The organism is Sphaerotilus sulfidivorans (assembly GCF_013426975.1).
GTDB lineage: Bacteria > Pseudomonadota > Gammaproteobacteria > Burkholderiales > Burkholderiaceae_C > Sphaerotilus > Sphaerotilus sulfidivorans.
The window spans coordinates 166074-223108 of the sequence record NZ_JACCPY010000003.1 but is presented as its reverse complement, the minus strand read 5'-3'; the positions used below and the strand labels follow the sequence as shown (position 1 = coordinate 223108).

The 57035-nt window shown below is 69.7% G+C and carries 43 protein-coding genes and 6 tRNA genes (2 of these 49 cut by a window edge); 34 read left to right on the top strand and 15 right to left on the bottom strand.

What is annotated here, in order from left to right:
- Positions 1-572 carry the 5' portion of a MotA/TolQ/ExbB proton channel family protein gene (locus tag HZU84_RS03225; RefSeq protein ID WP_149502999.1) on the bottom strand. 52 nt of this gene lie to the left of the window's left edge, so 572 of the gene's 624 nt are visible here — the first part of the coding sequence; its start codon is at positions 570-572; its stop codon lies beyond the left edge, outside the window.
- Positions 573-842: 270 nt separating this feature from the next.
- On the opposite strand from HZU84_RS03225, the gene xseA reads away from it, so the two are divergent.
- Both xseA and HZU84_RS20420 read left to right on the top strand, forming a co-directional pair.
- On the top strand, positions 843-2162 hold the full coding sequence (gene xseA / locus HZU84_RS03220) for an exodeoxyribonuclease VII large subunit (protein ID WP_149503000.1): 1320 nt from the start codon (positions 843-845) through the stop codon (positions 2160-2162).
- A 78-nt stretch (positions 2163-2240) separates the two neighbouring features.
- Positions 2241-2825: a Fe-Mn family superoxide dismutase gene (locus HZU84_RS20420; protein ID WP_149503001.1), complete on the top strand. Its 585-nt coding sequence runs from the start codon at positions 2241-2243 to the stop codon at positions 2823-2825.
- A gap of 33 nt (positions 2826-2858) precedes the next feature.
- On the opposite strand, the gene hpnE is transcribed toward HZU84_RS20420, so the two are convergent.
- Genes hpnE through hpnC form a run of 3 tightly spaced genes read right to left on the bottom strand, consistent with a single transcriptional unit; the run spans position 2859 to position 5859 of the window.
- Positions 2859-4145 (bottom strand): hydroxysqualene dehydroxylase HpnE, encoded by a 1287-nt coding sequence (gene hpnE, locus HZU84_RS20415; RefSeq protein WP_244954435.1) that lies wholly within the window; start codon positions 4143-4145, stop codon positions 2859-2861.
- Positions 4142-4984: a presqualene diphosphate synthase HpnD gene (hpnD, locus tag HZU84_RS20410; RefSeq protein ID WP_244954436.1), complete on the bottom strand. Its 843-nt coding sequence runs from the start codon at positions 4982-4984 to the stop codon at positions 4142-4144. Before hpnD ends, hpnE begins: the two co-directional genes overlap by 4 nt.
- Positions 4985-4998: 14 nt before the next feature.
- Positions 4999-5859 carry a squalene synthase HpnC gene (gene hpnC, locus HZU84_RS03210; RefSeq protein WP_149503002.1) on the bottom strand — a complete coding sequence of 287 codons (861 nt, stop codon included), beginning with the start codon at positions 5857-5859 and terminating at the stop codon, positions 4999-5001.
- A gap of 189 nt (positions 5860-6048) precedes the next feature.
- Between hpnC and HZU84_RS03205 the strand changes: the two genes are divergently transcribed.
- The 17 genes from HZU84_RS03205 (at position 6049) to HZU84_RS03125 (ending at position 24388) form a co-directional block, all read left to right on the top strand.
- Complete coding sequence (locus HZU84_RS03205) at positions 6049-7191, top strand: efflux RND transporter periplasmic adaptor subunit (protein ID WP_149503003.1); 1143 nt, start codon at positions 6049-6051, stop codon at positions 7189-7191.
- 24 nt (positions 7192-7215) lie between these two features.
- Positions 7216-10353 carry an efflux RND transporter permease subunit gene (locus tag HZU84_RS03200; RefSeq protein WP_149503004.1) on the top strand — a complete coding sequence of 1046 codons (3138 nt, stop codon included), beginning with the start codon at positions 7216-7218 and terminating at the stop codon, positions 10351-10353.
- 34 nt (positions 10354-10387) lie between these two features.
- Positions 10388-10474: transfer RNA gene (locus tag HZU84_RS03195), tRNA-Leu, on the top strand.
- 71 nt (positions 10475-10545) lie between these two features.
- Positions 10546-11853, top strand: a complete 1308-nt coding sequence (gene tig, locus HZU84_RS03190) for a trigger factor (protein WP_149503005.1) — start codon at positions 10546-10548, stop codon at positions 11851-11853.
- 199 nt (positions 11854-12052) lie between these two features.
- Positions 12053-12661: an ATP-dependent Clp endopeptidase proteolytic subunit ClpP gene (gene clpP, locus HZU84_RS03185; protein WP_037477642.1), complete on the top strand. Its 609-nt coding sequence runs from the start codon at positions 12053-12055 to the stop codon at positions 12659-12661.
- Positions 12662-12715: 54 nt separating this feature from the next.
- A complete protein-coding gene (gene clpX, locus HZU84_RS03180) occupies positions 12716-13996 on the top strand; it encodes an ATP-dependent Clp protease ATP-binding subunit ClpX (protein ID WP_149503006.1) in 1281 nt (426 codons plus the stop codon).
- Between the two features lie 88 nt (positions 13997-14084).
- The gene (gene lon / locus HZU84_RS03175) at positions 14085-16508 is read left to right on the top strand and encodes an endopeptidase La (protein ID WP_149503007.1); all 2424 of its coding nucleotides are present in this window, start codon (positions 14085-14087) and stop codon (positions 16506-16508) included.
- Positions 16509-16624: 116 nt separating this feature from the next.
- Positions 16625-16700, top strand: a tRNA-Gly gene (locus HZU84_RS03170).
- A gap of 15 nt (positions 16701-16715) precedes the next feature.
- Positions 16716-16789 (top strand) — tRNA-Cys (locus tag HZU84_RS03165).
- Between the two features lie 8 nt (positions 16790-16797).
- Positions 16798-16873, top strand: a tRNA-Gly gene (locus tag HZU84_RS03160).
- Between the two features lie 49 nt (positions 16874-16922).
- A tRNA-Leu gene (locus HZU84_RS03155) sits at positions 16923-17011 on the top strand.
- A gap of 25 nt (positions 17012-17036) precedes the next feature.
- Positions 17037-17112, top strand: a tRNA-Gly gene (locus HZU84_RS03150).
- A 112-nt stretch (positions 17113-17224) separates the two neighbouring features.
- Positions 17225-18646 (top strand): replicative DNA helicase, encoded by a 1422-nt coding sequence (gene dnaB / locus HZU84_RS03145; RefSeq protein WP_149503008.1) that lies wholly within the window; start codon positions 17225-17227, stop codon positions 18644-18646.
- A gap of 217 nt (positions 18647-18863) precedes the next feature.
- Positions 18864-20051, top strand: coding sequence for a glutamine-hydrolyzing carbamoyl-phosphate synthase small subunit (gene carA, locus HZU84_RS03140; protein WP_149503009.1), 1188 nt, complete (start codon positions 18864-18866; stop codon positions 20049-20051).
- A complete protein-coding gene (gene carB, locus HZU84_RS03135) occupies positions 20044-23322 on the top strand; it encodes a carbamoyl-phosphate synthase large subunit (RefSeq protein ID WP_149503010.1) in 3279 nt (1092 codons plus the stop codon). Before carA ends, carB begins: the two co-directional genes overlap by 8 nt.
- A gap of 116 nt (positions 23323-23438) precedes the next feature.
- On the top strand, positions 23439-23915 hold the full coding sequence (greA, locus tag HZU84_RS03130) for a transcription elongation factor GreA (protein WP_037477629.1): 477 nt from the start codon (positions 23439-23441) through the stop codon (positions 23913-23915).
- 26 nt (positions 23916-23941) lie between these two features.
- Complete coding sequence (locus HZU84_RS03125; RefSeq protein ID WP_180692771.1) at positions 23942-24388, top strand: DUF4149 domain-containing protein; 447 nt, start codon at positions 23942-23944, stop codon at positions 24386-24388.
- A 72-nt stretch (positions 24389-24460) separates the two neighbouring features.
- Here HZU84_RS03125 and HZU84_RS03120 read toward each other — a convergent pair whose 3' ends face one another.
- Positions 24461-24943, bottom strand: a complete 483-nt coding sequence (locus HZU84_RS03120) for a YhbY family RNA-binding protein (protein ID WP_149503011.1) — start codon at positions 24941-24943, stop codon at positions 24461-24463.
- Between the two features lie 21 nt (positions 24944-24964).
- Between HZU84_RS03120 and HZU84_RS03115 the strand changes: the two genes are divergently transcribed.
- Both HZU84_RS03115 and ftsH read left to right on the top strand, forming a co-directional pair.
- Positions 24965-25645 carry an RlmE family RNA methyltransferase gene (locus tag HZU84_RS03115; RefSeq protein WP_149503012.1) on the top strand — a complete coding sequence of 227 codons (681 nt, stop codon included), beginning with the start codon at positions 24965-24967 and terminating at the stop codon, positions 25643-25645.
- Positions 25646-25862: 217 nt separating this feature from the next.
- Positions 25863-27767 carry an ATP-dependent zinc metalloprotease FtsH gene (ftsH, locus tag HZU84_RS03110; RefSeq protein WP_149505174.1) on the top strand — a complete coding sequence of 635 codons (1905 nt, stop codon included), beginning with the start codon at positions 25863-25865 and terminating at the stop codon, positions 27765-27767.
- 69 nt (positions 27768-27836) lie between these two features.
- On the opposite strand, the gene murI is transcribed toward ftsH, so the two are convergent.
- Entirely contained in the window at positions 27837-28676 is an 840-nt protein-coding gene (gene murI, locus HZU84_RS03105) for a glutamate racemase (RefSeq protein WP_244954438.1), read from the bottom strand.
- A 220-nt stretch (positions 28677-28896) separates the two neighbouring features.
- Here murI and HZU84_RS03100 point away from each other — a divergent pair, with 220 nt between their 5' ends.
- The 4 genes from HZU84_RS03100 (at position 28897) to HZU84_RS03085 (ending at position 33571) form a co-directional block, all read left to right on the top strand.
- On the top strand, positions 28897-29646 hold the full coding sequence (locus tag HZU84_RS03100; protein ID WP_149503013.1) for an electron transfer flavoprotein subunit beta/FixA family protein: 750 nt from the start codon (positions 28897-28899) through the stop codon (positions 29644-29646).
- A gap of 1 nt (position 29647) precedes the next feature.
- A complete protein-coding gene (locus tag HZU84_RS03095) occupies positions 29648-30577 on the top strand; it encodes an electron transfer flavoprotein subunit alpha/FixB family protein (RefSeq protein WP_149503014.1) in 930 nt (309 codons plus the stop codon).
- Positions 30578-30702: 125 nt separating this feature from the next.
- On the top strand, positions 30703-32493 hold the full coding sequence (locus HZU84_RS03090; protein WP_149503015.1) for an acyl-CoA dehydrogenase: 1791 nt from the start codon (positions 30703-30705) through the stop codon (positions 32491-32493).
- Positions 32494-32611: 118 nt separating this feature from the next.
- Entirely contained in the window at positions 32612-33571 is a 960-nt protein-coding gene (locus tag HZU84_RS03085) for an NAD(P)H-dependent flavin oxidoreductase (protein ID WP_149503016.1), read from the top strand.
- A 27-nt stretch (positions 33572-33598) separates the two neighbouring features.
- On the opposite strand, the gene HZU84_RS03080 is transcribed toward HZU84_RS03085, so the two are convergent.
- The 4 genes from HZU84_RS03080 to HZU84_RS03065 all read right to left on the bottom strand — a co-directional run bounded on the left by HZU84_RS03080 (position 33599) and on the right by HZU84_RS03065 (position 39063).
- On the bottom strand, positions 33599-34735 hold the full coding sequence (locus HZU84_RS03080; RefSeq protein WP_149503017.1) for a protein-glutamate methylesterase/protein-glutamine glutaminase: 1137 nt from the start codon (positions 34733-34735) through the stop codon (positions 33599-33601).
- Complete coding sequence (locus tag HZU84_RS03075; RefSeq protein ID WP_149503018.1) at positions 34728-35522, bottom strand: CheR family methyltransferase; 795 nt, start codon at positions 35520-35522, stop codon at positions 34728-34730. The genes HZU84_RS03080 and HZU84_RS03075 overlap by 8 nt, the downstream gene beginning before the upstream one ends.
- Positions 35523-35593: 71 nt before the next feature.
- Positions 35594-37816, bottom strand: coding sequence for a chemotaxis protein CheA (locus HZU84_RS03070; protein ID WP_149503019.1), 2223 nt, complete (start codon positions 37814-37816; stop codon positions 35594-35596).
- Between the two features lie 77 nt (positions 37817-37893).
- Positions 37894-39063: a methyl-accepting chemotaxis protein gene (locus tag HZU84_RS03065; protein ID WP_149503020.1), complete on the bottom strand. Its 1170-nt coding sequence runs from the start codon at positions 39061-39063 to the stop codon at positions 37894-37896.
- Between the two features lie 259 nt (positions 39064-39322).
- Here HZU84_RS03065 and HZU84_RS03060 point away from each other — a divergent pair, with 259 nt between their 5' ends.
- From HZU84_RS03060 to HZU84_RS03050, 3 genes are all read left to right on the top strand, one after another.
- Positions 39323-41362 carry a methyl-accepting chemotaxis protein gene (locus HZU84_RS03060; RefSeq protein ID WP_180692770.1) on the top strand — a complete coding sequence of 680 codons (2040 nt, stop codon included), beginning with the start codon at positions 39323-39325 and terminating at the stop codon, positions 41360-41362.
- A 42-nt stretch (positions 41363-41404) separates the two neighbouring features.
- Positions 41405-43807, top strand: coding sequence for a methyl-accepting chemotaxis protein (locus tag HZU84_RS03055; RefSeq protein WP_180692769.1), 2403 nt, complete (start codon positions 41405-41407; stop codon positions 43805-43807).
- 79 nt (positions 43808-43886) lie between these two features.
- Complete coding sequence (locus tag HZU84_RS03050) at positions 43887-45284, top strand: SUMF1/EgtB/PvdO family nonheme iron enzyme (protein WP_149503024.1); 1398 nt, start codon at positions 43887-43889, stop codon at positions 45282-45284.
- An 18-nt stretch (positions 45285-45302) separates the two neighbouring features.
- Here HZU84_RS03050 and recJ read toward each other — a convergent pair whose 3' ends face one another.
- Both recJ and HZU84_RS03040 read right to left on the bottom strand, forming a co-directional pair.
- Positions 45303-47033, bottom strand: a complete 1731-nt coding sequence (gene recJ, locus HZU84_RS03045) for a single-stranded-DNA-specific exonuclease RecJ (protein ID WP_149503025.1) — start codon at positions 47031-47033, stop codon at positions 45303-45305.
- An 8-nt stretch (positions 47034-47041) separates the two neighbouring features.
- On the bottom strand, positions 47042-48031 hold the full coding sequence (locus HZU84_RS03040; RefSeq protein ID WP_149503026.1) for a hypothetical protein: 990 nt from the start codon (positions 48029-48031) through the stop codon (positions 47042-47044).
- An 83-nt stretch (positions 48032-48114) separates the two neighbouring features.
- Between HZU84_RS03040 and HZU84_RS03035 the strand changes: the two genes are divergently transcribed.
- Both HZU84_RS03035 and HZU84_RS03030 read left to right on the top strand, forming a co-directional pair.
- Positions 48115-49371, top strand: a complete 1257-nt coding sequence (locus tag HZU84_RS03035) for a lipoprotein-releasing ABC transporter permease subunit (protein ID WP_149503027.1) — start codon at positions 48115-48117, stop codon at positions 49369-49371.
- Positions 49364-50077, top strand: coding sequence for an ABC transporter ATP-binding protein (locus HZU84_RS03030; protein ID WP_149503028.1), 714 nt, complete (start codon positions 49364-49366; stop codon positions 50075-50077). Before HZU84_RS03035 ends, HZU84_RS03030 begins: the two co-directional genes overlap by 8 nt.
- Here HZU84_RS03030 and HZU84_RS03025 read toward each other — a convergent pair.
- The 3 genes from HZU84_RS03025 to moeA form a co-directional block, all read right to left on the bottom strand.
- Positions 50071-50772 carry a hypothetical protein gene (locus HZU84_RS03025; protein WP_149503029.1) on the bottom strand — a complete coding sequence of 234 codons (702 nt, stop codon included), beginning with the start codon at positions 50770-50772 and terminating at the stop codon, positions 50071-50073. The two genes, HZU84_RS03030 and HZU84_RS03025, sit on opposite strands and share 7 nt — an antisense overlap.
- A 256-nt stretch (positions 50773-51028) precedes the next feature.
- Entirely contained in the window at positions 51029-52765 is a 1737-nt protein-coding gene (locus HZU84_RS03020) for a PQQ-dependent methanol/ethanol family dehydrogenase (RefSeq protein WP_149503030.1), read from the bottom strand.
- 280 nt (positions 52766-53045) lie between these two features.
- Positions 53046-54320 carry a molybdopterin molybdotransferase MoeA gene (gene moeA, locus HZU84_RS03015; RefSeq protein ID WP_149503031.1) on the bottom strand — a complete coding sequence of 425 codons (1275 nt, stop codon included), beginning with the start codon at positions 54318-54320 and terminating at the stop codon, positions 53046-53048.
- 156 nt (positions 54321-54476) lie between these two features.
- On the opposite strand from moeA, the gene HZU84_RS03010 reads away from it, so the two are divergent.
- From HZU84_RS03010 to HZU84_RS02995, 4 genes are all read left to right on the top strand, one after another.
- The gene (locus HZU84_RS03010) at positions 54477-55208 is read left to right on the top strand and encodes an ABC transporter permease (protein WP_149503032.1); all 732 of its coding nucleotides are present in this window, start codon (positions 54477-54479) and stop codon (positions 55206-55208) included.
- A complete protein-coding gene (locus HZU84_RS03005; protein WP_149503033.1) occupies positions 55205-55951 on the top strand; it encodes an energy-coupling factor ABC transporter ATP-binding protein in 747 nt (248 codons plus the stop codon). Before HZU84_RS03010 ends, HZU84_RS03005 begins: the two co-directional genes overlap by 4 nt.
- Positions 55939-56814 (top strand): ABC transporter substrate-binding protein, encoded by an 876-nt coding sequence (locus tag HZU84_RS03000; RefSeq protein WP_244954439.1) that lies wholly within the window; start codon positions 55939-55941, stop codon positions 56812-56814. The genes HZU84_RS03005 and HZU84_RS03000 overlap by 13 nt, the downstream gene beginning before the upstream one ends.
- 189 nt (positions 56815-57003) lie before the next feature.
- Positions 57004-57035: the beginning of a 4Fe-4S dicluster domain-containing protein gene (locus HZU84_RS02995; RefSeq protein WP_037479503.1), read on the top strand. Its footprint extends 442 nt past the window's final position; 32 of the gene's 474 nt are visible here — the first part of the coding sequence; it begins with the start codon at positions 57004-57006; its stop codon lies beyond the right edge, outside the window.

Sequence of the window (57035 nt, the reverse complement as noted above, 5' to 3'; positions counted from 1 at the left end):
TCCATCTGCAGCACGTAGCCGTCGACGAGCGAGCGGAAGTGACGCCAGGTCACCAGCGCCGGAATCGCCACGATCAGGCCGAAGGCGGTGTTGTAGAGCGCCACCGAGATGCCGTGCGCGAGCTGCTCCGGATTGCTGCCGGTGGTCGGCGACTGCGCGCCGAAGATCTCGATCATGCCCACCACCGTGCCGAGCAGGCCCAGCAGCGGCGCGGCCGAGGCGATGGTGCCCAGCAGGCTCAGGTAGCGCTCCAGGCGGTGCGCGGCCAGGCGGCCGGCATTCTCGAAGGCATTGCGCAGCTGGGCCTCGTCGCCGCGGGCGTCGGTGGCGGCGGCGCGAATGCCCGCGGCCAGCACCGTGCCCAGCACCGAGCTGTCATGCAGCTTGTCGACCACGTCCGGCGCCGGCAGGCCGCTGCGGGTGAGGGTGATCACCTCGTCGAGCAGCGTCGGCGGAGCGATGCGCGCCGCGCGCAGGCTCATGAAGCGTTCGATGATGATCGCCAGCGCGGCGATGGAGCACAGGATCAGCGGCCAGATCGGCCAGCCAGCGGCTTGTATGATCGAAAACAAAGGTCTTTCCCCAGGGCAACGCTCGGAGCGCTGTGCCGGCATGGCGCAGCAGCATGGAATTATGGCCTCAACACCGGGGTGATCCGCGCCTTGCCTTCCTGCGGCAGGGGTCGGCGGCCGGTCGGGATTGTCCACCAAGCCTGTGGATAAGTCTGTTGAAAAGCTGAGAGTCGATGCGCCAAGTCCTTTTCGGGCAAGGAGTTTTCTTGGGTTGCCTGTTTTTTGATCAGTGTGGCGGAAGAATGAAAGAATCAGCCCCGGGAGCGCTTCATGCCTGCAACTGAGCCGATCTGGGAGGTCGCGGCGCTGGTGCGCGCCGTCGGCGAGGCGCTGCAGGACGGCTTCGGCGCGGTGGCGGTGCGCGGCGAGCTGGCCGGTTTCACCCGTGCCGCCAGCGGCCACTGCTATTTCAATCTGCGCGCGCCCGAGGGCGAGGCCGGGCTGCGCTGCGCGATGTTCCGCCGCGCGGCGTCGCTGCTCGACTTCTCGCCGCGCGACGGCCAGCAGGTCGAGCTGCGCGGCCGGCTGGCGATCTACGAGCCGCGCGGCGAGCTGCAGATGATCGTCGAGGCGATGCGCCCGGCCGGCGAGGGCCGGCTGATGGAGCAGTTCCTGCGCCTGAAGGCGAAGCTGCAGGCCGAAGGGCTGTTCGATCCGGCGCGCCGCCGCCCGGTGCCGGCCTTCGTGCGGCGCATCGCGGTGGTCACCTCGCCGGCGGCCGCGGCGCTGCGCGATGTGCTGAGCGCCCTGGCGCGGCGTGCGCCGCAGGTCGAGGTGATCCTGTGCCCGGCCGCGGTGCAGGGCGCGGAGGCACCGGCGCAGCTGGTGCGCGCCATCGCGGCGGCCGGCCAAGTCGAGGGCGTCGAGCTGCTGATCGTCTGCCGTGGCGGCGGCTCGCTCGAGGACCTGTGGGCCTTCAACGACGAGCGGGTGGTGCGCGCGATCGCCGCCAGCGCGGTGCCGGTGATCTGCGGCGTCGGCCACGAGACCGACACGACGCTGGCCGACTTCGCCGCCGACCTGCGCGCGCCCACGCCCACCGCCGCGGCCGAGCTGGCCGCGCCGCCGCGCGAGGATTGCCTGCGCACGCTGCAGCAGCTCGCGCGCCGGCTGCGGCAGCGGGTGCAGGCCCGGCTCGACGGCGAGGCGCAGCGCCTGGACCGCGCGGCGCTGCGCCTGTCGCGCCCGGCCGACGCGCTGCACGCGCAGCACCGCCGGCTGGCGCTGCTGGCCCAGCGCCATGCCGGTCTGCCCGCCGCGCGGCTGATGGCCGAGCGCGCACGGCTCGAGCGCCTGGCGCAGCGGCTGACGGATGCGCGCCGCCAGCGCCAGATCGAGACCGCGCGCCGTCTGGAGCTGCTGGGCGCCCGGCTGGCCGCGCTCGACCCGCAGCGGGTGCTGGCGCGCGGCTATGCGCTGCTCGAGGACGGGCAGGGCCGGCCGCTGCTCAGCGTCGACGGGGTGCAGGCCGGCGCGAGCGTCGGGGCCAGGCTGGCCGACGGCCGGCTGGCGCTGCAGGTGACCGAGGTCTGCCCCCGTCCTGCGAAAGAAAAGGCTTATCCCTACAATGAGCCGCCGAGCGGCCGGTGAGCCTGCGTCCCGCGCAGCATCGCCGGCCCTTGATGAGCACCCTCACTCTCTCGCACCTCAACCACGAAGGATTCACACATGGCTTTCGAACTGCCCGCCCTGCCGTATGCCAAGGACGCCCTGGCCCCGCATCTGTCGGCCGAGACCTTCGACTACCACTACAGCAAGCACCATCAGGCCTACGTCACCAACCTGAACAACCTGGTGCCCGGCACCGCGTTCGAAGGCAAGGGCCTGGAAGAGATCGTCAAGACCTCCAGCGGCGGCATCTACAACAACGCCGCCCAGGTGTGGAACCACACCTTCTTCTGGAACTGCATGACCCCGAACGGCGGCGGTGCCCCGACCGGCGCGCTGGCTGACGCGATCAACGCCAAGTGGGGCTCGTTCGACGAGTTCAAGAAGGCCTTCCAGACCTCGGCCGTGGGCAACTTCGGCTCGGGCTGGACCTGGCTGGTGAAGAAGGCCGACGGCTCGGTCGACATCGTCAACATGGGCGCTGCCGGCACCCCGCTGACCACCGGCGACACCGCGCTGCTGTGCGTCGACGTGTGGGAACACGCCTACTACATCGACTACCGCAACCTGCGCCCGAAGTTCGTCGAGACCTTCCTGAACAGCCTGGCGAACTGGAAGTTCGCCGAGGCCAACTTCGCCGCCTGAGCGTTCTCCGGCATCCGCACGCCGCGGCGGTCTTCAGGCCGCCGCGCTGCGAACCGCCCCCTCGAGCGTGGCCGGATACGGCCCCTCGACCCAGTCGGCGGCCGCGCGCAGCCCCGGCGCGATCTGCGCCGGCGGGCGCGCCAGCCCCGGCACGCAGCGGAAGGTGGCGCGCTTCTCGGCCACCAGCCGCTCCAGTCGCACCGCGTTCTCGGTGCCGTCGCCGAGGTCGCGCAGCACCGCGCGGGCCTGCGTCAGCAGCGCCTGGCCGGTGGCCTCCAGGCCGCGCTCGACCCAGGGTGCCGCGCCGCTGACCACGAAGGCAAAGCGCCCGGCCCGCAGCCCCAGCGCCCCATGGTCGAAGGCGAACTGTGCCGGCGCCTGCGGCCCCTCGGCCAGCGCGACCATCGGCGCGGCCAGCCGTGCGCCCGGCGCCTGCACATAGCCGGTGATGATCGGCTCGAAGCCGAAGGCCTCGGCCTGCGCTGCCCAGCCGGGTGCGACCGCGCGCGTCAGCCGTGCCGCCTCGGCTGGCGGGCAAGCCAGCACCACCTGATCGAAGACCTCGCCGTCGACCCGCCAGCCGCCGCCCGGCGCGGGTTCGGGCTCCAGCGTGCGCACCCGTCGGCCGGTGTGCAGCGTCGCGCCGTGCTGCTGCAGCCAGCGCCAGGCCGGCTCGGGCAGCAGCTCGGCCAGCGGCCGGCGCGGAATCAGCAGGTCGCTGGCGCCGGGGCCCGAGAACAGTGCGTCATGCAGCACCCGCAGGAAGACCTGCGCGCTGGCCTCCGGCGCCGGCGTGTTCAGCGCCGCCACGCACAGCGGGTCGAGGATCTCGGTGCGCACCCGCGCCGGCAGGCCGGCGGTGAGCTGCGCCACCGTCCAACCCGCGTCGCAGCGAAAGCCCCGCAGCAGCCAGCCCAGCGCGGCCGAGCTCAGCGCCAGCCGCTCCGACCGCCGCCAGTGCCGCATCGCCCAGACCGCACGGCCGAACTCGAGCAGAGGCGAGCCCGCCCGCAGCCGCAGCCCCACGCCGACCTGGTCGAGCAGCGCCAGCGGCTGGCGCCGCAGCACCGCGTCGGGATCGACACCGACGCGGCGCATCAGCCCGAGCGTGGCGGTGTAGGCGCCGATCAGGATGTGCTGGCCGTTGTCGAGCCGGTCGGCCGGATCGCCGCCGGCCGCGCCCTCGGCGGCCAGGCTGCGCGCGCGCCCGCCGGGCTGCGGCGCCATCTCGAGGACGGTCACCGCGTGGCCGGCCTCGACCGCGGCGACCGCCGCCGCCAGCCCGGCCCAGCCTGCGCCGACGATGGCGACGCGGCTCACCGGCCGCGCCAGTTGGTCTTCATCGCGATCCAGAGCTTCCTGACCGGCGTCAGCGAGATGCGCTGGTGCAGCACCTGGAACTCGGCCGCCTCGATCTCGCGCAGCAGCGTGCGGTAGATGTTGGCCATCATCAGGCCGGGCTTCTGCGCGCGCGCGTCGGCCGCGGGCAGCAGTGCCAGTGCCTGGTCGTAGGCCTGGTGGGCGCGCTCGGCCTGAAACTTCATCAGCGCGGTGAAGCGCTCGCTGTAGCCGCGGTTGAGGATCTCGTGCGCCTTGACGTCGAACTGCTTGAGCTCGTCGATCGGCAGGTAGATACGCCCGCGCCGCGCGTCGTCGCCGACGTCGCGGATGATGTTGGTGAGCTGGAAGGCCAGGCCCATCTGGTGCGCGTAGGCGGTGGTGGCCGCTTCGGTCTGGCCGAAGATGCGCGCGGCCACCTCGCCGACGATGCCCGCCACCAGGTGGCAGTAGCGCTTCAGGCCGGGATAGTCGAGATAGCGGCTCTGCTGCAGGTCCATCTCGCAGCCCTCGATGACGGCCAGCAGGTGCGCCGGCGCGATCTGGTAGAGGGCGACGTGCGGCATCAGCGCCTTCATGACCGGATGCGTCGGCTCGCCGGAGAAGGCGCGCTGCACCTCGGTGCGCCACCACGCCAGCTTGGTGGCGGCCACGCCCGCGTCGCTGGTCTCGTCGACCACGTCGTCGACCTCGCGGCAGAAGGCATAGAACGCGGTGATCGCCGCGCGGCGCTCCGGCGGCAGGAAGAGGAAGGCGTAGTAGAAGCTCGAGCCGCTGCCGGCCGCCTTCTCCTGGACGTAGTGCTCGGGGGAGGTGGTCATGGGGGGCGATTGTCTCAGGTGCGCGTGGCGCGGCCGCGACCTTCGCGTGCCCCGCGACCCATCCGCACCGCCCGCCACAGCAGCCCCGGCGCATCCCACGCACCGATCTTCGGCCGCGCCGCCAGCGTGGCGAAGCCCGTCGCCTCGATCTTGTCGAGGATGCGCAGGCCCCCTTGCACCACCAGCCGCAGCTCCCAGCCGGTGCGCCCGGGCAGGCGCAGCGCCAGCGGCGCGCCGTCGAGCATCATCGCGCGGGCCCAGGCCACCTCGTCGGCGATCAGCGCGCGGGTCTCGGGCGTGTCGCGGCCGGCCAGCAGCATCTCCTCGCTGACCCGGAAGCGCGCCCAGTCCGAGCGCGGCAGGTAGATGCGCCCGCGCGGATGGTCGCGGCTGCAGTCCTGCCAGAAGTTGATCAGCTGCAGTGCCGAGCAGATCTCGTCGGAGCGGGTCAGCGAGTCGTCGTCGCGCACGCCGTACAGGTGCAGCAGCAGCCGCCCGACCGGATTGGCCGAGCGCTCGCAGTAGCGCAGCAGCTCGGCGCGGTCGGCGTAGCGGCTCTGGTGCAGGTCCTGCTCGAAGGCGTCGAGCAGGGCCTCGAGCAGCGGCAGCGGCAGGTGATGGCGGCGGAAGACCGGCGCCAGCGGCCCGAACACCGACGCCCAGCGCGGCGAGGGCGCATGGCCGCGCGCGACGCAGCGCAGATCCTCGCGGTAGGCGGCCAGATCGGCGGCGCGCTGCGCGGGCGTGGCGTCGCCCTCGTCGGCCAGGTCGTCGGCGGTGCGCGCGAAGCCGTAGATCGCGGTGATCGCCGGGCGCAGCGCCGGCGGGCACAGCACCGAGGCGACGGGAAAGTTCTCGTAGTGGTCGACGGACATGCCGCTGTCTGCTGTTCGCTGTTCGCGAGGGCTCGCGATGAGGAGATGTTGATCCGCGACAGCCGGCGGCGTCGCGGGGCCGATTATCCGCGCGAGGTTTGACAAGGCTCGAACCGGGCTTCTACATTAGCGAATTACTGACCGGTCAGTCAGTTCCAGAAGTTCCCGTGTTCTTCCCGGAGCCTGCGCATGTTCCTTCGCCCGTGCCTTCGTCCTGTGTCCCTGTCTGCCGGTCGTCCGGTCGTCCTGTCGAGCCTGCTGCTGGCGCTGGTGCTGGCCCTGTCCGGCTGCGCGAAGAAGGAAGCGGCGCCGGAGCCGCTGCGCGCGGTGCGCACGATCAAGGTCGAGAGCGGCAGTGTCGCGGCGCTGCAGGAGTTCTCCGGCGAGGTGAAGGCGCGCACCGAGACGCGGCTGTCCTTCCGGGTCGGCGGCAAGCTGCTGCGCCGCGAGGTCGATCTGGGCGATGCGGTGCGGCCGGGCCAGGCGATCGCGCAGCTCGATCCTGCGGATCTGAAGCTGGGGCAGGAAGCGGCCGCGGCCGGCCTGCGCGCCGCGCAGGTGCAGGCCGAGCAGAGCGCGGCCGACCTGAAGCGCTACCGGGAGCTGCATGAGCAGGGCTTCATCGGCGCGGCCGAGCTGGAGCGGCGCGAGACCGCGCTGAAGGCGGCGCAGGCCGCGCTCGACCAGGCGCGGGCGCAGGCCGGCGTGCAGGGCAACCAGGCGCAGTACACCCGGCTGGTGGCGGAAGGCGCCGGCGTGGTCACCGCGGTCGAGGCCGAGCCGGGCGCGGTGGTGGCGGCGGGCACGCCGATCGTGCGCGTCGCGCTGGACGGCCCGCGCGATGTGGTCTTCAGCGTGCCGGAGGACCGGGTCGCCGAGCTGCGCGCACTGATGGGCCGCGCCGGCGCGCTGCAGGTGCGGCTGTGGGGCGGCGACGGCGAGACGCTGCCGGCGACGCTGCGCGAGCTGGCCGCCGCGGCCGACGCGAGCACCCGCACCTTCGTGGCCAAGGCCGACGTCGGCGCCGCCGCGCTGCGCCTGGGCCGCACCGCCACCGTGGTGATGGAGCGGCCGCGCCGCGACGACCAGATCCGCCTGCCGCTGGCGGCGGTGGCCGAGCAGGGCGGTCGCAGCGTGGTCTGGCTGCTCGATGCGCAGGCGATGACGGTGCGGCCGCAGCCGGTGCGCGTCAGCGGCGCCGACGGCAACCAGGTGTTGGTGGCCGAGGGCCTGCAGCCTGGCCAGGAGGTGGTGGGCGCCGGCGTGCATGTGCTGACGCCGGGCCAGAAGGTGCGCCGCTACATCGAGCCGGCCCGCGCCGCCTCGCGCTGATCGATCGTGTCGTCAGGGGATCCCATGAAGGTTCATGTTCACGACCAGGTCCGTCACTCCGGCTTCAACATCTCGCGCTGGGCGCTCGAGCACCCGGCGCTGACGCGCTACCTGATGATCGTGCTGATGGTGCTCGGCGTGGCCGCGTACTTCCAGCTCGGCCAGGACGAGGATCCGCCGTTCACCTTCCGCGCGATGGTGGTGCAGGCCTACTGGCCGGGGGCGACGGCGCAGCAGATGGCCGACCAGGTCACCGACAAGATCGAGAAGACGCTGCAGGAGGTGCCGCACGCCGACATCATCCGCTCGTACACCAAGCCGGGCGAGTCGGTGACCATCTTCCAGATCAAGGACGACTCGCCGCCGAAGGAGGTCCAGCAGACCTGGTACCAGACGCGCAAGAAGATCGGCGACATGCGTGGCACGCTGCCCGCCGGCGTGATCGGGCCCTTCTTCAACGACGAGTTCGGCGATGTCTACGGCTCGATCTTCGCGCTGTCGGCCGACGGCTTCAGCCGCGAGGAGCTGCGCGAGTTCGCCGACCGCACCCGTGCCGAGCTGCTGCAGGTCAAGGATGTCGCCAAGGTCGAGGTCTTCGGCGCGCAGCCGGAGAAGGTCTTCATCGAGCTTTCCGGCCAGCGTCTGGCCCAGCTCGGCCTGGACCTGAACACGGTGATCGCGCAGATCGGCGCGCAGAACGCGGTCGAGAACGCCGGCGTGCTCGACGCCGGCAGCCAGAACCTGCAGGTGCGGGTGGGCGGCCAGTTCGGCTCGCTGGAGGCGCTGCGCCAGCTGCCGCTGCGAGCGGTCAACCCGAGCACCGGCGTGGCCAGCATGACCCGCCTGGGCGATGTGGCCACCATCCGGCGCGGCTACATCGATCCGCCGGCGGTCAAGGTGCGCCACCAGGGCCGCGAGGTGATCGCGCTGGGCGTGTCGATGGCCAAGGGCGGCGACATCATCGCGCTGGGCGAGGCGCTGCAGGCGCGTGTCGCGCGCATCCGCCAGGATCTGCCCGCCGGCATCGAGCTGTCCCAGGTGCAGGACCAGCCGGTGGCGGTGGCCAAGTCGGTGGGCGAGTTCGTCAAGGTGCTGGTCGAGGCGGTCATCGTGGTGCTGGCGGTGAGCTTCATCAGCCTGGGCCTGCACACCCGGCCGCTGCGCATCGACATCTGGCCGGGCCTGGTGGTGGCGCTGACCATTCCCCTGGTGCTGGCGATCACCTTTGTCACCATGTACTACTGGGGCGTCGGGCTGCACAAGATCTCGCTGGGCTCGCTGATCATCGCGCTGGGCCTGCTGGTCGACGACGCGATCATCGCGGTCGAGATGATGGTCAGAAAGCTCGAGGAGGGCCATGACCGGCTCTACGCCGCGACCTACGCCTACGACGCCACCTCGATGCCTATGCTCACCGGCACGCTGATCACCGCGATCGGCTTCCTGCCGATCGGCATGGCGCAGTCGACGGTGGGCGAATACACCTTCGCGATCTTCGCCGTCACCTCGGCGGCGCTGCTGATCTCATGGGTGGTGTCGGTCTACTTCGTGCCCTATCTGGGCGCGCGGCTGCTGAAGGTGCGCCCGCATGCCGACGGCCAGCCCCATGAGCTGTTCGACACGCCGTTCTACAGCCGCTTCCGCCGTCTGGTGGGCTGGTGCGTGGATCACCGCTGGATCACGATCGCGCTGACGATCGGCGTCTTCGTGCTCGGCCTGGCCGGCATGGGCCGGGTGCAGCAGCAGTTCTTCCCCGACTCGAGCCGGCCGGAGATCCTGGTCAACCTGTGGCTGCCCGAGGGCGCGACGATCACCGAGAGCGACCGGCTGGCCGAGCGGCTGCACAAGCGCCTCCAGGGCGAGGCCGGCGTCGAGAGCGTGACCAGCTGGGTCGGCTCGGGCGTGCCGCGCTTCTACCTGCCGCTGGACCAGATCTTCCCGCAGACCAATGTCAGCCAGACCATCGTGCTGCCGAAGGACCTGGCCGAGCGCGAGGCGCTGCGCCGGCGCCTGCCGGAGATCCTGGCGGCCGAATTCCCCGAGGCGCGCGGCCGGGTCACGCTGCTGCCCAACGGGCCGCCGGTGCCCTATCCGGTGCAGTTCCGCGTCGTCGGACCCGATCCGCAGATCGTGCGCGAGTGGGGCGACAAGGCGCGCGCGGTGCTGCAGGCCAGCCCGAACCTGATCGGCGTCAACGACAACTGGAACGAGAAGGTCAAGGTGCTGCGCCTGGAGATCGACCAGGACAAGGCGCGTGCGCTGGGCGTCTCCAGCCAGTCGATCGCGCAGGCCACGCGCATGCTGCTCAGCGGCACGCCGGTGGGCCAGTACCGCGAGGGCGACAAGCTGATCGACATCGTCATGCGCCAGCCGCTGTCCGAGCGCGACGCGATCACCGATCTGGGCAACGCCTATGTGCCGACCGCCTCGGGCCGCCCGGTGCCGCTGGTGCAGATCGCGCGCATCGGCCATGTCTGGGAGCCGGGCGTGATGTGGCGCGAGGGCCGCCAGTACGCCGTCACCGTGCAGGGCGACGTGCCCGACGGCATGCAGGGCGCCACCGTGACCGCCGAGATCTGGCCGGCGCTGGACAAGATGCGCGCCGACCTGCCGCCGGGCTACGACATCCAGATCGCCGGTGCGGTGGCCGAGAGCAGCAAGGGCCAGGGCTCGATCGCCAAGGGCGTGCCGGTGATGCTGTTCCTCACCTTCACGCTGCTGATGCTGCAGCTGCAGAGCTTCAAGCGCGCGATGCTGGTCTTCCTGACCGGCCCGATGGGCATCGCCGGCGTGGCGGCTGCGCTGCTGCTGCTCGACCGGCCCTTCGGCTTCGTCGCGCTGCTGGGCGTGATCGCGCTGATGGGCATGATCCAGCGCAACTCGGTCATCCTGATCGACCAGATCGAGCAGGACCGCGCCGCCGGCGTGCCTGACCGGCAGGCGGTGGTCGAGTCGGCGGTGCGGCGTTTCCGCCCGATCGTGCTGACCGCGGCCGCGGCGGTGCTGGCGATGATCCCGCTGTCGCGCAGCGTCTTCTGGGGCCCGATGGCGGTGGCGATCATGGGCGGCCTGATCGTGGCGACGGCGCTGACGCTGCTGGCGCTGCCGGCGATGTACGCGGCCTGGTTCCGCGTCGGACGGGACGACGCGCGACTCGGCTAGAATGTCGCGCTTTCCGGGAAATCCGGTGCAGGCCGCGCGGGTGGCGAAATTGGTAGACGCACCAGGTTTAGGTCCTGACGCCTTCACGGGCGTGCCGGTTCGAGTCCGGCCCCGCGCACCACATGCAGACGTCTTCCGGTTTCCTGCGCCGGACGTCCCTCCTGAATTCAAGCAACTGTAGAGCTTCAGAACATGGCTGTTACCGTGGAGACCCTCGACAAGCTCGAGCGCCGCATCACCCTGACCCTGTCGGCCGAGGAGATCAAGAACGAGGTCGAGACCCGCCTGAAGAAACTGGCCCGCACGGTCAAGGCCGACGGATTCCGTCCGGGCAAGGTGCCGATGAATGTCGTGGCCCAGCGCTACGGCTTCTCGGTCCAGTACGAAGTGATGAACGACAAGGTCGGCGCCGCCTTCGCGCAGGCCGCTGGCGAGGCCCAGGTCCGTGTGGCCGGCACCCCGCGCATCTCCGAGAAGGAAGACGCCGCCGAAGGCCAGCTGCAGTTCGACGCCGTCTTCGAGGTCTATCCTGAAGTCGTCATCGGCGACCTGACCGCCGTCGAGATCGAGCGCGCCAGCGCCGAGGTCAACGACGCCGCGATCGACCGCACCCTCGACATCCTGCGCAAGCAGCGCCGCACCTTCACCGAGCGCGCCGCCGGCGAGGAAGCCACCGACGGCGACCGCGTCACCATCGACTTCGACGGCTCGATCGACGGCGAGCGCTTCGAGGGCGGCAAGGCCGAGGACTTCCAGTTCCTGCTGGGCGAAGGCCGCATGCTGGAAGCCTTCGAGAAGGCCGTGCGCGGCATGAAGGCCGGCGAGTCCAAGACCTTCCCGCTGAAGTTCCCGGACGACTACCACGGCTCGGACGTGGCGGGCAAGGAAGCCGACTTCCTGGTCACGCTGAAGAAGGTCGAGCAGCAGAACCTGCCGGTGGTCGATGATGCCTTCGCCGAGTCGCTGGGCATCACCGAAGGCGGCGTCGAAGGCCTGCGCGCCGACATCCGCAAGAACCTCGAGCGCGAGGTCAAGTTCCGCGTCGCCGCCCGCAACAAGCAGGCGGTGATGGACGCCATCGAGAAGGCCGTCACCTTCGACCTGCCCAAGGCGCTGGTCGATGCGGAAGTCGAGCGCCTGGTGGCCAACGCCCGTGCCGACCTGAAGCAGCGTGGCATCAAGGACGCCGACAAGGCCCCGATCCCGGCCGAGATGTTCACCGCGCAGGCCGAGCGCCGCGTGCGCCTGGGCCTGTCGCTGGCCGAGCTGGTGCGTGCGAACTCGCTGTCGGCCACGCCGGACCAGCTGCGCGCCCACATCGAGGAGATGGCGCAGAGCTACGAGCGTCCGCAGGACGTCATCGCCTGGTACATGGGCGACCAGCAGCGCATGGCCGAGGTCGAGGCGGTGGTCATCGAGGCCAACGTCACCGACTTCGTGCTGGGTCAGGCCAAGGTCACCGACAAGGTCCTGGGCTTCGACGAGCTGATGGGCGCCTGACACGCGCCTGAAGCCGACGTTTCCAGTCGGTGAAACGATCACAAGGGGCGCCTAAGGCGCCCCTTGTCACATGATCGGCACACCCGTTCCGGGTGTTGAATTACGCAAACCCCCATAATCGGGTTCGTCGCGGACGTCGCGGCCTTTCCGGTCCGAAACGTCCCCGCGCCAGACAAGAGTGAAGCTTCAAGGGTCCGCAATGAGCGCAATCGACACGCAGAATCTGGGCATGGTGCCCATCGTCATCGAACAGTCCGGACGCGGAGAGCGCTCCTACGACATCTACTCGCGCCTGCTGCGCGAGCGTGTCATCTTCCTGGTCGGTCCGGTCAACGACCAGACCGCCAACCTGGTCGTCGCGCAGCTGCTGTTCCTCGAGAGCGAGAATCCCGACAAGGACATCTCGCTGTACATCAACTCGCCCGGTGGCAGCGTCTCGGCCGGCATGTCGATCTTCGACACGATGCAGTTCATCAAGCCGCAGGTCTCGACGCTGTGCATGGGCATGGCCGCCAGCATGGGCGCCTTCCTGCTGTCGGCGGGTGCACCGGGCAAGCGCTTCGCGCTGCCGAACTCGAAGATCATGATCCACCAGCCGCTCGGCGGCGCCCAGGGTCAGGCCACCGACATCGAGATCCATGCCCGCGAGATCCTGAAGACGCGCGAGCAGCTCAACCGCATCCTCGCCGAGCGCACCGGCCAGCCGCTCGAGAAGATCCAGAACGACACCGAGCGCGACTACTACATGTCCGCCGCCGAGGCGCAGACCTATGGCCTGATCGACCAGGTCATCGCCAAGCGCGGCTGATGCCCGGCTGGCGTTTCCCGGCATTTCCTTTCCTTCGACTCGAGGCCGCATCCCATGCCTGACAAAAAAGGCTCTCCCGGCGAAAAGACGCTGTACTGCTCGTTCTGCGGCAAGAGCCAGCACGAGGTCAAGAAGCTGATCGCCGGCCCCTCGGTGTTCATCTGCGACGAGTGCATCGAGCTGTGCAACGACATCATCCGTGACGAGGCCCCGGGAGCCGAGGCCCAGGCCGGCGCCAAGGCCGGCCGCGACGATCTGCCGGTGCCGGCCGAGATCAAGGCCAGCCTCGACCAGTACGTGATCGGGCAGGAGCAGGCCAAGCGCACGCTGTCGGTGGCGGTCTACAACCACTACAAGCGCCTGAAGCACATGGCCGGCAAGACGAAGTCCGACGACGTCGAGCTGACCAAGAGCAACATCCTGCTGATCGGCCCGACCGGCTCGGGCAAGACGCTGCTGGCGCAGACGCTGGCGCGGCTGCTCAACGTGCCCTTCGTGATCGCCGACGCCACCACGCTCACCGAGGCGGGCTATGTCGGCGAGGACGTCGAGAACATCATCCAGAAGCTGCTGCAGAACTGCAACTACGAGGTCGAGCGCGCCCAGCGCGGCATCGTCTACATCGACGAGATCGACAAGATCAGCCGCAAGGCCGACAACCCGTCGATCACCCGCGATGTCTCCGGCGAGGGCGTGCAGCAGGCGCTGCTGAAGCTGGTCGAGGGCACGATGGCGTCGGTTCCCCCGCAGGGCGGGCGCAAGCATCCGAACCAGGATTTCCTGCAGATCGACACGACCAACATCCTGTTCATCTGCGGCGGTGCCTTCGACGGTCTGGAGAAGGTCATCGCCAACCGCTCCGAGAAGTCGGGCATCGGTTTCGGCGCCTCGGTCAAGAGCAAGCAGGAACGCAGCATCACCGAGGTGTTCCGCCAGATCGAGCCCGAGGATCTGGTCAAGTTCGGCCTGATTCCCGAACTGGTCGGCCGCCTGCCGGTGATCGCCACGCTGGGCGAGCTGACCGAGGACGCGCTGGTGCAGATCCTGACCGAGCCGAAGAACGCGCTGGTCAAGCAGTACCAGAAGCTGTTCGGCATGGACGGCGTCGAGCTGGAAGTGCGCTCGTCGGCGCTGTCGGCGATCTCGCGCAAGGCCCTCAAGCGCAAGACCGGCGCGCGCGGCCTGCGCTCGATCATGGAGCAGGCGCTGATGGACACGATGTTCGACCTGCCCACCTTCGACGGCGTCGCCAAGGTCGTCGTCGACGAGCACACCATCGAGGATGGCACGAAGCCGCTGCTCGTGTACCGCGAGCAGGCCAAGGCCAGCGCCTGAGTGATCCCGCACCGGGGCGCCGGGGCGGGAGTCGCCCTTGCAAACCGGTGCCGCGGTCCCAGATGGGACTGCAGAAAGAGAGGTTCTGATGTCAGGCCACCCCATTCTTCCCCCGGACCCGATCACGCTGCCGCTGCTGCCGCTGCGCGATGTCGTGGTCTTCCCGCACATGGTCATCCCGCTGTTCGTGGGCCGGCCGAAGTCGATCAAGGCCCTCGAGGCCGCGATGGAGGCGGGTCGCCAGATCATGCTGGTGGCCCAGAAGGCCGCCGGCAAGGACGAGCCCAAGCCCGACGACATGTTCGAGACCGGCTGCGTCTCCAGCATCCTGCAGATGCTGAAGCTGCCCGATGGCACGGTGAAGGTGCTGGTCGAGGGCATGCAGCGCGCCACCACCCAGAGCATCGACGACAGCGGCGAGCATTTCACCGCGGTGGTCACGCCGGTGCCGGTGCCCGACCAGGGCTCGCCGGAAATCGAGGCACTGCGCCGTGCGGTCACCCAGCAGTTCGACCAGTACGTCAAGCTCAACAAGAAGATTCCGCCGGAGATCCTGACCTCGATCGCCGGGATCGACGACGCCGGTCGTCTGGCCGACACCATCGCCGCGCACCTGCCGCTCAAGCTCGAGAACAAGCAGCTGGTGCTCGACATGGTGCCGGTCGACAAGCGCCTCGAGAAGCTGCTCGAGCTGCTCGAGCACGAGGTCGACATCCTCCAGGTCGAGAAGCGCATCCGCGGCCGCGTCAAGCGCCAGATGGAGAAGAGCCAGCGCGAGTACTACCTCAACGAGCAGGTCAAGGCCATCCAGAAGGAGCTCGGCGAGGGCGAGGAGGGCGCCGATCTCGAGGAGCTCGAGAAGAAGATCGCCGCTGCCCGCATGTCGAAGGAAGCGCGCAAGAAGGCCGATGCCGAGCTGAAGAAGCTCAAGCTGATGTCGCCGATGTCGGCCGAGGCCACCGTCGTGCGCAACTTCATCGACACGCTGGTCAACCTGCCGTGGGCGAAGAAGAGCAAGGTCAAGCACGACCTGCCGCTGGCCGAGGAGGTGCTCGACGAGGACCACTTCGGTCTCGACAAGGTCAAGGAACGCATTCTCGAGTACCTCGCGGTGCAGCAGCGCGTCGACAAGGTCAAGGCGCCCATCCTGTGCCTGGTCGGACCGCCGGGCGTGGGCAAGACCTCGCTGGGGCAGTCGGTGGCGCGCGCCACCGGCCGCAAGTTCGTCCGCATGGCGCTGGGCGGCGTGCGCGACGAGGCCGAGATCCGCGGCCACCGCCGCACCTACATCGGCTCGATGCCGGGCAAGGTGCTGCAGTCGCTGACCAAGGTCGGCGTGCGCAATCCGCTGTTCCTGCTCGACGAGATCGACAAGCTGGGCATGGACTTCCGGGGCGACCCGTCGTCGGCGCTGCTCGAGGTGCTCGATCCTGAGCAGAACCATACCTTCAGCGACCATTACGTCGAGGTCGACTTCGACCTGTCGGACGTGATGTTCATCGCCACGTCCAACAGCATGAACATTCCGCCGGCGCTGCTCGACCGGATGGAAGTCATCCGCCTGTCGGGCTACACCGAGGACGAGAAGGTCTCGATTGCCCAGCGCTACCTGCTGCCCAAGCAGCGCGAGAACAACGGCGTCAAGGACAGCGAGATGGAGGTCACCGAGGACGCCATCCGCGCGGTGATCCGCTACTACACCCGCGAGGCTGGCGTGCGCTCGCTCGAGCGCGAGGTCTCCAAGATCTGCCGCAAGGTGGTCAAGGGCCTGTCGCTGAAGAAGTACGAGGGCCAGGTCGTCGTGACGGCCGAGAACCTCAACGACTTCCTGGGCGTGCGCAAGTACAGCTACGGCGAGGCCGAGAAGGACAACCAGGTCGGTCAGGTCAACGGGCTGGCCTGGACCGAGGTGGGCGGCGACCTGCTGACCATCGAGGCCGCGGTGATGAACGGCAAGGGTGCCATCACCCGCACCGGCTCGCTCGGCGACGTGATGAAGGAATCGGTCGAGGCCGCGCGCACCGTGGTGCGCAGCCGTGCCGCCCGCCTGGGCATCAAGGACGAGCTGTTCGAGAAGCGTGACATCCACATTCACGTGCCCGACGGCGCCACGCCCAAGGATGGTCCGAGCGCGGGTGCCGCGATGGCCACCGCCTTCGTGTCGGCGCTGACCGGCATCCCGGTGCGTGCCGATGTCGCGATGACCGGCGAGATCACGCTGCGCGGCGAGGTCACCGAGATCGGCGGGCTGAAGGAGAAGCTGCTGGCGGCCCACCGCGGCGGCATCCGCACCGTGCTGATCCCGCAGGACAATGCCAAGGATCTCCAGGACATTCCCGAGAACGTCAAGAGCCAGCTCGAGATCATTCCGGTGAAGTGGTTCGATCGTGTCCTGGAAGTGGCCCTCGAGCGTCTGCCCGAGCCGCTGCCTGACGAGGAGATCAAGGCCGAAGCGCCGAAGGCGGCCGAGCCTGCCGTGGGCGCGGTCATCGAAGCGGCGACCAAGCACTGACGGGTGCACTGAAAAAAAACGGCCGAAACGCTTGCGCGTCGAGAATAAGGTGTTCTATACTTTCGTTCTCGACGCAGCGCAGACAACCAAATCAGCGCAGCAAAGCGAAGAGAAATGCGGGAATAGCTCAGTTGGTAGAGCGCAACCTTGCCAAGGTTGAGGTCGCGAGTTCGAGCCTCGTTTCCCGCTCCAGATACTGATGTCGGTGGCGCGGTAGCAAAGCGGTTATGCAGCGGATTGCAAATCCGTCCAGGGCGGTTCGACTCCGCCCCGCGCCTCCAGAGTCGATGCGGGAATAGCTCAGTTGGTAGAGCGCAACCTTGCCAAGGTTGAGGTCGCGAGTTCGAGCCTCGTTTCCCGCTCCAGATTCTCGTCTGGTGTCATGATCGCGAAGAATTCAGGTTCTCGCTTCAGGCCCGGGTGGTGAAACTGGTAGACACTGCGGACTTAAAATCCGCCGCCTTGAAAAGGGCGTACGGGTTCGATTCCCGTCCCGGGCACCAGTTTCGACAAGTCATTGCCAGTTACGCGGGAATAGCTCAGTTGGTAGAGCGCAACCTTGCCAAGGTTGAGGTCGCGAGTTCGAGCCTCGTTTCCCGCTCCAACATAAAAAGAGTCGTCCACCGGACGACTCTTTTTTTTGTCCCATCATCCTCGGTGGGCGATGTCGCGCTGCCGGTGTCCTCGTCCGGCACGCAGGTGCCTATCATTGCGCCATGTCTTCCCAGATCCCCGGCTACTTTCCTTCTCCCGGCTCGCGCGGCACTGACGACGAGGTCGCGCGCCTGCGCGTGCCACCGCATTCGATCGAGGCCGAGCAGAGCGTTCTCGGCGGCCTGCTGCTCGACAACAGCGCCTCCGACCGTGCCGGCGATGTGCTGAGCGAATCGGATTTCTACCGCTACGAGCATCGGCTGATCTACACCGCGATCATGTCGCTGGTCAGCGGCAGTCGTCCGGCCGATGTGATCACCGTCTTCGAGCAGCTGCAGAGCCTGGGCAAGGCGGAGGAGGTCGGGGGACTGGCCTATCTGAATGCGCTGGCCAACAGCGTGCCGGGCGCGGCCAATCTGCGTCGCTATGCCGAGATCGTGCGCGAACGTGCGATCCTGCGCCGCCTGGTCGAGACCAGCGACGAGATCGCCACCCGTGCGCTCAATCCGCAGGGTGCGGCCGTGTCGGCCATCCTGGACGAGGCCGAGGCCAAGATCTTCAAGATCGGCGAGGAGGGCTCGCGCAACAAGCAGGGTTTCCATTCGCTCGACAATCTGGTGGTGCAGCTGATCGACCGGGTGCAGGAGCTGGCCGACAGCGGCGCCGGCGATGTGACCGGCGTGGCCAGCGGCTTCATCGATCTCGACCGGATGACGGCCGGCCTGCAGGGCGGCGACCTGATCATCCTGGCGGCACGGCCGTCGATGGGCAAGACCGCCTTTGCGCTCAACATCGCCGAACATGTGGCGGTGAAGGAGCGCAAGCCGGTGGTCGTGTTCTCGATGGAAATGGGCGCGTCGCAGCTGGCGCTGCGGATGGTGGGTTCGCTCGGGCGCATCGACCAGCAGCACCTGCGCACCGGCGCGCTGACCGACGACGAGTGGGGGCGGCTGTCGGAGGTGCTCGACCTGCTGCATGGCGTGAGCCTGTTCATCGACGAGACACCGGCGCTCACGCCGGGCGAGGTGCGGGCGCGCTCGCGCCGTCAGGCCCGCCAGTTCGGCCAGCTCGGCCTGATCGTCATCGACTACCTGCAGCTGATGAGCGGCTCTGCCTCCAGCAGCGGCGAGAACCGCGCGACCGAGATCTCCGAGATCTCTCGCGGCCTGAAGGCACTGGCCAAGGAGCTGCACTGTCCGGTGATCGCGCTGTCGCAGCTCAACCGCTCGGTCGAGACCCGGACCGACAAGCGGCCGATGATGTCGGACCTGCGCGAATCGGGTGCAATCGAGCAGGATGCGGACGTCATCATGTTCATCTACCGCGACGAGTACTACAACAAGGATTCGAAGGAGCCGGGCGTGGCCGAGATCATCATCGGCAAGCAGCGTAACGGCCCGGTCGGCACGGTCAAGCTGGCGTTCATGAAGCCGCTGACCAAGTTCGAGAACCTGGCGCCGGGCAGCTACGGCGACGAGTACTGATGATCACCGCTCGCGGGCTTCTGGTTTCCGAGCAGTGACAGGGGCTGGCCGGGTAAACCCCGATCCGGCTATAATCCTCAGGTTTGTCCGCCAACAACGCAGCCCAGCGCCATCGCGGCGTCAACCCCCCGGATCCGGCATGTGCCGGATCTCGTGGACGACCTGGTTGACCGCCGAGTTCCGATGCCGCGCTGGGCTTGCCCACATCGGAGTTCCCGTGCTGCCCGTCCTGCCTCCCGCCATTCTCGCCCTCGCAGACGGCACGGTCTTTCTTGGTACCTCGATCGGCGCTGCCGGTCACACGGTCGGTGAAGTGGTGTTCAACACCTCGATCACCGGCTATCAGGAAATCCTCACTGACCCCAGCTACTGCCGGCAGATCGTGACCCTCACGTATCCGCACATCGGCAACTATGGTGTCAACGAGCAGGATGTCGAGGCCTCGAAAGTCCATGCCGCCGGTCTGATCATCAAGGATCTGCCTGTCCGCGCTTCCAATTTCCGTCAGACCCTGACGCTGACCGAGTACCTGGTCCGCGAGGGCACGATGGCCATCGCCGACATCGACACCCGTCGCCTGACGCGCGTTCTGCGCACGAAGGGCGCGCAGAACGGCTGCACCATGTCGTTCACGGCTGACACCGTCGTGACGCAGGCGATGATCGACGAGGCGGTCGCGCTGGCGCGCTCGGCGCCGAGCATGGCCGGCCAGGATCTGGCCCAGGTCGTGACCCGCACCGCCACCGAGGCGTGGACCGAGACCGAGTGGCGCCTGACCACCGAGGCCGGCGGCCCCGGCTTCGGCGCGCAGACCGAGCCGCGCTTCCATGTCGTGGCCTATGACTTCGGCGTCAAGCGCAACATCCTGCGCATGCTGGCCGAGCGCGGCTGCAAGGTCACGGTCGTGCCGGCCAAGACCCCGGCGGCCGAGGCGCTGGCCCTGAACCCGGACGGCATCTTCCTGTCGAACGGCCCCGGCGACCCGGAGCCCTGCGACTACGCGATCGCCGCGGCCAAGGAACTGATCGAGACCGGCATCCCGACCTTCGGCATCTGCCTGGGTCACCAGATCATGGCGCTGGCCTCGGGGGCGAAGACCTTCAAGATGAAGTTCGGCCACCACGGCGGCAACCACCCGGTCAAGGATCTGGACAACGGTCGCGTGTCGATCACCAGCCAGAACCACGGCTTCGCGGTCGATGCCGACACGCTGCCGGCCAACCTGCGCCCGACGCATGTGAGCCTGTTCGACGGCACGCTCCAGGGCCTGGCCCGCACCGACCGTCCGGCCTTCTGCTTCCAGGGCCACCCGGAAGCCTCGCCCGGCCCGCACGACATCGCCTACCTGTTCGACCGCTTCACTGCGCTGATGAACGACAAGCAAGCGGAGAAGAAGAATGCCTAAGCGCAGCGACCTGAAATCCATTCTCATCATCGGCGCCGGCCCGATCATCATCGGCCAGGCCTGCGAGTTCGACTATTCCGGCGCCCAGGCCTGCAAGGCCCTGCGCGAGGAAGGCTACAAGGTCATCCTGGTCAATTCGAACCCGGCGACGATCATGACCGACCCGGCCACGGCCGACGTCACCTACATCGAGCCGATCACCTGGCAGGTGGTCGAGAAGATCATCGCCAAGGAGCGCCCGGACGCGATCCTGCCGACCATGGGCGGCCAGACCGCGCTGAACTGCGCGCTTGACCTGCACAAGCACGGCGTGCTGGACAAGTACAAGGTCGAGATGATCGGTGCCAACGAGCACGCGATCGAGAAGGCCGAGGACCGTCTGAAGTTCAAGGACGCGATGACCAAGATCGGTCTGGGCTCGGCCAAGTCGGGCATCGCGCACTCGATGGAAGAGGCCTGGGCCGTCCAGAAGGCGATCCAGGCCGAGGTCGGCGGCTCCGGCTTCCCGATGGTGATCCGCCCCAGCTTCACGCTGGGCGGCACCGGCGGCGGCATCGCCTACAACCCGGAAGAGTTCGAGGAGATCTGCAAGCGCGGCATCGACCTCTCGCCGACCAACGAGCTGCTGATCGAGGAATCGCTGATCGGCTGGAAGGAATACGAGATGGAAGTGGTCCGCGACCGTGCGGACAACTGCATCATCGTCTGCTCGATCGAGAACCTCGACCCGATGGGCATCCACACCGGTGACTCGATCACCGTGGCGCCGGCCCAGACGCTGACCGACCGCGAGTACCAGCTGCTGCGCGACGCCTCGATCGCGATCCTGCGCGAGATCGGCGTCGACACCGGCGGCTCGAACGTGCAGTTCTCGATCAACCCGCGTGACGGCCGCATGGTCGTCATCGAGATGAACCCGCGCGTCTCGCGTTCCTCGGCGCTGGCGTCGAAGGCGACCGGCTTCCCGATCGCCAAGATCGCCGCGAAGCTGGCGGTGGGCTACACGCTGGATGAACTGAAGAACGACATCACCGGCGGCGCGACCCCGGCGTCCTTCGAGCCGTCGATCGACTATGTCGTCACCAAGATCCCGCGCTTCGCCTTCGAGAAGTTCCCGGCGGCCGACGCGCACCTGACGACGCAGATGAAGTCGGTGGGCGAGGTGATGGCCATGGGCCGCACCTTCCAGGAGTCGTTCCAGAAGGCGCTGCGCGGTCTGGAGACCGGCATCGACGGTCTGACCGAGCGCTCCACCGACCGCGACGAGATCATCGAGGAGATCGGCGAGCCCGGTCCCGAGCGCATCCTGTTCGTCGGGGACGCCTTCCGTCTGGGCATGACGCTCGACGAGATCTTCGAGGAAACCGCGATCGACCCGTGGTTCCTGGCGCAGATCGAGCAGATCATCCAGACCGAGACCCAGCTCAAGGGCCGCACCCTCGAGAGCCTGTCGGCCGCCGAGCTGCGCTTCCTGAAGAAGAAGGGCTTCTCGGACAAGCGCCTGGGCAAGCTGCTGGGCTCGAACCAGCATGACGTGCGCCGCGCGCGCCAGGCCCTGGGCGTGCGCCCGGTCTACAAGCGCGTCGACACCTGCGCGGCCGAGTTCGCCACGCAGACCGCCTACCTGTACTCCTGCTACGAGGGTCTGGACGGCGAGTGCGAGGCCGAGCCGACCGACAGGAAGAAGATCATGGTGCTGGGCGGGGGCCCGAACCGCATCGGCCAGGGCATCGAGTTCGACTACTGCTGCGTTCACGCGGCCCTCGCCATGCGCGAGGACGGCTTTGAAACCATCATGGTCAACTGCAACCCCGAGACCGTCTCGACCGACTACGACACCTCCGACCGCCTGTACTTCGAGCCGGTGACGCTGGAGGACGTGCTCGAGATCGTCGACAAGGAGCGTCCCGTCGGCGTGATCGTGCAGTACGGCGGCCAGACCCCGCTGAAGCTGGCGCTCGACCTGGAAGCCAACGGCGTGCCCATCATCGGCACGACGCCCGACTCGATCGACATCGCCGAGGACCGCGAGCGCTTCCAGAAGCTGCTCAACGAGCTGGGCCTGAAGCAGCCGCCCAACCGCACCGCCCGCGCCGAGAGCGAGGCGATCGCGCTGGCCAACGAGATCGGCTACCCGCTGGTCGTGCGCCCGAGCTATGTGCTGGGCGGCCGCGCGATGGAGATCGTGCACGGCGACAAGGACCTCGAGCGCTACATGCGCGAAGCGGTGCGTGTCTCCGACAAGTCGCCGGTGCTGCTCGACCGCTTCCTCGATGATGCGGTCGAGGTCGATGTCGACTGCATCGCCGACGCCGGCGGCGACGTGATGATCGGCGGCATCATGGAGCACATCGAGCAGGCCGGCGTGCACTCCGGCGACTCGGCGTGCTCGCTCCCCCCCTACACGCTCAGCGCCGTGCTGCAGGACGAGCTGCGTCGCCAGACCGCCCAGATGGCCAAGGCGCTGAAGGTGGTCGGCCTGATGAACGTGCAGTTCGCGATCCAGGGCGACGTGACTGGCGGGCTCGATGCCTGCACCGTCTACGTGCTGGAAGTGAACCCGCGCGCCTCGCGCACCGTGCCCTACGTCTCGAAGGCCACCGGCCAGTCGCTGGCGAAGATCGCCGCGCGCTGCATGGCCGGCCAGAAGCTGGCCGACCAGAAGGGCTTGAACGGCGAGGCGCCGCGCGAGATCGTGCCGCCGTACTTCAGCGTCAAGGAAGCGGTCTTCCCGTTCAACAAGTTCCCTGGCGTCGACCCGATCCTGAGCCCGGAAATGCGCTCGACCGGCGAAGTCATGGGCACCGGCAAGACCTTCGCCGAGGCAATGCTCAAGAGCCAGCTCGGTGCGGGCTCGCGCCTGCCGCGCAGCGGCAACGTGGTGATCTCGGTCAAGGCCAGCGATCACGCCCGCGCCGTCGGCGTGGCGCGCGACCTGCACCAGCTCGGCTTCGGCATCGTCGCGACCAAGGGCACCGCTGCGGCCATCGCTGCCGGTGGCATCCCGGTCAAGGTGGTCAACAAGCTGAAGGACGGCCGTCCGCACATCGTCGACATGATCAAGGGCGGCGAGATCCAGCTGGTCTTCACCACCGTCGACGAGACCCGCACCGCGATTGCCGACTCGCGCCACATCCGCACTGCGGCCCTGGCCAACCGGGTGACCTACTACACCACGATGGCCGGCTGCGAGGCCGCCACCGAGGCGCTGAAGCACCAGGACGGACTGAGCGTCGTGTCGCTGCAGGAACTGCACGCCGAGCTCGGCTGAAACTGAACTAAACTGCGCGGGCTGCCGCCCGTGCAGCCCCGTGCCGCCGCCGGCCTTCCGCAAGGAAGCAGGCGGCGGTTCGCTTTTGTTGATACCCGACCGATCGAAGAACACCCATGGCCACGATTCCGCTGACCAAGCGCGGCGCCGAGCTGCTGAAGGAAGAGCTGCACCGCCTCAAGACCGTCGAACGCCCGGCGGTCATCCAGGCGATCGCCGAGGCCCGCGCCCAGGGCGACCTGTCCGAGAACGCCGAGTACGACGCCGCCAAGGACAAGCAGGGCTTCATCGAGGGCCGCATCCTCGAGGTCGAGGCCAAGCTGTCGGTCGGACAGGTGATCGATCCGGCTTCGCTCAATGCCGGCGGCAAGGTGGTGTTCGGTGCCACCGTCGATCTGGAAGAGGAAGAAAGCGGCGACGCGGTCACCTATCAGATCGTCGGCGAGGACGAGGCCGACATCAAGTTCGGCCGCATCTCGGTGGGGTCGCCGATCGCACGCGCGCTGATCGGCAAGGAAGCCGGCGACGTCGCCACCGTCAATGCACCCGGTGGCCTGAAGAACTACGAGATCATCGAGGTCCGCTACTGCTGAGCGGCAGGGCCGGGCAAGGAGAGCCGATGTTGCTGTGTCGCATCCGCACGCTGCTGGCCGCGCTGTGGCTCGGGCTGGTCGTCACGCTCGGCGCGGCGGTGACGCCGACGCTGTTCGCGATGCTCGAGCGCACCGAGGCTGGCCGCATCGCCGGTCAGCTCTTCCGCATCGAGGCCCATGCGGGCCTGGGGCTGGCGGTGGCGCTGTTCCTGATCGAGCGCCGGCTGGCCTCGCTGCGCATGGCCGCGGGGCGTGGTTCGGTGATGTCGCTGAACCTGCTGCTGGTGCTGGGCGCGCTGTTCTGCACCGTGCTGGGCTTCTTCGCGCTGCAGCCGATGATGGAGGCGGCACGGCTTGGCCAGGGCAGCTTCAGCTTCGGTGCGCTGCATGGCGCCTCGAGCACGCTCTTCCTGGTCAAGGGCCTGCTGCTGCTGGGGCTGGTCTGGCGCGCTGCGGGCGAGAGTCCGGCCTGAAAAGGCACAGGCCCCCGCAGCGATGAGATGCTGCGGGGGCCTGTTCTTCTTGGCAGTCTGCTTTGAGCCGGCTCAGTCCTGCTGGCGCTTCTTGGTGCTGGTGGGGCGGTTCTTGGCCCGCTTGACCAGGCCGCCGGTGGTCAGACGCTGGTTGCCCAGGATGGTGACCTTCTTGATCTGCGCGCGGTGCGATCCGCTCTTCGAGAAGGTCAGCAGCTTGACGACACGCGGCGCGGCGGCGCGGCGGTCCTCGCTGCGCTCTTCGGTGCGCTCCTTTTCGGGCAGCGGGCGCCACAGCACCAGCAGCTTGCCGATATGCTGGATCGGCGCGGCATCGAGTTCATGCGCGAGCTGGACCAGCAGGCCCTCGCGCGCACCGCGGTCGTCGCTGAAGACGCGCACCTTGATCAGTCCGTGCGCTTTCAGCGCGGCATCGGTCTCCTTGAGGACGGCAGGGGTCAGGCCCTCGGATCCGATCATGACGACGGGATCGAGGTGATGGGCCGCAGCGCGATGTTCCTTGCGCTGGGCCGGGGTCAGTTGGATGGCAGCCATGCCTCTATTATCGTTCCTAGCATGAAGATCGACAGCAAGAGCAAGAAAATCAACAAGGCGTGGCTGAACGCGCACGTCAACGACCCCTATGTGCGGCAGGCGCAGAAGGAGGGCTACCGCTCTCGTGCGGCCTACAAGCTCAAGGAGATCGACGAGACCTTTCACCTGATCCGGCCCGGACAGGTGGTGGTCGATCTGGGCGCGTCGCCCGGTGCCTGGAGCCAGTATCTGCGCCGTCGCTTTGCGCCGAAGGAGGCCGGCGCCGGTGGTGCGGCCGTCGGCGAGCTCGACGGCACGATCATCGCGCTGGACCTGCTGGACTTCGAGCCGATCGAGGGCGTGAACTTCATCCAGGGCGACTTCCGCGAGGATGCGGTGCTGCAGCAGCTGGTGAGCATGCTGGGCGGCCGGCCGGTGGATGTGGTCGTCTCCGACATGGCGCCCAATCTCTCGGGTGTCGGCGTGACCGATGCGGCGCGGGTCGAGCTGCTGATCGAGCTGGCGATCGACTTCGCGCAGTCGCATCTGAAGCCCGAGGGCGCGCTGGTCTGCAAGGTCTTCCATGGCGGCGGCTACGCCCAGCTCGTCGAGCTGTTCCGCCAGCATTTCCGGGTCGTCAAGCCGTGCAAGCCGAAGGCCTCGCGGGACAAATCTTCCGAAACCTTTCTGGTCGGCATCGGTCTCAAGCGCAGGTCGGCCTGATAAATGGCAACGATCTTGTCGGCACGGGGTCTCGTGTCGATGTCGTCCATGACTTTTACCCCGGGGCACAAGGTCTTCCGGGCATTTCGTCAGGGGCGGGGGGGTTGACTGGACTAGAATCGTCCACATCTACCGCGTTGGTGCATCCGTCCTGCTGTCGGGACCGGATGCAGAGCCCGCGAATCGGGCAGGAGATTGGATCAATGAAGGAGCCGCGGTGAACAATCAATGGTTCTCCAAAGTCGCTGTGTGGCTGGTGATCGCCCTCGTGCTGTTCACTGTCTTCAAGCAATTCGACCGCACGGCCACCGCCGGCAACCAGATCGGGTATTCGGAATTCCTCGAGGAGGTCCGCGCCAAGCGCATCCGGGAGGTGGTCCTGCAGGAAAACCCGGGCGGCGCGGAGATCGAGGCGCTGACCACCGACGACAAGCGCATCCGCACAACGGCCACCTATCTGGACCGCGGGCTGGTTGGCGACCTGATCAACAACGGCATCAAGTTCCGTGTCAAGCCGCGTGACGAGCCTTCGCTGCTGACCAGCCTGCTGATCTCCTGGGGTCCGATGCTGCTGCTGATCGGCGTGTGGGTCTACTTCATGCGCCAGATGCAGGGCGGCGGCAAGGGCGGGGCGTTCAGCTTCGGCAAGAGCCGTGCGCGCATGCTCGACGACACCAACAACTCGGTCACCTTCGCCGATGTCGCCGGTTGCGACGAGGCCAAGGAGGAGGTCAAGGAGCTGGTGGACTTCCTGAAGGATCCGCAGAAGTTCCAGAAGCTCGGCGGCCGCATCCCGCGTGGCGTGCTGATGGTCGGCCCTCCGGGCACCGGCAAGACGCTGCTGGCCAAGTCGATCGCCGGCGAAGCCAAGGTGCCGTTCTTCTCGATCTCCGGCTCCGACTTCGTTGAAATGTTCGTCGGTGTCGGTGCCGCCCGTGTGCGCGACATGTTCGAGCAGGCCAAGAAGAACGCGCCGTGCATCATCTTCATCGATGAAATCGATGCGGTCGGTCGCCATCGTGGCGCCGGCCTGGGCGGTGGCAACGACGAGCGCGAGCAGACCCTGAACCAGATGCTGGTCGAGATGGACGGCTTCGAGACCAATCTCGGCGTCATCGTGATCGCGGCGACCAACCGTCCGGACATCCTGGATCCGGCGCTGCTGCGCCCGGGCCGCTTCGACCGTCAGGTCTATGTGACGCTGCCGGACGTGCGTGGTCGCGAGCAGATCCTGAACGTGCACATGCGCAAGATTCCGATCGGCCAGGACATCCGCGCTGACATCCTGGCGCGTGGCACACCGGGTTTCTCCGGTGCCGATCTGGCCAACCTGGTCAACGAGGCCGCCCTGTTCGCCGCCCGCCGCAATGCGCGCGTGGTCGACATGGTCGACTTCGAGAAGGCCAAGGACAAGATCATGATGGGCCCCGAGCGCAAGTCCATGGTCATGCCCGAGGAGGAGCGCAAGAACACCGCCTATCACGAGGCCGGTCACGCGCTGGTGGCTCGCCTGCTGCCCAAGACCGACCCGGTGCACAAGGTGACGATCATCCCGCGCGGTCGTGCGCTGGGCGTGACGATGCAGCTGCCCGAAGGCGACCGCTACAGCATGGACAAGGGCCGCATGCTCTCGACCATCTCGGTGCTCTTTGGCGGCCGCATCGCCGAAGAGGTCTTCATGGACCAGATGACCACTGGCGCCAGCAACGACTTCGAGCGTGCGACCCAGATCGCCCGCGACATGGTGACCCGCTACGGCATGACCGATGCGCTCGGTCCGATGGTCTACGCCGACAACGAGGGCGAGGTCTTCCTCGGCCGCTCGGTCACGAAGACCACCAACATGTCCGAGCAGACGATGCAGAAGGTCGATGGCGAGATTCGGCGCATCATCGACGAGCAGTACGCGCTGGCGCGTCGCCTCATCGAGGAGCATCAGGACAAGATGCATGTCATGGCCAAGGCGCTGCTCGACTGGGAAACCATCGATGCCGAGCAGATCGACGACATCATGAACGGGCGTCCGCCGCGTCCGCCGAAGGACTGGACCCCGTCGGTCGGCCGGCCCGGTGGTCCGTCGAATCCGTCGGTCAGCTCCGGCAATGCCGCTGCCACGGCCTGATGATCTGACCTGACGGCGCAAGCCGGACCGATGCGAACGGGGCCTGAGGGCCCCGTTTGTCTTGTTGACTCAGTCTGGAATCGCCGCTGCTTCGGCCTGCCAGGCGAAATCCAGCCAGCGCCTGGCGAAGCTCTCCAGCCGGACCTGCTCGCCGGTGGTCCACAGCCTGGCCGCATCGGTGGCGGCTGCCACCGGCAATGCAGTTCGGGCTGGCAGCGACTCGCACAGGTGGCGTGTGCGCCGCGCGACTGCGTCCGAGGTGTCGATCAGCCTGACCATCGGGCCGAGTTCGGCCTGGATGTGATGAGCGACGAAGGGATAGTGGGTGCAGCCGAGCACCACGGTGTCGACCTGCTGCTCGCGCAGCGGCGCGCAGTGCTCGGCAACCCTGGACCTGACCTCGGGTGAATCGACTTCGCCGCCTTCGATGGCTGCGGCCAGGCCGGGGCAGGGCTGCAGCCGCAGGTCGACATGAGCCGCGTGGGCCTGGGCCAGCAACCGGAAGCGCTCGCTGCGCAGCGTGCCGGTGGTGGCCATCACGCCGATGCGGCCGTTGCGCGTCAGTCCGGCGGCCGGCTTGATGCCCGGCTCGACGCCGACGATCGGCCAGACCGGATGGTCCTGGCGCAGCGCGGAAACGGCCGCTGCGGTCGCGGTGTTGCAGGCGATGACCAGCAGATCGGCGCCGCGTTTGCGCAGGAAGGCGGCAATCGCGCGCGACCGGGCGATGACATGCGCGTCGCCGCGCTCGCCGTAGGGTGCATGACCGGAGTCGGCCACATACATCAGCTCGGCCGCCGGCAGCAGCGAGCGGATCGCACGCAGCACCGACAGTCCGCCCAGCCCGGAATCGAACACGCCGATGCGAGCGGTGGCCGCGGAGGGAGGGCAGGCAGTCGGCGTGATCACGGCAGAAAGGCAGGCAGGCAAGGTCGGCCGGGCAGTCTAGCAGCCGCCTTCTCAGGGAGATCCCGAGGTGCGTGACCCGGAAACGTCGCCGTTTTCATTCTAGAATCGAACGGTCGTGCTTTTTTGAGGCGACGGTGCCACAATCCGTCGCAATTTCATCCGAGCCGGACCCTAAAATCCGGCTCCCCATCTACAGCATGCAGACTTTGGAGAACCTCGCATGAAGGCACTCGTACCCGTCAAGCGGGTGGTCGACTACAACGTGAAGGTGCGCGTGAAGAGCGACGGCACCGGCGTGGACATCGCCAACGTGAAGATGAGCATGAACCCCTTCGACGAGATTGCCGTCGAGGAAGCGGTGCGACTGAAGGAGAAGGGCATCGTCACGGAGATCGTGGCGGTGTCGTGCGGCGTGAGCCAGTGCCAGGAGACGCTGCGCACGGCGATGGCCATCGGTGCCGACCGCGGCATCCTGGTCGAGACCGATGCCGAACTGCAACCGCTGGCGGTGGCGAAGATCCTGAAGGCGCTGGTCGACAAGGAACAGCCCGGCCTGGTGATCCTGGGCAAGCAGGCGATCGACGACGACTGCAACCAGACTGGCCAGATGCTGGCGGCGCTGGCGGATCTGCCGCAGGCGACCTTCGCGTCGAAGGTCGAGGTGGCGGACGGCCGTGCAGTGGTGACACGCGAGGTCGACGGCGGTCTGGAGACGGTGTCGGTGGCGCTGCCGGCGGTGCTGACGACGGACCTGCGCCTGAACGAGCCGCGGTATGTCACGCTGCCGAACATCATGAAGGCGAAGAAGAAGCCGCTGGAGACCGTCAAGCCGGACGCGCTGGGCGTGGACGTGGGGCCGCGCATCAAGACGCTGCAGGTGGCCGAGCCGGCCAAGCGCAGCGCCGGCATCAAGGTGGCGGACGTGGCGACGCTGGTCGCCAAGCTGAAGAACGAAGCGAAGGTGATCTGAGATGGCTGCACTCGTCATTGCTGAACACGACAATGCGTCCATCAAGGGTGCGACGCTGAACACCGTGACCGCTGCGGCGCAGCTCGGTGAAGTGCATGTGCTGGTCGCGGGCGCGAACGCCGCGGCGGCCGCGGCGGCCGCGGCGCAGATCGCCGGCGTCGCCAAGGTGCTGCATGCGGACGGTGGCAGCCTGGCCGACGGCCTGGCCGAGAACCTCGCGGCGCAGGTGCTGACGGTGGCCGGCGGCTACAGCCACCTGCTGTTCCCGGCGACGGCCAGCGGCAAGAACGTCGCGCCGCGCGTGGCGGCCAAGCTGGACGTGGCCCAGGTCAGCGACATCACCCGGGTCGTCAGCGCCGACACCTTCGAGCGCCCGATCTACGCCGGCAACGCGGTCGCCACCGTGCAGAGCCTGGACGCCGTCAAGGTCATCACCGTGCGCTCGACTGGCTTCGACGCCGCGGCCGCCACCGGCGGCAGCGCCGCGGTGGAGACCGTCGCTGCAGCCGCCGACTCCGGCAAGAGCACCTTCGTCGGCCGCGAGGTCACGAAGAGCGACCGTCCGGAGCTGACCGCCGCGAAGATCATCGTCTCGGGTGGCCGCGCGCTGGGCTCGAGCGAGAAGTTCGACGAAGTGCTGACGCCGCTTGCCGACAAGCTCGGCGCCGCGCTGGGCGCCAGCCGCGCCGCGGTCGATGCCGGCTACGCGCCGAACGACTGGCAGGTCGGCCAGACCGGCAAGATCGTCGCGCCGCAGCTGTATGTGGCCTGCGGCATCTCGGGCGCGATCCAGCACCTGGCCGGCATGAAGGACTCCAAGGTGATCGTCGCGATCAACAAGGATCCGGAGGCCCCGATCTTCCAGGTGGCCGACTACGGCCTGGAAGCCGACCTGTTCGCGGCCGTGCCTGAGCTGGTCAAGACCCTCTGATCCCTGCGATCGTCCGGCAGACGACATGCCGACCTCCCCGAAAAGGGCGCCCCACTGGCTGAGGCGCCTTTTTTTCGGCCCGACGCCCGATTTTTGCCCCTGAAACCACCCCAAAGGACCCCGAAATGACCTACCGAGCCCCCCTCAAGGATTTCCTGTTCGGCCTGAAGGAGCTGGCCGGTCTGGACCAGCTCACGCAGATCGACGCCTTCGCCGAGGCCGGTCTGGACACCGCGCAGGCGGTGCTGGAGGAGTGCGCGAAGTTCAACGAAGGCGTCGTCGCGCCGCTGAACTGGGAGGGTGACAAGAACCCCTCGAGCTGGAAGGACGGCGTCGTCACCACCACGCCGGGCTTCAAGGACGCGTTCAGGCAGTACGGCGAAGGTGGCTGGCAGGGCCTGCAGCACCCGGTCGAGTTCGGCGGCCAGGGGCTGCCCAAGGCGATCGGCGCGGCCTGCGGCGAGATCCTCAACAGCGCCAACCTGAGCTTCGCGCTGTGCCCGCTGCTGACCGATGGCGCGATCGAGGCGCTGCTGACCGCTGGCTCCGAGGAGCAGAAGGCGCTGTACCTGCCGCCGATGAACGAAGGCCGCTGGACCGGCACGATGAACCTGACCGAGCCGCAGGCCGGCTCCGACCTGGCCGCGGTGCGCACCAAGGCCGAGCCGCAGCCGGACGGCAGCTATCGTGTCTTCGGCACGAAGATCTTCATCACCTACGGCGAGCACGACATGGCCGAGAACATCGTCCACCTGGTGCTGGCGCGCGTCGCCGGTGCGCCGGAGGGCGTCAAGGGCATCAGCCTGTTCATCGTGCCGAAGTTCATGGTCGGTGCCGACGGCTCGCTGGGCGAGCGCAACGACGTGCACTGCGTCTCGATCGAGCACAAGATGGGCATCAAGGCCAGCCCGACCGCGGTGCTGCAGTTCGGTGACCACGGCGGCGCGGTCGGCTACCTGGTCGGCCAGGAGAACCGCGGCCTCGAGTACATGTTCATCATGATGAACTCGGCGCGCTTCGCGGTCGGCGTGCAGGGCATCGCGGTGGCCGAGCGGGCCTACCAGAAGGCGGTGCAGTACGCACGCGACCGCGTGCAGTCGCGCCCGGTCGACGGCTCGGTGGCGGGTGCGGCCAGCATCATCCACCACCCGGACGTGCGCCGCATGCTGATGACGATGCGCGCCTACACCGAAGGCTGCCGCGCTCTGGCGCTGGTCTCCGGTGCTGCCTATGACGCCGCGCACCACCATCCGGATCCGGAAACCCGCAAGGCCAACCAGACCTTCTACGAGTTCATGGTGCCGCTGATCAAGGGCTATTCGACCGAGATGAGCCTGGAGGTCACCAGCCTGGGCGTGCAGGTCCACGGCGGCATGGGCTTCATCGAGGAGACCGGTGCGGCTCAGTACTACCGCGACGCCAAGATCCTGACGATCTACGAAGGCACGACCGCGATCCAGTCGAACGACCTCGTCGGTCGCAAGACCGCCCGCGACGGCGGCCAGACCGCCCGGGCGCTGGCCGACCAGATCGCGCAGACCGAGGAGCTGCTGGCCGCGCGCGACGATGCCGCCGCGCAGTCCTTTGCAAAGAACCTGAAGGCGGCCCGCCTGGCTTTCCTGGATGCGGTCGACTTCATCGCCGGCAGCGCCAAGGCCAGCCCGAACGCGGCCTACGCCGGCTCGGTGCCCTACCTGATGCTGGCCGGCAACCTGATGGCCGGCTGGCAGATGGGCCGCGCGCTGCTGGCGGCGCAGGACAGCCTGAACGAGGGCGAGGACGTCGACTTCATGAAGTCCAAGATCGTCACCGCGCGCTTCTACGCCGAGCACATCCTGGTCAAGGTGCCGGGCCTGCGCGACGCGATCGTCGGCGGCGCGGATTCGGTGTGCGACATGGCGCTGGACGCGTTCTGATGGCGTTCTGACAGCGTTCCGATGCCTGCCGCCTGAGCGACAGGGCGGGACGCCGGGCCGCGGCACACTGCGGGGGACTCTGTTCCCCGAACTCCAGCACCTCTTCAGGAGACCGTCCGTGCCGCTGCCCCCCGTCCTTGCCCGGCTGCCGCTGCCCATCATCGGCTCGCCGCTGTTCATCATCAGCAACCCGAAGCTGGTCATCGCCCAGTGCCAGGCCGGCGTCGTCGGCTCGATGCCGGCGCTCAATGCCCGCCCGGCCTCGCAGCTCGACGAGTGGCTGGCCGAGATCACCGAGACGCTGGCCGCCTACGACGCCGCGCACCCGGACGCGCCGTCCGCGCCGTTCGCGATCAACCAGATCGTGCACAAGAGCAACGACCGGCTCGAGCAGGACATGGCGCTGTGCGCCAAGTACAAGGTGCCGATCATCATCACCAGCCTGGGCGCGCGCACCGACGTGAACGACGCGGTGCACGGCTGGGGTGGCGTGGTGATGCACGACATCATCAACAACGCCTTTGCCCGCAAGGCGGTCGAGAAGGGCGCCGACGGCCTGATCGCGGTCGCCGCCGGCGCGGGCGGACACGCGGGCACCAAGAGCCCGTTTGCGCTGATCCAGGAGATCCGCCAGTGGTTCGACGGTCCGCTGGCGCTCTCGGGCTCGATCGCCTCGGGCGGCGCGGTGCTGGCGGCGCAGGCCATGGGCGCCGACTTCGCCTACATCGGCTCGGCCTTCATCGCCACCGACGAGGCGCGGGCCAGCGAAGCCTACAAGCAGTGCGTCGTCGACTCGAACAGCGACGACATCGTCTACTCGAGTCTGTTCACCGGCGTGCACGGCAACTACCTGAAGCCGTCGATCCGCGCCGCCGGCCTCGACCCGGACCGCCTGCCCGAAAGCGACCCGTCGGCGATGAACTTCGGCGGCGACGCGAAGAAGGCGTGGAAGGACATCTGGGGCTGTGGCCAGGGCATCGGCGCGATCGACGCGGTGGTGCCGGCGGCCGAGCGCGTCGCCCGGCTGCGCCGCGACTACGAGGCCGCGCGGGCGCGGCTGTGCGGCCTGGGCCGCTGAGAGGCCGCGCCGGTCGCGCAGCGAGGATCAGCCCGGCGTGGCGCCCGGCGTGCGCAGCGGCCGGTGGCTGGCGCTGTGGATCCACTCGGCGACCCGACCCAGCGGCACGACGTCGTCGACGCCACCGAGCTTGAGCGCCTCGGCGGGCATGCCGTAGACGATGCTGGTGGCCTCGTCCTGCGCGGCGGTCCAGGCGCCGGCGCGGTGCATTTCCAGCAGGCCGCGCGCGCCGTCGTTGCCCATGCCGGTCAGGATGATGCCCAGCGCGTTGCGCCCGGCGTTCTGCGCCACCGACTTGAACAGCACATCGACCGAGGGCCGGTGATGGTTGATCAGCGGCCCGTCCTTGACCTCGACGACATACTGCGCACCGCTGCGCAGCAGCCGCATGTGACGCCCGCCCGGCGCGATCAGCAGCCGGCCGTTGATGACGCGGTCGCCGTCCTTGGCCTCCATCACCTCCAGGTCGTACTGGCTGTCGAGCCGCGCCGCCAGCGAGGCGGTGAACTTCTCGGGCATGTGCTGGACCATGACGATGCCGGGCGTGGTGGTGCGGCCCAGGCCGCGCAGCACCACCTCGATCGACTGCACGCCGCCGGTGGACAGGCCGATCGCCACCACCCGGTCGGTGGTGCGGCTCATCGCCTGCTGCACCGCCGGCGGGCGGATCACCGGCGCGCTGCCAGTGGCCGGACGCTGGCTGCGCAGGCTGGCCGCGGCGGCGACATTGGCGCGCGCGGCCGCCTTGACCGCCGCGACCAGGCCGTTGCCGTCATCGGTCAGGAACTCGCGCAGCCCCTCCTTGGGCTTGGTGACGAAGCCGACCGCGCCGGCGTCGAGTGCCGCCATCGTGGTCTCGCAGCCCTTCTCGGTCAGCGTCGAGCACATCACCACCGGCGTGGGGCGCTCGTTCATCAGCTGGCGCAGGAAGGTGATGCCGTCCATGCGCGGCATCTCGACGTCCAGCACGATGACGTCCGGCCAGTCGGCCGTCATCTTCGGCATCGCGAACAGCGGGTCGCCGGCCGAGCCGATGACCTCGATGCCCCCGGCCGTCAGCGTCTCGGCCATGAAGCGGCGCACGACGGCCGAGTCGTCGATCAGGAAGGCCCGGACCGGCCGGGTGCCCGCCGCAGGGACGGCGCGGCGCGGCAGTTCAGGCATGGGTGTAGACCGCCGGGGCCAGGCTGGTGACAGGCAGGCCGAGGTTGGCGATCGACTCCGCATGGCCGGTGAAGAGCAGCCCGCCCGGCTTGAGCTTGGGCAGCACCCGGCGCACGATCTCGGCCTTGGCCGGCGGCTCGAAGTAGATCAGCACATTGCGCAGGAAGATGATGTCGAACAGGCCGATCTCCGGCAGCTGGCGCATCAGGTTGGCGTTCTCGAAGGTGACGTTCTGGCGCAGCTCCGGCGAGATCATCAGCTTGCCGGCGTTGTCGCCCTGGCCCTTCAGGCACCAGCGCTTCAGGTCGGCCTGCGCGGTCTGGCGGGCGCGCTCCATCGGGTAGACCGCGCGGCGTGCGGTGTCGACCATCGCGGTCGACAGGTCGGTGCCGACGATCTTCCAGCCGCGGGTGCCGTAGTGGTTGCCCAGCACCATCGCGATGCTGTAGGCCTCCTCGCCGGAGGAGCTGGCCGCGCTCCAGACGCGGAACTCGCCGGCCGAGGCCGGGCGCTTCTCGATGACGCTCTTCATGCGCTCGAAATGCTGCGGCTCGCGGAAGAAGTAGGTCTCGTTGGTGGTCAGCTTGTCGACCAGGCGGACCATTTCCTCGGTGTCGTTGTCGCGCATGAGCTGCTCGACGTACTGGTCGACCGAGCTCAGGCCGCGTGCCTGCGCGAGCTTCTGCAGCCGGCCGGCCACCAGCGCGCGCTTGGCATCGGTCAGCTGGATGCCCGAGACCTTGTGGAACATCGAGGTGACGGCTTCAAAGGATTTCTGGGACAGCATGGCGGCTTCCGGCGGGACGATGAGTTGAGGGGGATTGAACGAGGGAGGGGCGGCGACGACCGGCGGGTGGCTCAGGTCGCCACCGTGCTGCGGGTCAGGCGCGGCGGCGCCGACTGGCGGATCTGGTAGCGCTCGAGCGAGGCCACATCCAGGATCAGCGCGACCTCGCCGCTGCCCAGGATGGTCGAGCCGGCAATGCCCTCCAGATGCTGGAAGATGCTGCCCAGCGGCTTGATGACGGTCTGGTACTCGCCCAGCAGCCGGTCGACCAGCAGGCCGATGCGGCTGTCGGTGCTGTGCACCACGATCAGGCTCTGGCGTGTCGGGCGCGGGCCGTCATGGCCGAAGCAGCGTCGCAGGTCGATGTAGGGCACCACCTCGCCGCGCAGGTCGAAGCAGCCGCAGGCGCCGCACTCGCCCAGCGCGAAGCCCGGCGGCGTCTCGATGCATTCGGCGACGATCTCCAGCGGCAGCACATAGCTCACGCCCGCGACCTGGGTCAGGAAGCCGTCGATGATGGCCAGCGTCAGCGGCAGGCGGATCTGCATCGTCGCGCCGCGACCGGGCGTGCTGGCGACCTTGATCTGGCCGCGCAGCGACTCGACGTTGCGCTTGACCACGTCCATGCCGACGCCCCGGCCCGACAGGTTGGTCACCTGTGCGGCGGTCGAGAAGCCGGGCTCGAAGATCAGCCGGTAGACCTGCTCGTCGTCGAGCACGCTGTCGGGCGAGACCAGCTCGCGCTCGACCGCCTTCGCCAGGATGCGGTCGCGGTTCAGGCCGCGGCCGTCGTCGCTGACCTCGATGATCACGTTGCCGGACTCGTGATAGGCGTGCAGCGCCAGCGTGCCCTGGCCGGGCTTGCCGGCGGCTTCGCGGTCCTCGGCGGTCTCCAGGCCGTGGTCGAGGCTGTTGCGCACCAGGTGCATCAGCGGGTCGGCGATGGTCTCGACCATCGACTTGTCCAGCTCGGTGTCGCCGCCGGTGATCTGCAGCGCGACGTCCTTGCCGAGTTCCTTGCTGACGTCGCGCACCACGCGCTGGAAGCGGCTGAAGGTCTCGCCGATCGGCACCATGCGCAGGCCCAGGGCGCCGTCGCGCGCCTCCTGCACCAGGTCATGGATGCGCTGCGCGGCCTCGCCGAAGCGGGTCGAGCGTTCCTGCTGCGCCGCGACCTGCGCGCCGGAGCTGGCGATGACCAGCTCGCCGATCAGGTCGATCAGGTGGTCGAGCTTGTCGGCGCGCACCCGGATGAAGCGGCTTTCCTCGCTGCCGGCGCGCCGGTCGCGTGCGCCGCCGCGACGCTCCTCGGCCCGCGCTGCGGTCGCCGGCGGGCGGGGCGCCACGCTGGCGGCGGCCGGCGCGGGGCTGTCGGCGACGGCGGGCTGGCCGCTGTCCTCCGACTCGGCCGTCTCGAGCAGCCGGGCCAGGCCCAGCGCCTGCCAGTGCGCCAGCAGCGCCTCGCGTGCCGGCTCGTCGGCGGCGCGCTGCGCCAGCAGCCGCTGGTAGTCCGCCGCGCCGGCATCCGGCGCCAGCACCTCCAGCTCGCAGTCGTCCTGCAGGAACTCGAACACGTCGACGATGGTCTGCCGGTCGGCCGGGCTGCGCAGGCGGATCTCGAAGCCCAGGCAGCAGCCCTCCGGATCGAGCAGCAGCAGCTCCGGCACCGCCTCGGTCAGCGTGCGGATGCCCTCGACCTCGCCCAGCGTGTCGAGGTAGCGGATGAAGGACATCGGGTCGAGGCCGTTGCGCAGCGCGTCCACGCCCAGTCGCAGCGACAGGTGCCAGACGCCCGATCCCTCGTCGTCGCTGGCCGGGCTGTCCCCGGGCGTGGCCGTCACGGCTGCGGGGTGCGGTGCGGCTGCGCCTGCGGACCCGCCGCGCAGCTGGCGCAGCTGCTCGCCCAGGCGCTGGCTGATCGCCTCCAGCTCGGCGCTGCCCTCGGTGCCGTCGCGCACCGCGTGCACCAGCCGCTCCATCTGGTCGCGGCCCTGCAGCAGCAGCGCCATGCCGGGCTCGGTCACCGCCAGCAGGCCGTCGCGCATGCGGTCGAGCACGCTCTCGACCTCGTGGGTGAAGCCGACCACCGCCTGGAAGCCGAACAGCCCGGCGCCGCCCTTGATGGTGTGCGCGGCGCGAAAGGCGCTGTTGACCGCCTCGGCGTCGCCGGGGTCCTGCTCCATCGCCAGCAGGCCCTGCTCGAACTGGCGCAGATTGTCCTGGGCCTCCTCGAGAAAGCCCTCGCGGGCGGCCGCGATGATGTCGTCGTCGTCTCCGGGGGAATGCTTGCTCATCGCGGCGTCTGTCTGGATGGTCGTGGGGTGAAAGGGGGGCGGTGCGGCTGGCGGGGCAGGAGGGGGCGACCTCGGGTTCAGAAGAACTCGACGCCGGCCTGGCGGTCGACCGAGGTCACGCCGTGATGCGCCGAGCGCATCTCCTCCATCGTGTAGCTCTGCTCGAGGCGCTCGAGCCAGCGTGCCGGGTTGTCGGCCTGCGGATCCTGCTCGCCGCCGATCCAGCGGGTCAGCCGCTCGATGTCCTCGCTGATCGAGCCCAGCATCTGGGTGAAGCGGTCGTGCGACTGCAGGCTCATCAGGATCTGGTCGATGTCGCCCTGGACCTGGCGGCCGGTGTCGTGCAGCTCGCGCGAGGCGCGGCCGACTTCGCCCAGGCTGCCCAGCAGCCCGCGCACGATCTGGCGTGCGCGCTCCTCGGCCTGCAGCGCGAGCTCCTCGTCGTCGACCGATTCGGCGCGGGCGCGCGAGCGCAGATCGCTGACCGATTCCTGCAGCCGCCCGACATGCGCGGCGATGCTGGCCCCCACCTGGCGCGACTGTCCGGCGAGCTGGCGCACCTCGTGCGCGACCACCGCAAAGCCGGTGCCGCGCTCGCCGGCGCGGGTGGCCTCGACCGAGGCGTTGAGCGCGAGCATCTGGGTCGAGCGTGCGATCGACTGCACCTCGCGCGCCAGCCGGCCGAGTTCGCCCACCGGCGCGGCCAGGGCCTCCAGCGTCGTCAGCGTGTCGTCGCGCAGCCGCAGCGCCGCACGGCTGCTCTGCAGCAGCGCATCGATCTCGGGCTGGTGCTGCTCGAGCAGCCGGTCGCTGGTGCCCGGATCCAGCCGGGTCACGCCGGCGCTGGCGCCCAGCGTGGTGTCGAGCTGCTGGCTGATGCTGGCGAAGCGCTCGACCAGTTCGTTGCTGCTCTGCTCGGATTGTGTTCGGGCCGCCTCGATGCTGCGCTTCCAGACCGGCAGCACCTGGCGCGGCAGCAGGATGGGCACCGACTGCGGACCGCTGTCGACCGCCATCGACAGCGGCGGGCTGGCCGAGCCGCCGGGCAGGCCGCTGCCCGTGCCCGCACGCATGGCCAGCAGCGCGGCGGCCAAGGCCAGCGCGGCGCAGGTGGCCGCCGGCCAGGGCGAGAGCGCTGCACCTGCGCTGCCCGCCGCGACGAGCAGAGCGGCTGCAGCCGCCCGACGCAGGGCGGAGCTGCGGGCGGCGGGTGCGACGGGGGCGCTGATCGTCGAGGTCTCGGACATCCCTGTTCCATGGAAGTGCTCGGGGCCGCGGGCCGAGGGCGCAGCACGGCTTGTCGCAGCGCAGTGTCCGCATTCGCCGCGTCCCCGACGGCCGGATAAGCCCCGGCGCCCCGGCGCTGTTCCTTCCGTTCGCGTCAGAGGCAGCGGGCACAGTGCCGGACGACGGGGACACCCGGGCGCGACGGGCGCTTCAGCCTCGCGCGGCCCGGGCCGATAGCGCGGCAGCCCGGCCCCGTGCCCGTGCCCGACGAGGAACGACATGACCACCGCCGCAGAATCTCCCGCCCGAGTCGAGAAGGCCGCCGCCGGCCGCGTCGGCGCACTTGCCGAGCTTGTCGCGCGCGTGCATCGCTGGCTGGCCGAGCAGCCCGCTGGCCTGTGGGGTCCCGGCATCCGCCTGCTGCGCAACCTGAGCCTGGCCCGCAAGACCGTGCTGGTGGGCACGCTGCTGCTGCTGCCGGGTGTGATGCTGATGCAGGATGCAGTGCAGCTCTGGCGCGGCCATCTCGCCGAGGTGCGTCGTGCCGTCGAGGGGCAGACGCGCTACCAGGCGGTGGTCGATCTGAATCTGCTGATCGGCCGGCTGGCCCGCGAGACCTTCTGGCGCGAGCAGTCGATGCCGCATGGCGACCTGGCGGCCCTGCGTCGCCAGGAGGCCGAGGCCTTTGCCCGCCTGCAGCAGCAGCTCGACCGGCTGCCCGAGGCGGCACCGGATCGGGTCAGCGCGCTGTCGGCCGCTCGCAAGCGCCTGCTGGCTCGCCATGAGCTGATGCTGGCCCGACTCGACAGCACCGATCCCGCCCAGCGCTGGCAGGCCCTGTTCGACTGCGTGGCCGAGCTCGAGGTGCTGCGCGGTGTGCTGGTCACCGACTGGTCCCATGCGGTCGACACCGATGTCGGCAGCAAGATGCTGCGCACAGGCCTGGTGGATCCGCAGTTCCAGATGCTGATGCAGATGCAGCGCCTGGCCGGAAAAGGCTTTCTGCAGATGAACGCCGCCACCGAGGTGCGTCAGAACGAGATGCTGCTGCTGCAGGGGCGGGTGGAGATGCTGTCGGACCAGGCCCGGCCGGCGGTATCCCAGGCCCTGCTGATGCAGCTGCTGGATGTGGATGCGGTGCAGCGCGATCTGGGCTCGATCCGCGATCTGCTGGCCATGACCCTGCGGCTGACCGGACAGGACCGGTCCGCGGTGGATGTCGCGGCCTATACCCGGTTGGCGGTGACCGCCATCGAGGCCAGCGCCCGGCTGCAGCACATGGCGCTGGAGCGCATCGGCACGCGAATGAAGGCGCGGGAGGCGGTGCTGGTCGATCGGCTCGGCGTGCGGCTGGCGCTGCTGGGCGTGCTGGCGCTGGTGGGCCTCTATCTGCTGGTCTGCCTGTACCGGGTGATGTCGGGCGGGCTGAACACGCTGTGCCGTCATCTCGACCGCATCGGCCAGGGGGATCTGAGCGCACGTCCGCGTGGCTGGGGGCGCGACGAGATCGGCCATGCGCTCAACACGCTGGGCCGGGCGAACGCCAGCATCTCGTCGCTGTTCGAGGCGGTCCAGCACGGTGTGGCCGCAGTGACCCATGCCTCGCGCGAGGTGGCGGTCGGCAACACCGGTCTGTCGGGGCGCACCGGCGAGGTGCGCGATGCGCTGTCCAAGGTGGTCGAGCGGGCGCAGCGCTTCTCCGGCGCGATGGATGCGTGCGCGCACCAGGTCGACGAGGCGGCCGAGCATGTGCGCACGATGCGCACCGAGGCTCAGCGCAGCCGCAAGGCGATGGAGGGCCTGCGCGAGAGCATGCAGTCGCTGCAGGTCAAGAGCCGCGAGATCGTCCACATCGTCGGGCTGGTGGAGGCGGTGGCCTTCCAGACCAAGCTGCTGTCGCTCAATGCCTCGGTCGAGGCGGCGCGTGCCGGCAGCGCCAGCCGCGGTTTCTCGGTGGTGGCGCAGGAGGTGCGCTCGCTGGCGCAGCGCAGCGAGGATGCGGCGGCCAAGATCCGCGCCATCGTCGAGGTGTCGGCCGCCGAGATCGAGCAGGGCAGCGTGATGACCGATCGCGCCAGCCGTGCGGTGGGCCGCACCGGCGACGAGATCCAGGCGGTCGACCGGATCATGGGCAGCCTGGTGCAGGTCACGCTCGACAGCCGCGAGCAGTCGCAGCAGGTGCTCGACATCGTGCATCAGGTGGATGCCTCGGTGCAGGGCAATGTCGCGCTGGTGGCGCAGCTGTCGGAGGCCTCGGGGGGCTTGCGCCACCAGGGTGATGCGCTCAAGCGCTCGGTCGGGCACTTCGTGGTGCGCTGAGCATCGAGGATGCACAAGGACCTACAAGTGGGAGGGGGCAGGATGGAACAGATCCGAGGCCGCCGGCTGCTGCAGCCCGGCATGCGCCTGATGCGCCGGCTGCCGCTGCCGCGCAAGATGATGCTGATGGCGCTGCTGCTGCTGCCGCCGCTGCTGCTGATGCTGGGCCTGTCGCTGAGCGACGGACTGAGGACGCTGGCCGCGGCCGACCGGGCCCGCGCCGGTGCTGCGCTGGCGCGCGATCTGGGCGACATGGCGGTGCTGGTGCAACTGCACCGCACCCTGAGCCTGCAGGTGGCCGGCACCCAGTCGGCGGAAATGATCAGTGCGCGCGATGGCGTGCGGCGCCAGATCACCCGGGCGCTCGAGCATGTCGAGACGCGCCGCGCCGAGATGCCGGAGGCGCTGCGGCTCGAGGATGTCTGGCCGGCCGAGCGCGAGCGTCTGCAGGCGCTGGCCCAGGGGCGCCTGCCGGAAAGGCGGGCCGAGATGCTGGCCGAGCATGGTGCGCGGGCCGCTCGCCTGAGCCAGCTGGCCTGGCTGAGCAGCGAGCGCGCCGGCGTGCTCTTCGATGCCGATCCGGCTGCCACGCTGCTGGCCGATCTTTCGGTCGAGCGGCTGCCGCCCTGGCTGGAGACGACGGCGCTGGCCGGCTCGCGCGGCATCGAGCTGCTGCAGCGCGACGTGATGCCGCGCGAGGCCGCGATGATGCTGGCGTTGGCGGACGATCTGGAGCGGGCTGCCGGCACGATGTTGCCGCGGCTGCAGGCGCTCGATCGGGCGGGCGCCGGCGTGCTGCCGGGAGCCCCGGCCGCACGTGAGCGCCTGCAGCACCTGGCCGGCACGATTCGCGGGATCTTCGACCGCGAGGCGATCGAGGCCGAGGTGCTGCCCTTCCAGCGCGAGACCGCCGAGGTGCTGCAGCTGCTCGGACAGCTCGAGCAGGAGAGCTGGGGCCGGCTGGACGAGCGGCTCATGCAGCGGGCCCAGGCCCAGCGCGTGCATCTGGCCGGTCTGCTGGCGCTCAATCTGGCCGGCGTGCTGCTGACGCTCTATCTGGCGATCTGCTTCTACCGCGGCTTCGTGGAGGCGCTCGGCGAGGTGAGCGCGGCGGTCGGCGCGGTGGCGGCCGGCGACCTGACCCGGGCGGTCCGCATCGAAGGTGCCGACGAGATGGCCGAGGTGGGGCGATCGCTCGAGGCGATGAGCGCGCGGCTGTCGGCGCTGGTGGGCGAGATCCGCAGCAGCGCGGTGCGCATCGACCAGGCGGGCGGTCAGGTGTCCGGCGGGGGGGACATGCTGCGCCAGCGCACCGAGGAGCAGTCGGCCGAGCTGCACCGCACCGTCGGCAGCGTGCAGCAGCTCGACAGCCTGGTCGGCGCCAGCAGCCGGGCGGCCGATGCGCTGCAGCATCTGGCGGCCGGGCTGCATGGCGACGCCTCCACCGGCAGCGAGGCGATGCAGGCCGCCATCGGCGCGATGTCCGCGCTGCAGGACAGCGTGCGCCGGGTGGCCGAGATCAATGCGGTGATCGACGACATCGCCTTCCAGACCAACATGCTGGCGCTCAATGCCTCGATCGAGGCCTCCCGGGCCGGCGAGGCCGGACGCGGCTTTGCGGTGGTGGCGGGCGAGATCCGTGGTCTGGCTGCACGCTGCAGCCAGGCCGCAGCGGAGGTGCATGCGCTGATCGAGGCCACCGCGCTGCAGGCCGGGCAGTCGCGCGGCGCCATCGACGAGGCGGGCCAGCGCATCGAGGCCCTGTCGAGCGGCATCGACCAGATTTCCGCCCGGCTGCTGACGCTGGCCGAGGGCAGCTCCAGCCAGCGCGATTCGCTGGCGGGCGTGGCAGCCACCATCGAGAGTCTGGACGCGCTGACCCGCCACAACGCCGAGATTGCGGTGCAGTCGAGCCGCTCGGCCGGGGTGCTGTCGACCCAGGCCACGGTGCTGCGCCGCTCGGTGGCCACCATCCGGCTGCGCGATGCCACGGTCGAGGAGGCGCGCGAACTGGCCGAGCAGGCGGTGGCCCGCATCGACGAGCTGGGGCTGGATCCTGCGCTCGTCGAGTTCAACCTGCCTGATGGTCCCTGGTCGCAGCGCGGCATGTTCGTCTTTGTCATCGATGGCGCTGACCGCTTCGCTGCCCATGCCGCCCGGCCGGAGCTGGCCGGGCAGCGGGTCGACGAGACGCCGTCGATGAGCGCCGATGCGGCCGATGCGCTGATCCGCGCCGGCCGCGAGGCGGCGCGCCAGGGACGCGGCTGGATCGACTATCTCGGGCTGGACCCGGTCAGCGGCGGCTCGATCCGCAAGAGCGCCTATGTCATCGCGCTGCGTGACGAGGAGCTCTTCCTGGGCTGCGGCGTCAGCCGCGAGGGCGTGGATGCCTTCGGTGCCCAGGCGCCGGCCCGGGTGCCGGCGCCGGAGCTCGAGATTGCCTGAGCCTGGCCCGGGTGGGATGTGCGTGATGTGGACGGCGTGAGTGGTGTGAAAATCAGGGCTGACGCTGCTCGCCCCGATCATGAACACCATCGTCATCAGTTACCGCCGACAGGACAGCCGCGATGCGGCCCGGATGCTGCTCGAGCGGCTTCTGCACTACTTTCCCGGCCGGGTGGTGATGGGCCTGGAAGGGCTGCTGCCCGGGGAGAACCTGCGCCTGAAGGCCGAGCAGCAGATGCAGGACTGCCGGCTGCTGCTGGTGCTGATCGGCCCGGACTGGTCGCACATCGCCGATGACCGTGGCCGGCCGCGCCTGCAGGACCGGCGCGACTGGGTCCGGCTGGAGATCGCCACAGGGCTGCAGCGCGGGGTGCCGATCCTGCCGGTGCTGCTGGGCTCGACGCCGATGCCCGACGAGCACGATCTGCCGTCGGAGCTGCACAGCCTGCTCGACCTGCAGCCGCAGCGCCTGGACGATGGGGCCGGCCGGTCCGCGGCGCTGACGGGTCTGGTGGAGGCCATCCGGCGTCAGCTCGGCGAGGCCGACGAACTGCTGGCGCTGGTCACCGCCCCCGCGCCGATGCCGGCACCGATGCCCGAAGCGATTTCGGTCGCCGGCAGTGCCGAGGTGCTGCCACTGCGGCGTGCCGATGGCAGTCGGGTCACGCCGGCGCCGCCGCTGCCAGCGAGGGCGCCGGCCCGCAGCGCGGCCGAGCCGCTCGAGCACGGCGGCTGGCCGGCCTGGGCGCTGGCCTGCGGGCGCGACGAGATCGGTGCCTGGGCCGAGATCGGCGTGGATGGAGTGCGCCAGCGCCTGCGCCGCATCGAGCCGGGCATGTTCCTGATGGGTGCCGGGCCGAGCACGCCTGAGCGCTTCGCCGACGAACTGCCGCGCCACCCGGTCACGCTGACCCGCGCCTTCTGGCTGGCCGACACCGCCTGCAGCCGGGCGCTGTGGTCGGCGCTGCTGGGCGATGATCCGGCGCTGCACCGTGCGCGGCCGGATCTGCCGGTCGACTCGGTCAGCTGGAACGACATCCAGGCGCTCTTCCTGCCTGCGCTGGCGCACGAGATCGGCTACGGCGCGCGGGTGCGCCTGCCCACCGAAGCCGAATGGGAATACGCCTGCCGTGCCGGTCAGCGGGGCAGCTTCCACTTCGGCGAGGTGGCCTCCGCGGCATGGATGCATGTCGGCGGCGAGGCCGACGGCCCGCTGCCGGTGCAGGCGCTGCCGTCCAGCGCCTGGGGCCTGCACCAGATGCATGGCAATGTCTGGGAGTGGTGCCAGGACGCCAAGCGCCGCTATGACAGCGAGCCGGCGCTCGACCCGCAGGGCGATCCGGTCGACATCGGCCGGGCGCTGCGCGGCGGCTCCTGGGCCGGGCCGGCGCGCTGGGCGCGGGCCTCCTGCCGCTTCGAGGCGCCGCGCAGCCAGCGCCTGGACGACGCGGGCTTCCGCTTCCTGATCGAGGTCTGATCCCGATCTCGGCGCGGGTCAGAGCGGCTCGGCCGCCTCGACCATCATCTGCACCCGCGACTGGCCCTGCCAGGTGTCGAGCGCGAGCCGGTAGGCCAGCCGCACCCGCTCGGGCACCGGCTCGGCGTGGTGGAACCAGACCGCGTCGCGCAGCTGGCCGGCATGGCGCACCGACAGCTTCAGGTGCTTGTCGCCGCCGATCAGGCGCTGCTTGACCACCTCGACCTCGTCGACGAAGACCGGCGCGTCGAAGGCCTGGCCCCAGACCTGCGCCTCCAGCAGCGAGACGGTGTCGGCCTCGAACCAGCGCAGCTCCAGCGGTCCGTCGGTGGCCAGGCGCCGCTGCAGCGTGGCTTCGTCCAGCTCCTCGCGGGCGATGTCCTGCAGCGCCTGCGCGAAGGCGTCGAAGTCTTGCGGCGCGATGGTGCAGCCCGCCGCCATCGCATGGCCGCCGAAGCGGCGCAGCAGCGCGGGGTGGCGCTTGCTGACCCGGTCGAGCGCGTCGCGCAGATGAAAGTTCGGAATCGACCTGCCCGAGCCCTTCAGCAGCCCGTCGCCGCCCAGCGCGAACACGAAGGTCGGCCGGTGCAGCCGCTCCTTCAGCCGCCCGGCGACGATGCCCACCACGCCCTCGTGGAAGGCCTCGTCGTGCAGCACGATCGCCGGCGGCGGCGTGCCTGCGGGCATCAGCGACTCCAGCAGCAGCGCGGCCTGTTCGCGCATGCCGGCCTCGACATCGCGGCGCTCGCGGTTGATCGCGTCGAGCGTGCGCGCCAGCTCTGCCGCCTGCGCCGGGTCGTCGCACAGCAGGCAGGCGATGCCGATCGACATGTCGGCCAGCCGTCCGGCCGCGTTCAGGCGCGGGCCCAGCGCGAAGCCGAAGTCGGTCGAGCCGGCGCGCTGCGGATCGCGCCCGGCCGCAGCGAACAGCGCCGCCACCCCGGGCTGCATGCGCCCGGCGCGGATGCGCCTGAGCCCCTGCGAGACCAGCCGGCGGTTGTTGGCATCGAGCTTCACCACATCGGCGACCGTGCCCAGCGCGACCAGGTCGAGCAGCGCGTCCAGCCGCGGCTGGCTGGCGGCGTCGAAGCGGCCGCGCCGGCGCAGCTCGGCGCGCAGCGCCAGCAGCACATAGAACATCACGCCGACGCCGGCGATGGCCTTGCTCTCGAAGGCGCAGCCCGGCTGGCTCGGGTCGACGATGACGTCGGCGCCGGGCAGGTCGGGACGGCCTTCGGCATCGACCGCCGGCAGGTGGTGGTCGGTCACCAGCACCTGGATGCCGAGCGCGTGCGCGTGGTCGATGCCGGCATGGCCGGCGATGCCGTTGTCGACGGTGACCAGCAGCGCCGGGTCGAAGACACGCGCCAGATCGACGATCGGCGGCGTCAGGCCGTAGCCGTGCACCGCGCGGTCGGGCACGACATGGTGCAGCGTGCCGGGGCGCGCGCCCAGCATCGCCAGCCCGCGCAGCGCCACCGCGCAGGCGGTCGCGCCGTCGCAGTCGTAGTCGGCGACGACGACGATGTTCCGGCCGGCGTCGATCGTGTCGGCCAGCAACTGCGCGGCCTCCGGCGTGCCCTTCATCGTGTCGGGCGGCAGCAGCCGGGCCAGGCCGTCGTCGAGCTCGTCGGCGCGGCTCACGCCCCGGGCGGCGAAGAGCCGCGCCAGCAGCGGATGCACGCCGGCCTGCTCGAGCGCCCAGGCGGCGCGGGGCGGAACATCGCGGAGTTCGAGTTGCGGGGTCATGGTCGGATTCAGAGCGAGGCGAGCAGGGCGGAGGCGTCGGCCGGGCGCGGCGCGCCCATCAGCCGGGAGAGCCAGCCGCGCGGCTTCAGGTCGAAGCGGCGCGCGTGGCGCTCGCCGCAGAGGGTGAGCGTGACCGGCTCGCCGGCCTCGGCGCGGGCGCGCAGCGCCGCCACCGGACCGGCGTCGAGCGCCTGCCAGGCAGCGACCCAGGCGGCCCAGTCGCCGGCCAGCAGCGGCGCACGCAGCCGATCGTCGACCTGTACGCCCGCCTCGGCCAGCGGCCGGCGCGGCTGCGCGGCGCCGCAGCCGTCGAGCCAGAAGGAGTTGACCGTCAGCGCGCGCGCCTCCTCGCGTGCGGCGTTGACCGGGTGCTCGTGCCAGATCATCTGCGCCTCGACCTGCAGCCGGCGCAGCCGGCGGGCCTCGGGCGCGTCGCTCATCCACAGGTCGAGGTTGCGGCCGACCGCGCGGTCCAGCGAGGCGCAGGCCAGCCCGCCCAGCGCCTCGTGGCGCACATGCCAGCGCAGCGGCGCGCCCCACAGCAGCGTCCAGCCCTCGGCGTCGAAGGAGGGCTTGACCGCCTCGAACAGCGCGCGCGACTCGGCTTCGTCCAGCGCGAGCGCGGCCGGATCGACCAGCGTGACCGAATCGCTGCCGACATGCCAGTGCACCGGCGTCAGCCGGCCCCAGGGCGCGCCCGTGGTGTCGGCGTCCGCGCGCAGGCCGTCGTCGGCCGCGTCGGCCGCGGCCCAGGGCAGGCGGCCGTCCTCGCCCGACCAGCCGTGCAGCGCGGCCAGCGCGCGCTCGTGCGGCGCGCTCAGGCTGTATTCGTCGGCGTCCGCCTCGGGCGTGGCGTCTGCCAGTGGCTGCAGTCGCGCCAGCAGCGCCGCCAGATTCGGCAGCTTCACCACCTTCAGCGCGGCCGCGCCGGCCTCGGAGGCGGCGCTGGCGTGGGGGATCAGCAGGTGGTCGAAAGGGGCGGCAGCGGAGGTGGGCATCGGGGCGAGGTCGGCGGGCACGACGGACAGCAGGGCGGGCGGCGGGATTATCCGTCGCCCGACTCGGGTAGCATCGCCTCCCCATGAACTGGCCCTACGAAATCCGCATCGGCTGGCGCTACACGCGCGCCGGTCGCGCCGGTCGCCGCAACGGCTTCATCTCCTTCATCTCGGGCGTGTCGATGCTGGGCATCTCGCTGGGCGTGGCGGCGCTGATCATCGTGCTGAGCGTGATGAACGGCTTCCAGAAGGAGGTGCGCGACCGCATGCTCGGCGTGATCGCGCATGTCGAGATCCATGCCGCCGACGGCCAGCCGATCGAGGACTGGCAGGCGCTGGCCCGGCGTGCCGCGCAGGATCCGCAGGTGAAGGCGGCCGCGCCCTTCGTCGCCGCGCAGGCGCTGGTGGCGCGCGGCGAGGACATGCGCGGCACGATGATCCGCGGCATCTCGCCCGCCGACGAGCCGGGCGTCACGCCGCTGGCCGCCAGGCTGCGCGACGGCGAGCTGGCGACGCTGCAGCCCGGCCAGTGGAATGTGCTGATCGGCCTGCAGATGGCGCGTTCGCTCGGCGTGGCGCCGGGCGACACGATCGCGCTGGTCACCCCGGGCGGGCAGACCACGCCGGCCGGGGTGGTGCCGCGGCTCAAGCAGGTCACCGTCTCCGGCGTCTTCGAGGCCGGCCACTATGAATACGACAGCGGCCTGGTGCTGATGCACATCGACGATGCGGCGCGGCTGTTCCGCACCGGCGGCCCGCAGGGCATCCAGCTGCGCCTAGCCGATCAGCAGGCCGCGCGCGAGGTCTCGGCGCGGCTGGGCGGCCAGCTCGGCCCCGCCTTCCTGGTGCGCGACTGGACCCGCACCAATGCCGCCTGGTATGACGCGGTGCAGATCGAGAAGCGCATGATGTTCATCATCCTGACGCTGATCGTGGCGGTGGCGGCCTTCAATCTGGTCTCGACCCTGGTGATGACGGTGACCGACAAGCAGTCCGACATCGCGATCCTGCGCACGCTGGGCGCCAGCCCCCGCTCGATCATGGCGATCTTCATGGTGCAGGGCGCGACCTCGGGCGTGATCGGCACGCTGGGCGGCCTGGCGCTGGGTCTGGCGGTGGCCTTCAACGTCGACGTGATCGTGCCGGCGCTGGAGCGCCTGTTCAACGCCTCCTTCCTGCCGGGCAGCATCTACCTGATCTCGAGCATGCCCAGCGATCCGCAGGCGGCCGACATCGTGCCGATCGGGCTGATCTCGCTGGCGCTCGCCTTCGTGGCCACCCTGTATCCGAGCTGGCGCGCCAGCCGCGTCAACCCTGCCGAGGCGCTGCGCTATGAATGAGGCCCTTCGATCCGGTGCTGTCGATCCGGTGCTGCAGGCCACCGGCCTGGTGCGACGCTTCCGCGAGGGCGGTGCGGGCGGCCCCGATGTCACCGTGCTGCACGGCGTCGACCTGCGCATCCACCGCGGCGAGACGGTGGCGATCATCGGCTCGTCCGGCTCGGGCAAGAGCACGCTGCTGCACCTGCTGGGCGGGCTGGACGCGCCCAGCAGCGGCCGGGTGTTGCTGGCCGGGCGCGATCTCTCGACGATGGATGCGGCCGAGCAGGGTCGCTGGCGCAACCGCCACCTCGGCTTCGTCTACCAGTTCCACCACCTGCTGCCGGAGTTCAGCGCGCTCGACAATGTGGCGATGCCGCTGCTGATGCGCCGCGAGCCGCTGGCTGCGGCCCGCCAGGTCGCTGCGCAGGCGCTCGAGCGCATGGGGCTGGCCGCGCGGGTCGAGCACCGGCCGGGCGAGCTCTCGGGCGGCGAGCGCCAGCGCGTGGCCATCGCGCGCGCGCTGGTGAGCGATCCCTCGTGCGTGCTGGCCGACGAGCCCACCGGCAACCTCGACCGCGACACCGCCACCGCGGTGTTCGCGCAGATGCTGGCGCTGGCGCGCGATCGCGGCACGGCGTTTGTGCTGGTCACCCATGATCCGGAGCTGGCCGCACGCTGCGACCGTACGCTGCGCATCGACAAGGGCCGCATCGCCGGTCAGTAGTTCTTCATCGTCAGCGCGGTGCCGCTGCTCAGCGTGACGGTGGCGCGTGCACGGGCGCCGATCGTGCCGTCGGAGGCGATCTCGTGGCAGTGCTCGGTGAGCGCGCCCACCACCATGCTGACCGAGCTGATGCGCACCGACTGCACGCACAGCATCGTCCAGCGGTCATTGTCCTCGCCGACCAGGCGCCAGCTGGAGGCAGCCTTGCCCAGGCGGGTGGCGCTGGCGCTGCAGCTGTCGTATTCCTCGTGGACCGCCTGCGGGCCGCTCTGGGTGCGCAGCGCGGCGGTCGGCAGTGCGGCGGTCGGCGTCGAGCTGATGTCGGTGCAGCGGCCGCTGCCGTCGGTCGAGCCGAAGGCCAGGCCGTCGCTGTCCAGATGGTTCAGGGCGCTGACCGTGTCGACCGTGGCGGCGCTCACCCACAGCCGGCTGACCAGCTCGCTGCGGGCGCCGACCTGGGCCGTGCGCGGATAGGTGCCGGCCTGCTGCGGGGTGTTGGTCAGCGTCAGCGTGTAGCTGACGGTGCCGCTGCTGCCGGTCAGCGTCAGCGCACGCGGCTGGGTCATCAGGTTGCGCAGGCCGGCGCGCACGTCGAAGCGATCGTCGTCATGGCCGCCGCCGCAGCCGGCGAGCAAGGCGGTGGCGAGGCAGGCGCCCAGGGCGCGGCAGCGGGAGGGCGAGAGAAGGCGGGTCATCAGGCGAGCCAGTCCGGGGGTGAAGTGCCCGATTCTCGGTGTTGCCCTTTGTGGAGATCGTGCCCTGTTGTGGAAAAAACGGTAATGCTCCGTGTCTCGGCCGGGTGGATCCGGCCTGCGGTCTCGCCGTCGATGCGCACTGAGGCGCACAAACGACAAGGCCCCGCCGAAGCGGGGCCTGGACCGTGCGGTCACGGATCAGCGGGTCAAGGAATCACCTCACCCGCACGGGCCGTGTTCACTGGCTCGGGCGATCTCACTTGACCAGCTTGAACACCCAGACCGAGCCGCCCTGCTCGAGGAAGCTGACCTTCTTGGCCACGTCGCCACCCCACAGCGGCACGGCGCCGCCCCAGCCCGAAGCCACGGCGATGTACTGCTCGCCCTTGTCTTCCCAGGTGACCGGGGGCGCCACGATGCCCGAGCCGGTCTGGAACTTCCAGACCACCTTGCCGGTCTTGGCGTCGGCGGCCTGCAGATAGCCTTCCGGCGTGCCCCAGAACACCAGGTTGCCGCCGGTGGTCAGCACGCCACCCCACAGCGGGGCGTTGTTGGGCACTTCCCAGACGATCTTGCCGGACTTCGGATCGACCGCGCGCAGCGCGCCGATCGGGCCGTCGCCCAGCGTCTTGATGGTGAAGCCGGCGCCCAGGTAGGCGGCACCCTTCTTGTAGGTGATCGGCTCGTTCCAGATCTCCATGCCCCACTCGTTGGCCGGCACGTAGAACAGCTTGGTCTCCGGCGAGTACGCCATCGGCATCTGGTTCTTGCCGCCCAGGAAGGACGGGGCGGTGAACACCGAGCCGCCCTTCTTGCCGTCGGCCGAGGCGGTCGGGTCGCCCGGGCGGTTCTCCGGCACGAAGTTCGGGCGGCCGGTCTTCAGGTCGATGCCGGTGGCCCAGGTGATCTTCTTGACGAAGGGGAAGGCGTTGACCAGCTTGCCGGTCTTGGCGTCGTTGACGTAGAAGAAGCCGTTGCGGTCGGCCTTGCCGCCCAGCACCTGGCCACCTTCCTCGTAGGTCACGAACTCGTTGACGCCGTCATAGTCCCAGCCGTCGTTCGGAGTGCTCTGGTAGTGCCACTTGATCTGGCCGGTCTTGACATCGATCGCGACGGTCGAGGTCGAGTACAGGTTGTCGCCCTTGCGCAGGTGGCTGTTCCACGGCGCCGGGTTGCCGGTGCCGAAGTAGGCCAGACCGGTCTTCTTGTTGTAGCTGCCGCCCAGCCAGGTGGCCGCGCCGCCGGTCTTCCACAGGTCGCCCGGCCAGGTCTTGCCGCGCTCGCCGGAAATGCCGTTCTCGATCTTGTTGCCGTCCTTGTCGAACTTGTAGCCCATGTGGCCTTCGACGGTCGGGCGCACCCAGACCAGCTCGCCGGTCTTCGGGTTGCGCGCCTCGACGCGGCCGACGATGCCGAACTCGCCGCCCGACACGCCGGTCAGCAGCAGGCCCTCGGCGATCAGCGGCGCGGCCGATGCGGAGTAGCCGTCGGCGTAGTTGTCGATCTTCTCCTTCCAGACCACCTCGCCGGTGTCCTGGTTCAGCGCGACCAGCTGGGCGTCCAGCGTGGCGAAGATCACCAGGTTGTCATAGAGGGCGGCGCCGCGGTTGATCACGTCGCAGCAGGGCATGATGCCGTCGGGCAGGCGATGCTCGTACTTCCACAGCTTGGCGCCGGTCTTGGCGTCCAGCGCGAAGATGCGCGAGTACGAACCCGTCACGAACATCTTGCCGTTGTGGATCAGCGGCTGGCTCTGCTGGCCGCGCTGCTTCTCGCCGCCGAAGGAGAAGGACCAGGCCGGCACCAGCTTGGACACGGTGCTGGTGTTGATCTTCTTCAGCGGGGAATAGCGCTGGCCTTCCTGGCCGATGCCCCAGCTGAGCACGTCGCCGGGGGTCGCGGCGTCGTTCTCGATCATCTTGTCGGTCACGGTGGCGTGGGCGATGGACGAAAGTCCGGCGCACACCAGCAGGCTCAGAAGTTTCTTCTGCATGGTCGGTCTCCTCGGAGAGGTGGCTGTGTCACGGAACGGCGAGGGTGCCGTTCGGGAACGTTTCCCGGGCAACAAATGTGCCACTGGCAGAAGACCGGCGAACCCTGGGGAACCTACTAGCTCCAGCCCGCGTGCAGCCGCCCTTGCGGTCGCTTTTGATGCTTCCCGGGCCTCGGGAACGCTTCCCGATCCAGGGTAAATGCGGAGGGCTGTTCCAGCCTCGCACATCCGTGTCACGGTACGCCGCGGGGCCGCCTGAGGGCCCCGTCTCGGACTCCGCTCAGACCAGACCGTCGAACAGCCAGACCTCGACCTCGTCGCCGGCGGCCACCGAGCCCTGCGCATGGCCGAGCACCACCAGCGCGTTGGCCTCGCTCATGCTGCGCAGCACGCCGGCGCCCTGGGTGCCGGTCAGGCGCACTTCCCAGCGGCCGTCCGCGCCGGGCGAGACGATGCCGCGCTGGAACTCGGTGCGGCCCGGGCGCTTGCGCACGGGCGTCGTGCAGCGCGCGCGCAGCACCGGCAGCGGCTGCGGCGTGGCGCCGCCCAGCGTCAGCAGCGCGTCGCGCACGAAGGCGTAGAAGGTCACCAGCGCGGCCACCGGATTGCCCGGCAGCGCGAACAGCCAGGCCGCATCGGCCTGCTCGGCGCGGCGCAGCGGCCCGAAGGCGAAGGGCCGCCCGGGCCGCATCGCGACCTTCCAGAACGCGATCTCGCCACGGCGGGCCAGCAGGTCCTTGGTGAAGTCGGCGTCGCCGACGCTGACGCCGCCGCTGGTCAGCACCACGTCGGCACGCGCGATGGCCTCGTCCAGCGTGGCCGCCAGGGCTTCGGGGTCGTCGCGCACCAGCCCGAGATCGATCACCTCGACATCCAGACGCTCGAGCGCGCCCATCAGGCTGTAGCGGTTGCTGTCGTAGATGCAGCCGGCGTCCAGCGTCTGGCCGAGCGTGCGCAGCTCGTTGCCGGTCGAGAACAGCGCCACCCGCAGCCGGCGCACCACCGCGACCTCGGCGATGCCCAGCGAGGCGATCAGGCCCAGGTCGGCCGGGCGCAGGCGCCGCCCGGCGGCCACCGCCGGGCGGCCGCGGCTCAGGTCCTCGCCGCGCAGGCGGCGGTTGTCGCCGGCGCGCAGCGTGCCGGGCGCGATGCGGATGCGGCCGCCTTCCAGCCGGCACAGCTCCTGCGGCACCACGGTGTCGAGGCCCGGCGGCATCACCGCGCCGGTCATGATGCGCACGCAGTCGCCGGGCGCGGTCGTCATCGTCGGCACATCGCCGGCATGCACGGTGGCGGCCACCCGCAGCACCGTCTCGGCGCCGTCGGCCAGCGCGCTGCCGGCGAAGGCATAGCCGTCCATCGCCGAATTGTCATGGGCCGGCACGTCGATCGGCGAGATCACGTCCTCGGCCAGCACGCGGCCGAGCGCCTGGCGCAGCGGCAGCGTCTCGCGGCCGTCGATCGGGCGGATCGCCGCGGCGATGGCGGCACGGGCAGCGGCGACGTCGAGCGAGTCGCCGCCGGTCATCAGGGGGGAGGGGCCGAGTTCGGGCATGGTCGGTGGGGCGCGGCCGGGCAGGCGCACGCCGGTCAGAGGATCGATCGGCCGATGATAGGGCGATGCCCGCCCGCGCCGGCTATGCAGTCGGCGACATATGGTCAGCGGCGGGCGCTGCGGCAAGAATCGCGTCCGTTCCGATGCCGCCGCCCGATGAACACCTTCTCCGACAGCCTGAGCCTGGCCTGGCGCCTGATTTCCTCGCTCGACCCCGTGCTTCTCGACATCGTCGCGCTGTCGCTGCGGGTGAGCGCCAGCGCCTGTCTGCTGGGCGCGCTGGCCGGCGGGCTGCTGGGCGCCTGGCTGGCGGTGGCCTGCTTTCCCGGCCGGGGCGCGGTGCTGGGGCTGCTCAACACGCTGCTGGCGCTGCCCTCGGTGGTGGTGGGTCTGGCGGTCTACCTGCTGCTGTCGCGCTCCGGGCCGCTGGGCGCGTTCGGCCTGCTGTTCACGCCGACCGCGATGGTGATCGCGCAGAGCATCCTGGTGGTGCCGCTGATCGCCGCGCTGACGCACCGCCTGGTCAGCGAAGGCCTGCAGGAAGGCGGCGACCAGCTCGCCTCGCTCGGGGCCGGGCCGATGACATCGGCCGCGCTGCTGCTGCTGAACCAGCGGGTGGCGGCGCTGACCATCCTGCTGACCGCCTTCGGCCGGGCGGTGGCCGAGGTCGGCGCGGTGATGATCGTCGGCGGCAACATCGCCGGCTCGACCCGGGTGATGACCACCGCCATCGCGCTGGAGACCAGCAAGGGCGATCTGCCGCTGGCGCTGGCGCTGGGCCTGGTGCTGCTGGGCGTGGTCGGCAGCCTGCATCTGCTGATCGCGCTGGTGCGCTGGCGCGCAGCCGAGGCGGGCGCCGGCCGCGGCACTCAGGAGGCCTGGGCATGACCACGCTGCCACCGGCACCGCTGCTGCTGTCGCTCGAGGGCGCGCAGGTGCATTTCGGCGCGCAGCAGGCGCTGCAGCCGCTCGACCTGCAGATCCACCGCGGCGAGCGCATCGCGCTGGTCGGCGCCAACGGCTCGGGCAAGACGACGCTGCTGCGGCTGCTGCACGGGCTGATCCTGCCGGCGCGCGGCCGCCGCGAGCTGCATCGCCTGCCCGCCGACGACCGGCTGCCGCGCGCGGCGATGCTGTTCCAGCGGCCCTTCCTGCTGCACCTGTCGGTCTGGCGCAACCTGATGCTGGCGCTGTGGCTCGGGCGGGTGCCGCGCGACGAGCGGCGCGCACGCGCGCTCGATGCGCTGGCGCGGGTCGGCCTGCAGTCCTGCGCCGACCGGCCGGCGCGTGCGCTCTCGGGCGGCCAGCAGCAGCGGCTGGCGCTGGCACGGGCCTGGGCGCTGCAGCCCGACATCCTCTTTCTCGACGAGCCCACCGCCAGCCTCGACCCCAGCGCCCGGCGCGAGGTCGAGGCGCTGATCGCCGAGTTCGCCCAGGCCGGCCTGACGCTGGTGATGAGCACGCACAACCTCGGCCAGGTCAAGCGCCTGGCCACCCGGGTGCTCTATCTCGAAGGCGGCCGCCTGGTCGCCGACCGGCCGACCGGCCGTTTCTTCGAGGCGCCGGCCGACGACCCGCTGCCGCCCGAAGCCGTCCAGTTCCTCAAAGGAGAGTTGCCATGGACCCCCTGAATTCCAACCCGAGCCCGAGCATGAAGCCGCTGCGCCGCCGCCTGGTGGCGGCCGTGGTGCTGTGCGTGGCCGCGGTGCTGCCGGGCCTCGCGGCCGCGCAGGACGCGGCGAAGTCGATCGTCATGGCCTCGACCACCTCGACCGAGCAGTCGGGCCTGTTCGCGCATCTGCTGCCGAGCTTCAAGGCCGCCAGCGGCATCGAGGTGCGTGTCGTGGCCGTCGGCACCGGCCAGGCGCTGGACATGGCGCGCCGCGGTGACGCCGACGTCGTCTTCGTGCACGACCAGGTGGCCGAGGAGAAGTTCGTCGCCGAGGGCTGGGGACTCAAGCGCGTGCCGGTCATGTACAACGACTTCGTGCTGGTCGGCCCGGCCGCCGATCCGGCCAGGGTCAAGGGCGCGACCATCGCCGAGGCGCTGCGCAAGGTGGGCGCCTCCGGCGCCGCCTTCATCTCGCGCGGCGACAAGAGCGGCACGCACGCGGCCGAGCTGCGCCTGTGGCGCCAGGCCGGCAGTGATCTGGCCGCGCCCGGCGCGACCAAGCCCTCCGGCTACAAGGAATGCGGCTGCGGCATGGGTCCGGCGCTGAACATGGCCGCCTCCACCGGTGCCTATGTCTTCACCGACCGCGGCACCTGGCTGAGCTTCAAGAACCGCGCCGATCTGGCCGTGCTGGTCGAGGGCGACAAGGCGCTGTTCAACCAGTACGGCGTGATGGTGGTCAATCCGGCCAAGCACCCACATGTCAAGCAGGCCGCCGCGCAGGCCTTCGCCGACTGGGTGACCTCGCCGGCCGGACAGGCTTCGATCGCGTCCTACAAGGTCGGCGGCGAGCAGCTCTTCTTCCCGAACGCGCCGCGCTGAGCGCGCCAGGCCCCGGCTCCGGGGCCTGTCTCAGTCTGGAGCATTTGCAACTTCGGACATCAGCCCGCCCCCGAAAAAACCGCGGGGCGGATCGGTTCCCCTTCGGTTTCTAGGGTTAGGCCTAGGTTCCTCGCATCGGTCGATATGCAGATGATTGCATAGACATCTGCCGATCACGGAGAACCGACCATGCAGAAAAGCCTCCACCTGAACCCGGACAA

What these genes read in the sequence shown, in the direction of transcription:
- xseA (WP_149503000.1), top strand. Translation starts at nt 843, where the DNA reads ATGCCTGCAACTGAGCCGATCTGGGAGGTCGCGGCGCTGGTGCGCGCC.
- HZU84_RS20420 (WP_149503001.1), top strand. Translation starts at nt 2,241, where the DNA reads ATGGCTTTCGAACTGCCCGCCCTGCCGTATGCCAAGGACGCCCTGGCC.
- hpnD (WP_244954436.1), bottom strand. Translation starts at nt 4,984, where the DNA reads ATGACCACCTCCCCCGAGCACTACGTCCAGGAGAAGGCGGCCGGCAGC.
- hpnC (WP_149503002.1), bottom strand. Translation starts at nt 5,859, where the DNA reads ATGTCCGTCGACCACTACGAGAACTTTCCCGTCGCCTCGGTGCTGTGC.
- HZU84_RS03205 (WP_149503003.1), top strand. Translation starts at nt 6,049, where the DNA reads ATGTTCCTTCGCCCGTGCCTTCGTCCTGTGTCCCTGTCTGCCGGTCGT.
- HZU84_RS03200 (WP_149503004.1), top strand. Translation starts at nt 7,216, where the DNA reads ATGAAGGTTCATGTTCACGACCAGGTCCGTCACTCCGGCTTCAACATC.
- tig (WP_149503005.1), top strand. Translation starts at nt 10,546, where the DNA reads ATGGCTGTTACCGTGGAGACCCTCGACAAGCTCGAGCGCCGCATCACC.
- clpP (WP_037477642.1), top strand. Translation starts at nt 12,053, where the DNA reads ATGAGCGCAATCGACACGCAGAATCTGGGCATGGTGCCCATCGTCATC.
- clpX (WP_149503006.1), top strand. Translation starts at nt 12,716, where the DNA reads ATGCCTGACAAAAAAGGCTCTCCCGGCGAAAAGACGCTGTACTGCTCG.
- lon (WP_149503007.1), top strand. Translation starts at nt 14,085, where the DNA reads ATGTCAGGCCACCCCATTCTTCCCCCGGACCCGATCACGCTGCCGCTG.
- dnaB (WP_149503008.1), top strand. Translation starts at nt 17,225, where the DNA reads ATGTCTTCCCAGATCCCCGGCTACTTTCCTTCTCCCGGCTCGCGCGGC.
- carB (WP_149503010.1), top strand. Translation starts at nt 20,044, where the DNA reads ATGCCTAAGCGCAGCGACCTGAAATCCATTCTCATCATCGGCGCCGGC.
- greA (WP_037477629.1), top strand. Translation starts at nt 23,439, where the DNA reads ATGGCCACGATTCCGCTGACCAAGCGCGGCGCCGAGCTGCTGAAGGAA.
- HZU84_RS03125 (WP_180692771.1), top strand. Translation starts at nt 23,942, where the DNA reads ATGTTGCTGTGTCGCATCCGCACGCTGCTGGCCGCGCTGTGGCTCGGG.
- HZU84_RS03120 (WP_149503011.1), bottom strand. Translation starts at nt 24,943, where the DNA reads ATGGCTGCCATCCAACTGACCCCGGCCCAGCGCAAGGAACATCGCGCT.
- HZU84_RS03115 (WP_149503012.1), top strand. Translation starts at nt 24,965, where the DNA reads ATGAAGATCGACAGCAAGAGCAAGAAAATCAACAAGGCGTGGCTGAAC.
- HZU84_RS03100 (WP_149503013.1), top strand. Translation starts at nt 28,897, where the DNA reads ATGAAGGCACTCGTACCCGTCAAGCGGGTGGTCGACTACAACGTGAAG.
- HZU84_RS03095 (WP_149503014.1), top strand. Translation starts at nt 29,648, where the DNA reads ATGGCTGCACTCGTCATTGCTGAACACGACAATGCGTCCATCAAGGGT.
- HZU84_RS03090 (WP_149503015.1), top strand. Translation starts at nt 30,703, where the DNA reads ATGACCTACCGAGCCCCCCTCAAGGATTTCCTGTTCGGCCTGAAGGAG.
- HZU84_RS03080 (WP_149503017.1), bottom strand. Translation starts at nt 34,735, where the DNA reads ATGCCTGAACTGCCGCGCCGCGCCGTCCCTGCGGCGGGCACCCGGCCG.
- HZU84_RS03075 (WP_149503018.1), bottom strand. Translation starts at nt 35,522, where the DNA reads ATGCTGTCCCAGAAATCCTTTGAAGCCGTCACCTCGATGTTCCACAAG.
- HZU84_RS03070 (WP_149503019.1), bottom strand. Translation starts at nt 37,816, where the DNA reads ATGAGCAAGCATTCCCCCGGAGACGACGACGACATCATCGCGGCCGCC.
- HZU84_RS03065 (WP_149503020.1), bottom strand. Translation starts at nt 39,063, where the DNA reads ATGTCCGAGACCTCGACGATCAGCGCCCCCGTCGCACCCGCCGCCCGC.
- HZU84_RS03060 (WP_180692770.1), top strand. Translation starts at nt 39,323, where the DNA reads ATGACCACCGCCGCAGAATCTCCCGCCCGAGTCGAGAAGGCCGCCGCC.
- HZU84_RS03055 (WP_180692769.1), top strand. Translation starts at nt 41,405, where the DNA reads ATGGAACAGATCCGAGGCCGCCGGCTGCTGCAGCCCGGCATGCGCCTG.
- HZU84_RS03050 (WP_149503024.1), top strand. Translation starts at nt 43,887, where the DNA reads ATGAACACCATCGTCATCAGTTACCGCCGACAGGACAGCCGCGATGCG.
- recJ (WP_149503025.1), bottom strand. Translation starts at nt 47,033, where the DNA reads ATGACCCCGCAACTCGAACTCCGCGATGTTCCGCCCCGCGCCGCCTGG.
- HZU84_RS03040 (WP_149503026.1), bottom strand. Translation starts at nt 48,031, where the DNA reads ATGCCCACCTCCGCTGCCGCCCCTTTCGACCACCTGCTGATCCCCCAC.
- HZU84_RS03035 (WP_149503027.1), top strand. Translation starts at nt 48,115, where the DNA reads ATGAACTGGCCCTACGAAATCCGCATCGGCTGGCGCTACACGCGCGCC.
- HZU84_RS03030 (WP_149503028.1), top strand. Translation starts at nt 49,364, where the DNA reads ATGAATGAGGCCCTTCGATCCGGTGCTGTCGATCCGGTGCTGCAGGCC.
- HZU84_RS03025 (WP_149503029.1), bottom strand. Translation starts at nt 50,772, where the DNA reads ATGACCCGCCTTCTCTCGCCCTCCCGCTGCCGCGCCCTGGGCGCCTGC.
- HZU84_RS03020 (WP_149503030.1), bottom strand. Translation starts at nt 52,765, where the DNA reads ATGCAGAAGAAACTTCTGAGCCTGCTGGTGTGCGCCGGACTTTCGTCC.
- moeA (WP_149503031.1), bottom strand. Translation starts at nt 54,320, where the DNA reads ATGCCCGAACTCGGCCCCTCCCCCCTGATGACCGGCGGCGACTCGCTC.
- HZU84_RS03010 (WP_149503032.1), top strand. Translation starts at nt 54,477, where the DNA reads ATGAACACCTTCTCCGACAGCCTGAGCCTGGCCTGGCGCCTGATTTCC.
- HZU84_RS03005 (WP_149503033.1), top strand. Translation starts at nt 55,205, where the DNA reads ATGACCACGCTGCCACCGGCACCGCTGCTGCTGTCGCTCGAGGGCGCG.
- HZU84_RS03000 (WP_244954439.1), top strand. Translation starts at nt 55,939, where the DNA reads ATGGACCCCCTGAATTCCAACCCGAGCCCGAGCATGAAGCCGCTGCGC.